This window comes from Paenibacillus sp. P46E (assembly GCF_001909095.1).
Classification (GTDB): domain Bacteria; phylum Bacillota; class Bacilli; order Paenibacillales; family Paenibacillaceae; genus Paenibacillus_AQ; species Paenibacillus_AQ helianthi.
In genome coordinates this window covers 115,343-172,952 of the sequence record NZ_LVYZ01000025.1, presented here as the reverse complement: position 1 = coordinate 172,952, position 57,610 = coordinate 115,343, and the positions used below count along the sequence as shown (strand labels likewise).

The 57,610-nt window shown below is 49.3% G+C and carries 47 protein-coding genes and 1 pseudogene (1 of these 48 only partly in view); 30 read left to right on the top strand and 18 right to left on the bottom strand.

Translation table 11 applies throughout. The features are described 5' to 3' along the window. From A3849_RS32305 to A3849_RS05055, 13 genes and pseudogenes are all read left to right on the top strand, one after another. Positions 1 to 155: pseudogene (locus tag A3849_RS32305) on the top strand (5-dehydro-2-deoxygluconokinase); the annotation flags it as partial. A 644-nt stretch (positions 156 to 799) separates the two neighbouring features. Continuing rightward, positions 800 to 1,810, top strand: coding sequence for a 5-dehydro-2-deoxygluconokinase (iolC, locus tag A3849_RS05110; protein ID WP_074110444.1), 1,011 nt, complete (start codon positions 800 to 802; stop codon positions 1,808 to 1,810). A gap of 199 nt (positions 1,811 to 2,009) precedes the next feature. Beyond that, entirely contained in the window at positions 2,010 to 3,470 is a 1,461-nt protein-coding gene (locus tag A3849_RS05105) for a CoA-acylating methylmalonate-semialdehyde dehydrogenase (RefSeq protein WP_074110443.1), read from the top strand. Between the two features lie 24 nt (positions 3,471 to 3,494). Continuing rightward, positions 3,495 to 5,450 carry a 3D-(3,5/4)-trihydroxycyclohexane-1,2-dione acylhydrolase (decyclizing) gene (gene iolD / locus A3849_RS05100; protein ID WP_074110442.1) on the top strand — a complete coding sequence of 652 codons (1,956 nt, stop codon included), beginning with the start codon at positions 3,495 to 3,497 and terminating at the stop codon, positions 5,448 to 5,450. Between the two features lie 106 nt (positions 5,451 to 5,556). Then, a complete protein-coding gene (gene iolE, locus A3849_RS05095; RefSeq protein ID WP_074110456.1) occupies positions 5,557 to 6,453 on the top strand; it encodes a myo-inosose-2 dehydratase in 897 nt (298 codons plus the stop codon). A 337-nt stretch (positions 6,454 to 6,790) separates the two neighbouring features. Beyond that, positions 6,791 to 9,043 (top strand): helix-turn-helix domain-containing protein, encoded by a 2,253-nt coding sequence (locus A3849_RS05090; protein WP_074110441.1) that lies wholly within the window; start codon positions 6,791 to 6,793, stop codon positions 9,041 to 9,043. A 371-nt stretch (positions 9,044 to 9,414) separates the two neighbouring features. Continuing rightward, positions 9,415 to 11,028 carry an extracellular solute-binding protein gene (locus A3849_RS05085; RefSeq protein ID WP_074088788.1) on the top strand — a complete coding sequence of 538 codons (1,614 nt, stop codon included), beginning with the start codon at positions 9,415 to 9,417 and terminating at the stop codon, positions 11,026 to 11,028. Positions 11,029 to 11,104: 76 nt separating this feature from the next. Beyond that, positions 11,105 to 12,007 carry an ABC transporter permease gene (locus tag A3849_RS05080; protein WP_074110440.1) on the top strand — a complete coding sequence of 301 codons (903 nt, stop codon included), beginning with the start codon at positions 11,105 to 11,107 and terminating at the stop codon, positions 12,005 to 12,007. 25 nt (positions 12,008 to 12,032) lie between these two features. Continuing rightward, the gene (locus tag A3849_RS05075) at positions 12,033 to 12,905 is read left to right on the top strand and encodes a carbohydrate ABC transporter permease (RefSeq protein ID WP_074110439.1); all 873 of its coding nucleotides are present in this window, start codon (positions 12,033 to 12,035) and stop codon (positions 12,903 to 12,905) included. A gap of 32 nt (positions 12,906 to 12,937) precedes the next feature. After that, a complete protein-coding gene (locus A3849_RS05070; protein ID WP_074110438.1) occupies positions 12,938 to 13,888 on the top strand; it encodes a sugar phosphate isomerase/epimerase family protein in 951 nt (316 codons plus the stop codon). Continuing rightward, positions 13,888 to 14,550: a hypothetical protein gene (locus A3849_RS05065; RefSeq protein WP_074110437.1), complete on the top strand. Its 663-nt coding sequence runs from the start codon at positions 13,888 to 13,890 to the stop codon at positions 14,548 to 14,550. Before A3849_RS05070 ends, A3849_RS05065 begins: the two co-directional genes overlap by 1 nt. Before the next feature lie 52 nt (positions 14,551 to 14,602). Further along, positions 14,603 to 16,351, top strand: a complete 1,749-nt coding sequence (locus A3849_RS05060) for a hypothetical protein (RefSeq protein ID WP_074110436.1) — start codon at positions 14,603 to 14,605, stop codon at positions 16,349 to 16,351. Between the two features lie 88 nt (positions 16,352 to 16,439). Next, entirely contained in the window at positions 16,440 to 17,831 is a 1,392-nt protein-coding gene (locus A3849_RS05055) for an MATE family efflux transporter (protein ID WP_074110435.1), read from the top strand. Positions 17,832 to 17,942: 111 nt separating this feature from the next. On the opposite strand, the gene A3849_RS05050 is transcribed toward A3849_RS05055, so the two are convergent. Then, complete coding sequence (locus tag A3849_RS05050) at positions 17,943 to 19,064, bottom strand: NADH-dependent flavin oxidoreductase (protein WP_074110434.1); 1,122 nt, start codon at positions 19,062 to 19,064, stop codon at positions 17,943 to 17,945. Positions 19,065 to 19,227: 163 nt separating this feature from the next. Here A3849_RS05050 and A3849_RS05045 point away from each other — a divergent pair, with 163 nt between their 5' ends. Further along, a complete protein-coding gene (locus A3849_RS05045; RefSeq protein WP_074110433.1) occupies positions 19,228 to 19,659 on the top strand; it encodes a MerR family transcriptional regulator in 432 nt (143 codons plus the stop codon). A gap of 35 nt (positions 19,660 to 19,694) precedes the next feature. Beyond that, positions 19,695 to 20,120, top strand: a complete 426-nt coding sequence (locus A3849_RS05040; protein ID WP_074110432.1) for a MaoC family dehydratase — start codon at positions 19,695 to 19,697, stop codon at positions 20,118 to 20,120. Positions 20,121 to 20,204: 84 nt separating this feature from the next. On the opposite strand, the gene paiA is transcribed toward A3849_RS05040, so the two are convergent. The 9 genes from paiA to A3849_RS04995 all read right to left on the bottom strand — a co-directional run bounded on the left by paiA (position 20,205) and on the right by A3849_RS04995 (position 29,469). Beyond that, positions 20,205 to 20,723, bottom strand: coding sequence for a spermidine/spermine N(1)-acetyltransferase (gene paiA / locus A3849_RS05035; RefSeq protein WP_074110431.1), 519 nt, complete (start codon positions 20,721 to 20,723; stop codon positions 20,205 to 20,207). A gap of 22 nt (positions 20,724 to 20,745) precedes the next feature. Then, positions 20,746 to 21,198 carry a MarR family winged helix-turn-helix transcriptional regulator gene (locus tag A3849_RS05030; protein ID WP_074110430.1) on the bottom strand — a complete coding sequence of 151 codons (453 nt, stop codon included), beginning with the start codon at positions 21,196 to 21,198 and terminating at the stop codon, positions 20,746 to 20,748. Positions 21,199 to 21,323: 125 nt separating this feature from the next. Further along, complete coding sequence (locus A3849_RS05025; protein ID WP_143191739.1) at positions 21,324 to 22,658, bottom strand: 6-phospho-beta-glucosidase; 1,335 nt, start codon at positions 22,656 to 22,658, stop codon at positions 21,324 to 21,326. Between the two features lie 6 nt (positions 22,659 to 22,664). Then, positions 22,665 to 23,660: an N-acetylglucosamine kinase gene (locus A3849_RS05020; RefSeq protein WP_074110428.1), complete on the bottom strand. Its 996-nt coding sequence runs from the start codon at positions 23,658 to 23,660 to the stop codon at positions 22,665 to 22,667. Between the two features lie 145 nt (positions 23,661 to 23,805). Continuing rightward, a complete protein-coding gene (locus A3849_RS05015; RefSeq protein ID WP_074110427.1) occupies positions 23,806 to 24,795 on the bottom strand; it encodes a LacI family DNA-binding transcriptional regulator in 990 nt (329 codons plus the stop codon). Between the two features lie 87 nt (positions 24,796 to 24,882). Then, positions 24,883 to 26,268, bottom strand: a complete 1,386-nt coding sequence (locus A3849_RS05010) for an ABC transporter substrate-binding protein (RefSeq protein ID WP_074110426.1) — start codon at positions 26,266 to 26,268, stop codon at positions 24,883 to 24,885. Between the two features lie 54 nt (positions 26,269 to 26,322). Beyond that, positions 26,323 to 27,201 (bottom strand): carbohydrate ABC transporter permease, encoded by an 879-nt coding sequence (locus A3849_RS05005; RefSeq protein WP_074110425.1) that lies wholly within the window; start codon positions 27,199 to 27,201, stop codon positions 26,323 to 26,325. After that, a complete protein-coding gene (locus A3849_RS05000; protein ID WP_074101484.1) occupies positions 27,198 to 28,055 on the bottom strand; it encodes a carbohydrate ABC transporter permease in 858 nt (285 codons plus the stop codon). The genes A3849_RS05005 and A3849_RS05000 overlap by 4 nt, the downstream gene beginning before the upstream one ends. Before the next feature lie 805 nt (positions 28,056 to 28,860). After that, the gene (locus tag A3849_RS04995) at positions 28,861 to 29,469 is read right to left on the bottom strand and encodes a TetR/AcrR family transcriptional regulator (RefSeq protein ID WP_074110424.1); all 609 of its coding nucleotides are present in this window, start codon (positions 29,467 to 29,469) and stop codon (positions 28,861 to 28,863) included. 122 nt (positions 29,470 to 29,591) lie between these two features. Here A3849_RS04995 and A3849_RS04990 point away from each other — a divergent pair, with 122 nt between their 5' ends. The 5 genes from A3849_RS04990 (at position 29,592) to A3849_RS04970 (ending at position 36,853) form a co-directional block, all read left to right on the top strand. After that, the gene (locus A3849_RS04990; RefSeq protein ID WP_074110423.1) at positions 29,592 to 30,158 is read left to right on the top strand and encodes a cysteine hydrolase family protein; all 567 of its coding nucleotides are present in this window, start codon (positions 29,592 to 29,594) and stop codon (positions 30,156 to 30,158) included. A 45-nt stretch (positions 30,159 to 30,203) separates the two neighbouring features. Further along, the gene (locus A3849_RS04985) at positions 30,204 to 31,406 is read left to right on the top strand and encodes a multidrug efflux MFS transporter (protein ID WP_074110422.1); all 1,203 of its coding nucleotides are present in this window, start codon (positions 30,204 to 30,206) and stop codon (positions 31,404 to 31,406) included. Positions 31,407 to 31,428: 22 nt separating this feature from the next. Next, positions 31,429 to 32,079, top strand: coding sequence for an MBL fold metallo-hydrolase (locus tag A3849_RS04980; RefSeq protein WP_074110421.1), 651 nt, complete (start codon positions 31,429 to 31,431; stop codon positions 32,077 to 32,079). A gap of 299 nt (positions 32,080 to 32,378) precedes the next feature. Further along, positions 32,379 to 33,116 (top strand): UMP kinase, encoded by a 738-nt coding sequence (gene pyrH, locus A3849_RS04975; protein WP_074110420.1) that lies wholly within the window; start codon positions 32,379 to 32,381, stop codon positions 33,114 to 33,116. A 215-nt stretch (positions 33,117 to 33,331) separates the two neighbouring features. Further along, positions 33,332 to 36,853 carry an OmpL47-type beta-barrel domain-containing protein gene (locus A3849_RS04970; protein WP_074110419.1) on the top strand — a complete coding sequence of 1,174 codons (3,522 nt, stop codon included), beginning with the start codon at positions 33,332 to 33,334 and terminating at the stop codon, positions 36,851 to 36,853. A gap of 129 nt (positions 36,854 to 36,982) precedes the next feature. Here A3849_RS04970 and udk read toward each other — a convergent pair whose 3' ends face one another. Beyond that, positions 36,983 to 37,618, bottom strand: coding sequence for a uridine kinase (gene udk / locus A3849_RS04965; protein ID WP_074110418.1), 636 nt, complete (start codon positions 37,616 to 37,618; stop codon positions 36,983 to 36,985). A gap of 190 nt (positions 37,619 to 37,808) precedes the next feature. Here udk and A3849_RS04960 point away from each other — a divergent pair, with 190 nt between their 5' ends. Next, on the top strand, positions 37,809 to 38,921 hold the full coding sequence (locus tag A3849_RS04960) for a threonine aldolase family protein (protein ID WP_256700654.1): 1,113 nt from the start codon (positions 37,809 to 37,811) through the stop codon (positions 38,919 to 38,921). Between the two features lie 94 nt (positions 38,922 to 39,015). On the opposite strand, the gene A3849_RS04955 is transcribed toward A3849_RS04960, so the two are convergent. From A3849_RS04955 to A3849_RS04930, 6 genes are all read right to left on the bottom strand, one after another. Beyond that, the gene (locus A3849_RS04955; protein WP_074110417.1) at positions 39,016 to 40,332 is read right to left on the bottom strand and encodes a glycosyltransferase family 2 protein; all 1,317 of its coding nucleotides are present in this window, start codon (positions 40,330 to 40,332) and stop codon (positions 39,016 to 39,018) included. Positions 40,333 to 40,910: 578 nt separating this feature from the next. Next, positions 40,911 to 42,449 carry a lipopolysaccharide biosynthesis protein gene (locus A3849_RS04950; RefSeq protein WP_074110416.1) on the bottom strand — a complete coding sequence of 513 codons (1,539 nt, stop codon included), beginning with the start codon at positions 42,447 to 42,449 and terminating at the stop codon, positions 40,911 to 40,913. Then, positions 42,439 to 43,572: a polysaccharide pyruvyl transferase family protein gene (locus A3849_RS04945; RefSeq protein ID WP_074110415.1), complete on the bottom strand. Its 1,134-nt coding sequence runs from the start codon at positions 43,570 to 43,572 to the stop codon at positions 42,439 to 42,441. The genes A3849_RS04950 and A3849_RS04945 overlap by 11 nt, the downstream gene beginning before the upstream one ends. Beyond that, on the bottom strand, positions 43,569 to 44,624 hold the full coding sequence (locus A3849_RS04940; RefSeq protein ID WP_074110414.1) for a glycosyltransferase family 2 protein: 1,056 nt from the start codon (positions 44,622 to 44,624) through the stop codon (positions 43,569 to 43,571). The genes A3849_RS04945 and A3849_RS04940 overlap by 4 nt, the downstream gene beginning before the upstream one ends. Before the next feature lie 30 nt (positions 44,625 to 44,654). Then, entirely contained in the window at positions 44,655 to 45,560 is a 906-nt protein-coding gene (locus tag A3849_RS04935; protein WP_074110413.1) for a glycosyltransferase family A protein, read from the bottom strand. Positions 45,561 to 45,883: 323 nt separating this feature from the next. Then, positions 45,884 to 46,759, bottom strand: coding sequence for an aldose 1-epimerase family protein (locus A3849_RS04930; protein WP_074110412.1), 876 nt, complete (start codon positions 46,757 to 46,759; stop codon positions 45,884 to 45,886). Positions 46,760 to 46,976: 217 nt separating this feature from the next. Between A3849_RS04930 and A3849_RS04925 the strand changes: the two genes are divergently transcribed. From A3849_RS04925 to A3849_RS04910, 4 genes are all read left to right on the top strand, one after another. After that, positions 46,977 to 48,203: a Zn-dependent hydrolase gene (locus A3849_RS04925; RefSeq protein WP_074110411.1), complete on the top strand. Its 1,227-nt coding sequence runs from the start codon at positions 46,977 to 46,979 to the stop codon at positions 48,201 to 48,203. Positions 48,204 to 48,519: 316 nt separating this feature from the next. Then, on the top strand, positions 48,520 to 49,653 hold the full coding sequence (ald, locus tag A3849_RS04920; RefSeq protein WP_074110410.1) for an alanine dehydrogenase: 1,134 nt from the start codon (positions 48,520 to 48,522) through the stop codon (positions 49,651 to 49,653). A gap of 391 nt (positions 49,654 to 50,044) precedes the next feature. Continuing rightward, a complete protein-coding gene (locus A3849_RS33930) occupies positions 50,045 to 50,449 on the top strand; it encodes a sigma-70 RNA polymerase sigma factor region 4 domain-containing protein (protein ID WP_372237745.1) in 405 nt (134 codons plus the stop codon). After that, positions 50,389 to 50,721, top strand: a complete 333-nt coding sequence (locus tag A3849_RS04910; protein ID WP_256700653.1) for a helix-turn-helix domain-containing protein — start codon at positions 50,389 to 50,391, stop codon at positions 50,719 to 50,721. Before A3849_RS33930 ends, A3849_RS04910 begins: the two co-directional genes overlap by 61 nt. A 66-nt stretch (positions 50,722 to 50,787) precedes the next feature. Here A3849_RS04910 and A3849_RS04905 read toward each other — a convergent pair whose 3' ends face one another. Continuing rightward, entirely contained in the window at positions 50,788 to 51,531 is a 744-nt protein-coding gene (locus A3849_RS04905) for a hypothetical protein (protein ID WP_074110407.1), read from the bottom strand. 195 nt (positions 51,532 to 51,726) lie between these two features. On the opposite strand from A3849_RS04905, the gene A3849_RS04900 reads away from it, so the two are divergent. The 5 genes from A3849_RS04900 to A3849_RS04880 all read left to right on the top strand — a co-directional run. Further along, positions 51,727 to 52,446 carry a lysozyme family protein gene (locus A3849_RS04900; protein WP_074110406.1) on the top strand — a complete coding sequence of 240 codons (720 nt, stop codon included), beginning with the start codon at positions 51,727 to 51,729 and terminating at the stop codon, positions 52,444 to 52,446. 313 nt (positions 52,447 to 52,759) lie between these two features. Further along, positions 52,760 to 53,437 (top strand): response regulator transcription factor, encoded by a 678-nt coding sequence (locus A3849_RS04895; protein WP_074110405.1) that lies wholly within the window; start codon positions 52,760 to 52,762, stop codon positions 53,435 to 53,437. Positions 53,438 to 53,446: 9 nt separating this feature from the next. Then, complete coding sequence (locus tag A3849_RS04890) at positions 53,447 to 54,712, top strand: HAMP domain-containing sensor histidine kinase (RefSeq protein WP_083613369.1); 1,266 nt, start codon at positions 53,447 to 53,449, stop codon at positions 54,710 to 54,712. 137 nt (positions 54,713 to 54,849) lie between these two features. Beyond that, on the top strand, positions 54,850 to 55,608 hold the full coding sequence (locus A3849_RS04885) for an ABC transporter ATP-binding protein (protein WP_074110404.1): 759 nt from the start codon (positions 54,850 to 54,852) through the stop codon (positions 55,606 to 55,608). Positions 55,609 to 55,610: 2 nt separating this feature from the next. Next, positions 55,611 to 57,610: the 5' portion of an ABC transporter permease gene (locus A3849_RS04880; protein WP_074110403.1), read on the top strand. Its footprint extends 358 nt past the window's final position; 2,000 of the gene's 2,358 nt are visible here — the first part of the coding sequence; the start codon lies at positions 55,611 to 55,613; the stop codon falls past the right edge of the window.

Below are 57,610 nucleotides of genomic sequence, written 5' to 3'. Positions count from 1 at the left end.
CACTGGCACAAAGCCCCTCCCGTGAAGCTGTATTTCTGGCGCTGGAATTTGCCCGTAAGCATAATGTCACTACGTTTTTTGATCTGGATTACCGCCCTTACACATGGAAATCTGCCGCAGAAACGGCTGTCTATTATAACCTGGCTGCAGAGAAGTGAAGTGGAATTAGTAAACTTAAATGGGCTGAAAAACTATCTGGAGAGGGAATAGTTGGAAAAAGGAAACTTAATTCAAGCAAAATGCGCTTTTAGGGTGCGAATCGGTCGGATTAACTCTACTTTTTCCAACTAATGCATGGGGAGAGACTGGCAGGGAAGATTTAAGTTCACTTTTTCCACTTGAGCGTGTACAGCGTGTACAGCGTGTTCAGTTGTGTTCATGATCCAATATCTGTCCTTGGTTCTATTCATTTGCCGCCGAATGGGCCGGAATTATGGAAACGCTTCAAATTTGGGATTGCCAAACCAATACTTCTCAACTATACTTAAGTAGAAAATTAGGTTAAGCGCTTACCCTCCCCCCGGTGATTGTTGTTTTCAAAATAAGCAGAGATTGTCTCGAATATTTTTTCTTTTCATGATGAATTGTAATCAATCTCATGAATCTCAATGAATCTCATGAATCTCATGAATCTCATGAATCTCATGAATCTCACGAATCTCAATGAGTCTCATGAGTCTCACGAATCTCACGAATCTCAATGAGTCTCACTAAGTCTCATTCAATTTCATTCATACCATCTCAGACTATTCTTCCTAAGTGTTCTTTCCACTGAAAGCTTTTTCAAGGAGGCGCCACTATGAACGGTTTACAGTTCGATCCCGCCCGGCCGCTGGATTTAATCGCCGTCGGCCGGCTATGTATTGATCTTAATGCCAATGAAACCGGAAGACCCATGGAAGAGACGCTGACATTCACCAAATATGTCGGCGGCTCCCCCGCTAATATTGTAATTGGCACGGCGCGGCTGGGCATGCGCACCGGCTTCATCGGCAAGATTGCCGATGATCAGATGGGCCGTTTTATCCGCACCTATCTGCAGAACAACGGTATTGACGACAGTCAGGTGACGGTTGACCGGACCGGTGCGGTGACCGGGCTTGCTTTTACAGAAATCAAGAGCCCGCAAGAATGCAGCATTCTCATGTACCGGGACCATGTAGCAGATTTGCTGCTGACTACGGAGGAGATTTCGGAAGAGTACATCCGGAAGTCCAAAGCGCTGCTGATCTCAGGTACCGCACTGGCACAAAGCCCCTCCCGTGAAGCTGTATTTCTGGCGCTGGAATTTGCCCGTAAGCATAATGTCACTACGTTTTTTGATCTGGATTACCGCCCTTACACATGGAAATCTGCCGCAGAAACGGCTGTCTATTATAACCTGGCTGCAGAGAAATGCGACTGCATCATCGGTACCCGTGAGGAATTCGACAGTATGGAGAACCTCTACAACGAGAAAGGCGCAGACGATGAAGCAACGGCCAGCCGCTGGTTCTCGCACCGGGCGAAGCTGGTGGTCATCAAACACGGCGGGAGCGGCTCTATCTCCTACACGGCAGACGGGAAGAAGCACCGGAGCGGTATTTTTCCCGCCAAGGTATTGAAGACTTTTGGAGCCGGAGATTCTTATGCCTCAGCCTTCATCCACAGTCTGATGCGGGGAGACACTGTCAGCGAGGCCATGCGCCGGGGCAGTGCTTCCGCATCCATCGTCATCTCCCGCCACAGCTGCTCGGACGCCATGCCAACCTTGGACGAATTGGAAGCGTTCTTAGGCACTAATGAAGAAGTGGGTTCGGGCTTGGAGTAAGAAGGCTGCAGAAGTGGAGAACACCAATTCAGAGCATCATCTCGAAGCAAACCTACTAGATAAGCTGAACTTAAGAATGATGGAAAGCTGATTGAATTCACTCTTGTGGTCCAAGGATTTCTCCAATACAGCATGCAAGATTCTTAAGTTCACTCCATATAGCAGGAACAGATAACTAGAGTCGAAGGAGTGGAGCAGGATGGAACAGCAAACCGCGAAAGTGCTGAATAATTATATTGACGGGCAATGGGTAGAGGCGGATACGAAGCAGACGGAGACGGTGTATAATCCGGCTTCAGGTGAAGAATTAGCGAGAGTTCCGCTGTCTGGGAGAGATGATCTGGACCGGGCTGTGGCTGCGGCGAAGACGGCTTTTGAAGGCTGGTCCAAGACACCGGTGCCGCGCAGAGCGCGGATATTGTTCAAATACCAGCAGCTTTTAGTAGACCATTGGGATGAACTGGCGAAGACAATCACCCTAGAGAATGGAAAAAGCTTCAAAGAAGCGTACGGCGAGGTGCAGCGCGGCATCGAGTGTGTGGAGTTCGCCACCGGTGTGCCGACACTAATGATGGGCCAGCAGCTGCCGGATATTGCAACAGGAATCGAGTCCGGGATGTACCGCTATCCCATCGGTGTGGTTGGCGGCATTACGCCTTTTAATTTCCCGATGATGGTGCCCTGCTGGATGTTCCCGCTCGCTATTGCCTGTGGCAATACCTTTGTACTGAAGCCTTCTGAACGCACACCGCTGCTGGCGGCGCGTCTTGCAGAGCTCCTGGAGGAAGCCGGTCTGCCAAAGGGTGTATTCAACCTGGTTAACGGTGCGCATGATGTCGTGAACGGCCTGCTGGAGCATCCCGATGTCAAAGCGATTTCCTTTGTGGGCTCGCAGCCGGTGGCGGAATATGTATTCAAGAAAGGCACTGCGCATTTGAAAAGAGTGCAGGCGCTGGCAGGCGCAAAGAATCATTCCATCGTACTGGCGGATGCGAATCTTGAGACTTCGGCTAACCAGATTGTTAACGCAGCCTTCGGCTCTGCCGGAGAACGCTGTATGGCTTGCTCTGTGGTAACGGTGCAGGAAGAGGTGGCGGATGAGCTGATCTCCATCCTGCTGCGAGAATGTGACCTGATGAAGATAGGCAATGGAATGGATGACGGCACGTTTCTGGGGCCGGTTATCCGTCAGGGCCATAAGGAGAGAACCGTCTCTTATATTGAACAAGGCGTGGCGGAGGGTGCGAAGCTGCTCAGGGACGGCCGGGAAGACACCGCCGTGCAGGAGAAGGGTTATTTTATCGGACCCACGGTGTTTGACCGGGTGACCCGGGACATGAAAATCTGGCAGGAGGAAATCTTCGCGCCTGTATTGTCGGTGATTCGTGTCAAGGATGTGGTGGAGGCGGTTGAGATCGCTAACGCGTCACGATTTGCCAACGGAGCTTGTATTTTTACGAATGACGGCGGGAAAGTGCGCTATTTCCGGGAACATATCGAGTCAGGCATGCTTGGTGTCAATGTCGGGGTACCGGCACCGATGGCTTTCTTCCCCTTCTCCGGCTGGAAGGATTCCTTCTATGGTGACCTTCATGCGAACGGAAGCGACGGGGTTGAATTCTATACACGCAAAAAAGTCGTCACTGCCCGCTGGCAGTAAAGGGTACGAGAGGAGGGGATACATGTGGAACGAATCAGATTAACAACAGCGCAGGCACTGGTGAAATTTCTGGACCAGCAATATGTGGACTTTGGCAGCGGGCCGGAGCGCTTCATACATGGGATATTCACCGTCTTCGGTCATGGCAATGTACTAGGCCTGGGGCAGGCGCTGCAGGAAGCACCGGGTGGATTGACCGTGTACCAGGGGAGAAACGAGCAGGGGATGGTCCATGCGGCAACCGCATTTGCCAAGCAGAGCCGCAGACGGCGGATCATGGCCTGTACCGCTTCAGTGGGACCTGGCTCAGCTAATATGCTGACGGCTGCAGCCACTGCGACGGCTAATCAGATTCCCGTCCTGCTGCTGCCTGGCGATACATTTGCTACCCGGCAACCCGATCCGGTGCTGCAGCAGATGGAACATACTCATAATCTGTCGATCACGGTCAACGATGCCTTCAAGGCCGTGAGCAAATATTGGGACCGGATCTGCCGGCCGGAGCAGCTGATGACGGCACTGCTGAATGCCATGCGTGTGCTGACGGATCAGGCTGACACCGGAGCAGTTACGATTGCGCTTCCGCAGGATGTGCAGGCCGAGGCTTGGGACTACCCGCTTGATTTCTTCCGCAAGCGCATTCACCGGATCATTCCCCGCCTTCCTCATCCGAAGGAGGTCGCGGCGGCGGCAGATCTGATTGCCGGCAAACAAAGACCTCTCCTGGTCTGCGGGGGCGGAGTACGATATGCGGATGCCGGACCGGAATTGCGTGATTTTGCGGAAAAATTCGCGATCCCTTTCGGTGAAACACAGGCCGGTAAAAGTGCTGTAGAAAGCGGCTGCGCATACAATCTGGGCGGTATAGGGGTTACCGGCAACGGCGGTGCCAATGCCCTGGCTGCAACAGCTGATCTGGTGATCGGCGTAGGAACCCGTTTTACAGATTTCACCACAGGCTCAAAAAGCTTATTCACACATCCCGGGGTAGAGTTTCTGACGATTAACGCTTCCCCTTATCATGCTGCCAAGCTGGATGCACTCGCTGTGGTCTGTGATGCGGCGGAAGGTCTGACTGCATTGTCTGCAGCCTTGGAGGAGCGCGGCTATAGTTCCGCTTATACGGATGAAATCGTGTCTGCCAAGGAGTCGTGGGAAGCAGAAAGAAAACGTCTGGCAGGCATAGAATATACCAGTACTGAGGACGAAAAAGGTCCGGATGGCCTCTTTGTACCCGAGATTGCCGGACATCTGGATGAGCTGCTCCCGGAGTATGCAGCGAAGCTGAAGACTTCACTGACGCAAACACGGGTGCTTGCGATCATCAATGAGAGTATTCCCAAAGATGCTATCGTCATTGGAGCCGCAGGCAGCCTGCCGGGCGATATGCAGCGCATGTGGAATGCTGCTGTCCCGGATACTTATCATATGGAGTATGGCTTCTCCTGTATGGGGTATGAAATCTCCGGTGCGCTCGGTGTGAAACTGGCGGAACCGGGCCGGGAGGTATACGCACTGGTAGGTGACGGCAGCTATCAAATGCTGCATTCGGAGCTGGTGACAAGCCTTCAGGAGAATAAGAAGATCAACATTATTCTGCTCGACAATGCGGGCTTCGGGTGCATTAACAATCTGCAGATGGAACAAGGCCTGGACAGTATGGGCACTGAATTCCGCCACCGTGGCCCGGACGGCCGCTTAAGTGGTGAATTGATGCATATTGACTATGCAGCCAGTGCAGCAGGTTATGGGGTCAAGACCTTCCGTGCGGCAACGGCAGAGCAGCTGCGAAGCGCCTTGGAGGAAGCCGGGAAGCAGGATCGGTCCACGCTGATCGACATCAAGGTGCTGCCAAAGACCATGACCCATGGTTACGGCGCCTGGTGGCATGTCGGAGTACCGGAAGTGTCCGGCAGCGAAGCGGTGCAGGCGGCCTACGAACAGAAGCGCGTACAATTGGATCAAGCGCGCAGCTACTGATAGAGTCTGAGCCCGGAATTCCTGATATCACTTGAATAATGAACGAACCATGCGGCGGGCTTGTTAACCCGTCCTATTACGGATAACGGAAGGGATAGACGTGATGATGTTCAAAGAACATGCGGTGAAGCTGGGGATTGCCCCCATTGCCTGGACCAATGACGATATGCCTGAGCTCGGGCGGGACAATACCTTTGAGCAGTGCATCAGTGAAATGGCACTGGCGGGGTTTCAGGGAAGCGAGGTGGGCAACAAATATCCGCGCGACCCGGAGCGGCTGCATCGTGCGCTTGCGCTCCGCGGACTTCAGATTGCCAGTGCCTGGTTCAGCGCATACCTGACAGTACGTCCATATGAGGAGACTGCTGCGGCCTTTTGTGCGCACCGTGACTTTTTGCATGAGATGGGGGCCAAGGTGATCGTTGTTTCAGAACAAGGGCGGAGCATACAGGGGCAAATGGATACGCCATTGTTCGCCGATAAGCCTGTGTTTACGGAAACGGAGTGGTCTGCACTCGCGGAGGGGCTGGGCCGTCTGGGCCGTCTGGCGGCAGAGAAGGATATGACGCTTGTGTATCACCACCATATGGGGACCGGAGTCCAGACCGCGGCCGAAATTACGCGGCTGATGGAGCTCACGGAGCCGAATGAGGTGTCTCTGCTGTTCGATACCGGACATCTGGCCTTTGCCGGCGAGAATCCGCTAGAGGTACTCCGTGTTCATATACCCCGGATCAAACATGTACACTTGAAGGATATCCGGCCGGAGGTTATCGATCGTGTCAAGCGGGAGCAGCTCAGCTTTCTGCAGGCGGTAAAAGCGGGAGCGTTCACCGTGCCTGGTGATGGCTGCATCGCGTTTGCAGAGATTTTCGCCGAATTGGACCGTAATGAGTATACGGGATGGTTCGTGGTGGAGGCGGAGCAGGACCCGGCGCTTGCCAATCCTTTGGAATATGCGATGAAGGCACGCCGGTATATCAGAGAAATCAGCGGTCTATAAATCACCAATGGAGACGATTCGCCACTTGGCAGGTGCTTAACAATGCCTGGGCGGATAGGAATGCGGGGTTGCACGGGTGTGTGCATCCCGCCTTTTTGATTTGTTGTTTAGCATAGGATACGGCGGAAGGTTTCGGACGCAGGAATGCGGTTTCTATAGGCCGTTCCTGTATTTTCCATTACGTTTCTGGTTGGCCGGGTATACCCGGCATGTGCTATAATGGCAGAACTTCATACGAAGCCCCGTTCGTGAATGCGCTTCCAATATTTAGTGCCGTGCGTATATTGGGGACCGAACCGCGGCCTATATTCATATGTTTGTTAGAGGGGGTTGTCCATTGTTCCGTACCTGGTATCGCCGGTTGCTGCTGTCGTACTTTCCTATTTTTTTGCTTACTGTGACGATCCTGATTTTCGCCTCTTTTGTGTTTATTAACGATATTTCACGGACGGAGACCCAGAAAGCGGACCGTATCGCCGCCAAATATCTAGTGGATAATGTAGAGCGGACCATCAAGGAAGTCGAGCTGTCGGTACTGGAATCGGCCGAACGAAGCGATGCCTATAAGCGTTATTTCAACAGTGAAGGCCAAAGGGATACCGGGGCAATCTATGCGGTGGCACAGAACCTGCGCATTCTGACAGACGACTCGTCCTACATTCAGTCCATTTATGTATATGACAAGAAAAATGAAAGCGTTATTACAGAAACTGGATTAAAGAATCTGAACGGATTCATAGACGAAGATTGGATTCGCCACATTACCTCCGGCACGGTGAAGGAGGGGTGGCAGCCCGTCAGAGAATACAAGGATGAGTTCATTCAGCGCACGCCTGTACGTGTGCTTACCATAGATAAAGGAATGCCGCTGCCCTTCGGCTCAGAGGGTGTGCTTGTAATCAATATCAAAATGAGCGGAATTGAACAGATTGTGGACAGTATGGTTAACGAGCAATTGTCTTTCCTTACGATCTATGGAAGCGATGGACAGACATTGTACCAGGCCCATTCGGACAGCGAAGGTGCCGAAAAGGGCAAGCTGCTGAACACAGTTTATCTGGAGAAGCTTGGCTGGAAGTTCGCCAGCGGGATCAAGGCCGGCAACCTGTTCAGCTGGGTTTCTGTGATCTCCTATCTCTGGGTGGCGATTGCGTTCGGAACCGTGGTATGTGCGGTTCTATACCTGATCTATGTTACCCGGCGCAACTATAAGCCGATTCAGGTGATTATGAACCGGATTGAAGGCCATCAAATCCGGACAATGGATCAATCCGCCTCCAGGCCGGATGAAATGATGCTCATTGATGGAGTGCTGGAAGATCTGATCAACCATATGACGGATTATGATAAAAAGAGCAGGGAGAATCTGCTGCTGCAGCGCAGCAAGCTATTCACCGATCTGCTGCACAGTGAACGGCTGGACAATGCCGTCCAGCGGATGGAGGAGCTGTCGCCGCTCTCCGGAGCCGATTCTTCGTCCCGCTTCACGGTTGTGCTCAGTGAAATTAACAGCTACGAGAAGGTATTTCAGGATCGATACACCAGGGACGATCAGAATACGCTTAAGTTTGCCCTCATGAATGTCTTTCAGGAATTGGCGCGGGGAGCGGATCTGCAGGGCTGGGCGGAGTGGATCAGTACCGACCGGGCGGCGATTCTCTTCCTGGGCACCGGCAATGATGAAGAGATGACTGAGAAAATCCGTCTATTTGCCGGGCAATGCCGCTCCTGGGTTGAGCAGAATTTGCGTATTTCTCTAAGCTTCGGCATTGGTCCGGCGGTATCCGGTCCGGGTTCAATTCGGGACTCTTATGTTGCAGCGGAGAATGTTATGCAGCACAAGCTTCTGATGCACGAAGATATTGTTCTGGCGGAAGGCGGAGACTCACGCCAGCCACTGCTGGAAACGTATAAGTATCTGCAGATGATTGCGGAGTTCGTTAAGCAGTTCCGGATGTCGAGCGGCCAGTGGCGGCAACGGCTGGAGGGGATTTTTGAAGCGTTTGAACAGGACTTTCTGCAGGATGCCGATATTCGTTCTCTAATCCAGGCCATGCTGCAGATGCTGAACCGGGAAGTAGCCGTAATGTCAGAGCAGCTGCAGGATGAGCTGTCGGCGGAGAATGCGGCGGAGCAGTTAAAGCTGTTGGAAAAGGCGGAATCCATTCATGAGGTGAAGGACATTCTTTTCGAGTACCTGACCGATGTATTCCGTACCTATGTTTCGGTCAGCGAAACCAAAAGTTATAAGGCAATGGTAAATGAGATGAAGAAGTATATTGAAGAGAACTTTGCCAACCCGGATCTTTCCCTGAAGCATTTAAGCGACCGGTTTCAGATATCCGGCAAATATGGCAGTTATCTTTTTAAGATGGAGTTTAATATGAAGTTTGTTGATTTCCTTACACAGCTGCGGATGGAGGAAGCCGAAAAGCTGCTGCTGGAGACGGAATGTTCATTGCAGGATATAGCGCTTAAGGTGGGTTATGCGAATGCCATCACTTTCGGGAGGGTATTCAAACGGGTGACCGGAATTACACCTGGCGATTACCGCTCTTTGAAGCGCGGGCACAAAGCCTCCACAACATGAAATACAAACCGTATCTTTGCACCGGATGAAAGGTGATCAGCCCGGACCGGAATATTGCTTGCCAGCCTCCGCCGGGAGGACGCAAGCAGTGTTCCGGTCTTTATTTCAGAAACCTTGAAAGCGCTTTATTTTACGAAAACAGTGGTTTGGATAAACAGGAAGGCCGAATTCACGGCAAGGCGCATTTCCGAAACAGGTTTATTGTCAAATGATCGAAAGCTATGAAATACTGTGGGCATCCCAAACGACAAGCGGCAGGGCAGAGCACAGGATGATGCGATGTGGATACGCTTACAGGGGATATTTAGGATTAAGGCTTGGGGGAACATAAAGTCACCATTACGGCCTGTACAGGCGAAGGAGATGGAAAGATGACAGTGAACACAAACCAAGGATTTTGGAAGAAGGCAACGGGGATCACATTGACTGCGGTAATGGGGGTTTCCCTGCTGGCGGGATGTTCGTCCGATTCCAAAGAGAATGCAGCAAACGGAGGGAAGGCGACGGAGGGAAGCAGCGCTAAGCGCGTTACCTTAAAGGTGGAAGTGTTTGACCGCGGCAACAGCCCGGCGCCTCAAACCATTACCAACAACTTTTTATCCAAGCTGGTGCAGAAAAATTTCGGTGATCCGAACAACATTGATGTTCAGTATGTACCTATTCAGCGCTCTGAGGAAGTTACGAAGCTGAACGTGCTGATGGCGAGTGACAGTGATGTGCCTGACATCGTGTTCACGTATGATTCGAGCGTATTTTACCGCTATGCGGGACAGGGCGGTCTGACCGATGTCGGCAAACTTCTCGATGAATATGGTCCAAACCTGAAGAAGTTTATCGGTGACGAAACGCTGGCATTCGGTCAGCTGGATGGCAAACAGTTCTCCATTCCGGGCAAACGTGCCATCACGGGCCGTTACAGCTCTTACATCCGTCAGGATTGGCTGGATAAACTGAGTTTGCCTGTACCAAAGACAACGGATGAGCTGTATACAACTTTGAAAGCGTTTAAAGAGAAGGACCCTGGCAAGCTTGGCAGCAAAAACATCCCGATGGGTATGGCACTTGCGCCGGCTCAGTTTGAAACACTGATCTACTCCTTCATTAAGCCGATCAGCGGCGATCTGACTTACAGCCAGCGGTACGAGCTGCCGCTCCATGAGGGCTTCAAGGATGCAATGCAGTTTATGAACAAGCTCTACAACGAAGGGCTGATCAGCAAGGACTTCGGTCTGGATAAAGATAAAACACAATTGGCTAAGGATATCCAGAATGGCAACACCGGCTATTGGTCAGAAGATGTGGATGCCCAGTTCTACAAAGACGGCACCATGGATAATCTCTACAAAAATGTGCCGGGAAGCAAGGTTACTCCGGTAGATGTGTATACCAATGCCAAAGTTGATAACAAGTACATTAAATCCCGCTATGCCTCTAACGGTATGTACATCATGATTCCAAAGAGCAGCAAGCGCGCCGTAGAAGCGATTAAATACCTGGATTGGATGTCCACAGGCAACAACCTGATTGATATTTACAATGGGGTTGAAGGTGAGAACTATGATATGGTGGACGGAATTCCGGTGGTCAAGGAAAATGTCTCTCAAGAATTTGCCGATCGCCTGTTCAATGGCGGCGACATGGCCATCATCTCTAACGGTAAGAACCTCGGCGATCAGGCAACCAACGAAAAAGCATGGGTGATGGGCTTCCCGAAAAACAATCAGGAAATGCTGAAGCAGTCGATCGCTATCGCCAACACGGACACCGTAGGCCCAATTGTCTTCGGCAAGCCGATTGAAGGGGAAGCGCAATATGGCACCACACTAACAGATAAGCTCGATGTGATCATTGTAAAAACAACGATGGCTAAACCGGATCAATTTGAAGCGGTGTACGAGCAGGAAATGAAAGACTTCATGTCTTTGGGCGGAACGAAGCTGAAAGAAGAACTAGAGCAGGCAGTTAAGGAACTTCCGGCTAAATAGACAAATATAAAAAGTGAAAGCTGGGGGGAAGTGAAGGCCGCTTCACCCCGGTTTTTCTCCATAGGAGGAAACCCCATTGAGCAAAGCGTCATATTTAAGACGGTATTGGCAACTGTACGCGCTGCTTGCACTGCCGATTGCCTATTTTGTGATCTTTCGCTACGGTCCGATGTATGGTGTGCAGATTGCGTTCAAAGATTTCAACCTGTTTCAGGGAATTGGGGGCAGTGAATGGATAGGATTTGACGCCTTCCGCGAGGTTTTTGGCATGAGGGAGTTCTATACTACCCTGCGAAATACCTTTATGCTGAATTTTCTTGATTTGATTGTCTCTTTCCCGGCCCCGATCATACTCGCGATTATGCTGTATGAGATCCGGTCGGTATGGTTCAAAAAAATATCGCAGACCCTTTTGTACATCCCACACTTTATTTCCTGGGTGATCATCGGGGGAATCGTATACCAATTGTTCGGCAACCAGTCCGGTATGGTGAATGAAGTTCTGGTAGGTCTGGGACTGGACCCCGTACCTTTTCTGACGGAAAAAAATCCGTGGCTGATCACCTATCTCTTCACAGGTGTCTGGCAAAGCGCCGGTTGGGGAACCATCCTGTATCTGGCAGCCCTAACGGGTGTCAACAGGGAGCTGTTTGAAGCTGCTGAAGTGGATGGGGCGACAAGACTCAAGAAAATCCGTTACATTACGCTTCCAAGCATCAAACCAACCATCATCACATTGCTGATTCTCAACCTCGGAAAAATGGTCAGCATCGGATTTGACCGTCCTTACGTAATCGGTAATACAACGGTCCGTGAATACTCCGATGTGCTTAGTACCTTTGTATATCGGATTGGTCTGGAATCCGGGCAATATACGCAGGCTACCGTCATCGGGCTGTTCCAGGCCGTGGTGGGGCTGGTGTTCATTCTGGGTTCTAACTATATTTCGAAAAAAACGACCGGTGACGGCATTATATGACAAGGAAGGAAGGAGGCGGAGTGCTATGAGTGAACGTACCTCAAACCGGATTTTTGATATCGTTAATATTACATTGGTTACGTTGTTCGTTTTATTCTGTCTGGCTCCGTTTTTACACATCATTGCGGTATCCCTAAGTTCCAACCGGGCGATTACCTCCGGCGAAGTCACCCTTTTCCCTATTGAAGTGAACTGGGATGCATACATTCAGGTGTTTTCGAATGATTCCATGATCCACTCTCTGATCTTCACCATTATACTGACAGTAGCTACAACTGTGCTATGCATGCTCTTCACCATCGCAGCAGCCTATCCGTTGACCAAAAAGAATCTGAAGGGCCGTAAGTTCTTCATGTATCTTATCGTCGTTACAATGTTTTTCAGCGGCGGAATTATTCCTGAATATTTGCTGATCCGCGATTTAAAAATGATTGATTCGGTCTGGGCGCTTATTCTTCCCGGCCTGGTCAGCCCTTTTAATCTTATTATTCTGATTTCCTTTTTCAATAACATTCCTCCCAGTCTGGAGGAGTCGGCTGAAATTGATGGCAGCTCCCATTTTCACACACTGATGCGTATTGTGCTGCCGTTATCCATGCCTGTCATGGCTACGCTCGCTCTCTTCTATGCAGTGGGACGGTGGAACGGCTTCCAGGATTCCCTGATGTATATCAACAGCCCGGAACTGTATCCGCTTCAACTGAAGCTGTTCCAGATGGTTCAGAACAATATGGTCTCTGAGCTGACACAGCTGGAAGGTTCGAACAGGACTGCACTGACACCGGAGAGCCTCAAGGCGGCTACCGTCATTTTCGCCACAGTCCCTATCCTGGTTGTGTATCCGTGGCTGCAGAAATATTTTGTTAGCGGTGTTATGCTGGGTGCTGTCAAAGGCTGAACCGTTAACGGTCAAGAAAGGAGAACACTGTTATGGAGGATAAGGGAGTCTTCTCCTTCTCAACATGCTGGAATATTAAACGCCATACCAGAGGCAGTGAAATGGTCCGGGAAATCCGTGAGCTCGGCTTTCGCCGCGTGGAGCTGAATTATAATGTGACCCAGGAAATGCTCACTACCATCGAGCCAATGATCGAGCGGGGAGAGATCGGCATCTCCAGTGTCCACAACACCTTCCCTCACGTTCCGGACCCTGATTATGGTACAGATTCCGTACTGCTCGGCTTCGGGGAAGAGGATAAGCGGCAGCATGCGATCGAGCTGCTGGTCCGCTCAGCCGAATACGCCCAGCGCTATGGGGGCGAAGCGGTTGTTGTGCATCCCGGCGAAGTGCCCTTTCCGAATGATATCAGCAAAGAGCTGGAGCAGATCTATAACGGACAGGGCAGAGATTCGGAGGCTTACCGCAGCAAATGGGCGGAGCTGATGGAGCGGCGAGAGACATATAGCGCCGGCTATGTACAGAAGATCATCGAAAGTCTGGATGAGGTATGCAACCGGGCGTTGTCGAAGGGACTGAGTGTCCGCTTTGGCATCGAGACCCGCTCTAGACCGCAGCAGATTCCAACGCTTGCAGAAGCCAAGACGATTATAAAGGCGCTAAAAGGAGCACCTGTAGGCATCTGGTACGATACCGGTCATGCCATAATGATGGATCGCTTGGGATTGTACGATAGTGTGCGGGAAATGGAAGGCCTGATGGAGGATATTGTGGGTGTCCACATTCATGAAACCCTTGGTCTTTCCGATCATTGGTGCCCCTATGTGAACAGCAAGGATATGGAGTTCTACGATGCCTATTTGCCGATGATCGAGCGGGCACAGGTCAAGGTGTATGAGCTGAAGGCAGCCTGCCGGCCGGAAGAGATCGATGAAAGTCATTCGCTGCTTGCGGGCAAGCTTGCGGCCAGAGGTCACGCCTAATGCTGAGTGATGCCGACCGGTTACTGGCTGCCAGATATGCCCCGTGCTTATTGTTCGATCCGTGCGAGCCGTTCTTTCCTGTTCGTTTCGGTATAACGGTACTGCGGAAGGAGGGGGACTCTCCCTCCTTCCGGCGGCGTCTGATTGTGAACCGCCCCGATGTGGAGGCTGTTGTGGAATACGCCATTTATTACGATTATGATATTCAGCATCTGTATGATCTGGAGCATGTGTGGGTATACATCGGCAGGAACGGAGAGGTGGCGGATGTTGAAGCCAGCTTTCATGGTAAATACCTGAAAGGGCTGCTGCGCGGACGGACTAATCTGAGCGGAACGCGGGCTACCCTGTATGTCCAGCCCGGCAAACATGCGCTCTCTCCGCTTCCTGAACTATTTGAGCTGCTGCCGGGATTTGTGTCCTGCACGCAAGAGGAGGCGGGTGCAGACGGCCTGATCTACGGCGATTTCTATAGCGGAGTTCTGGCGGCGGACGAAGATATTGACAGCCGGGTCCGCCGTTACCTGCAAACCTTCCGGTTCACTCCCTCTCTGTCTTACCAGAGCTGGGACTATGCAGACCGGGAGGACCTGTTCGTTTCCTGGAGTCAGTTATTTGCCGAGATTCCTGAGCGTATCGGGAGAGAGCTGGAACGGATATAGGAACCTGGCATCACCCAGGCATGAAGCAGAATGTGTATTGGAGGGAATTACAATGTATAAGCAACTGGTGGAGAGTAATGACAGAGCGGTGAAGGAAGGATTATCCCGGCAGGTGCTGGATCCGCAGAGCCGCTATTATGGCGGGACGATAGATCCGGGCACGGGTATTGCCTGGGTCAATCACACGACTGGCACGCCGACGGACATGTGTTACTGGGGAGCGGCTCTGGTCAATCCCGATTCTGCGTACTACCTGGATGAAGCGCTGCTGGCGCGGCTGCTGCTGGCCACGGAGTTCGTGCTGCGCTTTCAGCATGAGGACGGCTCTATATCTCCGGGCTGGACGAACTTTCATTCTCCGCCGGATACGGCTTTTGTCATTGTCGGTTACGCTCAGCTGTACCAATTGCTGGCCCGCAAGGAATGGCAGCCGCTGCAGCCGGTGCTGGACAATATGCGGCTGTTTCTTGAACGGACCGTGCCTGTCATGATTACGGGCGGATGCCATACACCGAATCACCGCTGGGTACTCTGTGCAGCACTTGGATATCTGCATGAGCTGTTTGGACTCGAAGAGGCCGTTCAGCGGGCGGATCATTGGCTGGCGGAAGGGATGGACATTACACCGGACGGGGAATGGACGGAGAGAAGCAACGGGATTTACAGCGCAGTCAGCGACATCATGCTGATTCATGCCGCCCGTCTGCTGAATCGTCCGCAGCTGCTGGACCCGGTTCGTCAGAATCTGCGCATGATGGTGTACCTGGTCCATCCTTCGGGCGAGGTCGTTACCGATTATTCCGGCCGGCAGGATCTGGGCAGTGTTCACGATTTGTCTCCGTATTATTTGCCGTATGCGATTCTGGCCCGCTCCGATAAGGATGAGTTATTTGCGGGCATGGCTGAATGGGCTGGATGTTCGCTTGCAGATCCGGGTGTCTGCTCGGTTAACGCGCTCGTGCGGATGCTGCTGGAGCCGGAGCTACAGCAGCCGCTTCAGGCAGCGGCGCCCCTTCCTGTGAAATATGAGGAAATGCTGAACGGGAATTTCCTGCGCCATAATTATTTGGAGCAGATGGATGATGCCGGCCATGGGGGACGGATTTACCACAGCCGGCTGCATACTGATTTCGGTGCACCCGTTGCCCGCTACAGGGACGGCAGTACCAGTGTGACGCTGATTACGGAGACTCCGTCTTTCTTTGCGCTGCGCCATGGTGCCGTAAGGCTGCTTGCCGTTCAGGTGGCATCGTACTTTTATCCGGGATATGTGCCGATGCAGGAAATGACCAAGCTGCCCGAAGGATACCGCCTGGCGGGAGAACAGAAGAAAGGCTATTACGGCCCCGTCGAGGAGGCGCTGCTTCCGCCAACATCCCGAACGCCGGTCAGTCCTTGGTATTTGCTCCCGCATCAGAGCCGCCCGCTTACGCATGAACAGACATTCCGGGTACAAGCCGAGGTGCAGAAGACTGACGAAGGCTGGACTATCCGGCTCCACTGCGATGAGCCGGCGGAGGTCATGACACAGGTGTCTTTCATTTTCGGGAGCGAAGGAAGCTTCACTTCTGGAGAGCTGCAGGCTACAGACGAGGATTGCTATCTCTGGAGCGGCGGGAATCTCCGTTATGCCTGCGGTGAGGACTGGATTGAATTGACGGGGGGCGGGAGAGAACATCTGGCGACCGGGGTACGGGAGGCCAAGCTGCAGAATAACTGCAAGGCGGTGCTGGTTAACGCAGTGACCCCGTTTGATAAAACATTCTCAATTTCATTATCTCCTTCCATGCACGGGGAGTAATGCCGGTCACATACGCAGACCGCCTTGACTTATGCAGCTCATATGTTAGAATAGCGAAGCCCTAATTCTAATATAAAGAAGTGAACTTATGCTAGAGCCCAAGGTGAATGTGAAGCAGGGCCGCCTGTTTCTCGACAAGTATTTTTCCGGAGAATCCATTGACTACCGTCAAATCATATCGTTATTTCTTCCTATATTGGTAGACCAGGCCTTTGTGGTAGGGCTGAACGTCGTGAACACAGCGATGATCAGCTCTTCCGGTGTGGCGGCGATCAGTGCGGTGAATATGATAGATTCGCTGAATATTTTTCTGATCAGTGTGTTCATCGCGGTATCCACTGGCGGAACCGTTGTTGTAGCGCAATATAAAGGCAGCGGGAACGACCTGATGGTCTCCAAAGCCGCCGCCGGAGCGGTCTCCTCTGTTTCGCTGATGGCATTTGCCATCGGCTTGTTTGGCATTGTGTTCCATGGACCGCTGCTGCATCTGCTGTTCGGTGCGGCTTCACCGGAGGTCATGTCGAACGCCCGTACGTATCTGATCGGCAGCAGCCTGTCCTACCTGGGGATTGCTGTGATGGAAGCGGTGTGCGGCGCGCTGCGCGGCATCGGGAGGACCCGTGTGTCCCTCGTACTCTCGCTGATTATGAACTTTTCTTATGTGCTGTTGAACTTTGTGTTCATCAACGGGCTGCATATGGGCGTGTTCGGCATGACCATCGCGATTAATGCCTCCCGGTATCTGGCGGCGGTCTGCTCGCTGATCTATCTGTTCCGGCTCGACAGCAGCCTCCGGGTGAAGATCCGGGACTTATTGGTTCTCAACTGGACCATGCTCCGGAGAATCATGTTCATCGGCCTGCCGTTTGCGGCGGAGCAGATGTTCTTCAATGGCGGTAAGATTCTAACGCAGATTTTTATTGTCAGTCTTGGTACCTATGCCATTGCGACCAATGCAATCACTTCCTCGCTCGCCGGGGTCATGCAGATTCCCGCCAATGCATTGTCGCTGACGTTAATCACTGTCGTTGGCCAATGCATGGGAAGCCGGAATACACAGGATGCGCGCAAATTCGTTAAGTCATTTCTGTGGCTGTCCTCAGCCTCTTTTGTCTTAATGGCGCTGCTGATCTTCCCGTTATTCCACCCGCTGGTGTCGCTGTTTCATCCGCCGCAGGAGATTGTCCGGGATATCTTCATTGTTTTTCTGATTAATTCGATTGCCCAGATTCCGCTGTGGTCGGTCAGTTTTATTACCCCTTCGGCACTTCGTGCTGCTGGCGATTCCAAGTTCACATCCATCGTGTCGATGCTGTCCATGTGGCTGTTCCGCGTAGTGCTCGGCTACATCCTCGGCATCGTGCTGCATATGGGTATTCTCGGAGTATGGCTGGCCATGAACTGTGAGTGGGGCATACGCGGCTTCATTTTCCTCCGGCGTTTTCTCGGGGATAAGTGGGTTCAGCATAAGGTGATTTAACCCCTAAGGTATATACGATAAAAAAAAGAACCCATTGTCCACGATAAGTGGAGATGGGTTCTTTAAGTCCGTTGAGAATACAATAAACGATTCAACGGTATTTCAGGATGTTTATTTAGCGATATTAAACCAACCGGGCATGGCTTGAAATACATTCCAAAGTTTTTCCGGAATATTAAGCTGGTCGAGTTTCGAAACGTTCAATTCAGAATCCACCTCGGCTTCACGCCCATTTGCGACCTTCTCAACCCAATTGGGATCCATAATTAACGCATGTCCAATGGCGACTAGCGGCAAGCCTAATTCCATAGCATTAAGGGCATCATCCGGTGTTAGTATGGAGCCGGCAGCCATCACCGGTATCTTCCCGTTTGCTCTTTCGAGAATGAATTCAAGCCGAGTTTTTTCATCTTGACTGTCTACTGGCTTTGAAGACACATTATCTAATGAAGCATGAATGTAATCCAAATCCTGTTCAACAAGGAAATCTATTAATTCATACGTGTCTTTCATACGTAATCCGTCCACTTTGTGGGATTCTTCAGGGGAAAGCCGGAATCCGATAAGGAATGGTTTTGTAGCATGTTTTTCAATGACATTTTTGACCTCTTCAATAATTGCCAATGGGAAACGCAAGCGATTTTCAAGTGATCCTCCCCATGGGTCCGTCCGTTGATTTGTTGCTGGCGACCAGAAGTTTTGTATTAAAAATCCGTGAGCCCCGTGAATTTCGACGCCATCAAATCCGGCTTCAATTGCTCGTCTTGTTGTGTCTCCAAAAGCACGTACAATCAACAAGATCTCCTCATGGGATAGTTCCCTTGTTTCTGAAGTTGAACCTAAATTAGTGACTTCGGGCTGCAATGCACTCGCACTGACGGCATCCAGCCCAGGCACGGCTTTATTACCAGCATGAAAAATCTGCAGGACCGCCGGAGCGCCTCCACTTTTGGCTGCCTCAGCTAATTTTCGTAAACTTGGAGTGAATTCATCATTGTACCCAGCGAATTCATTCGTAAAACCCTGCCCATTAGGTGTAACGTGAGTACATCCTGTAATGACGAGTCCTACTCCATTCACTCTTTGTTTGTAATATTTCACTTCGTCATCCGAAAGGGTAAGATCGTCATTACTTGACCAGGTTGTCATTGGGGCCATAACGATACTATTCTTAATGGTTACTCCATTTCTGAATGTGAAGGATTCAAATAACCTGCTGTATTTCTGATTCATTTTATTAACCTCGCAATTCTGCTGTATTTTCTATTTCAGTGTAATTGGTTGCTGTTACGGGAAGTAAAGGATTTATTTATATATGGTCACATAAAGGTTTTTTATGTTATCGTTATCTTTGTGATAGATATTTAGTTACAGTAACTGGAGGTGTGGCGAGTAGATGCTGTATTCAATGACATATGTAGTGGAGAATGTAGATGTATCTGCTAAGACACTTAGATTTTATGAAGAGCAAGGGATATTACCAAACATATCTCGTGATGAAAAAGGCCGCAGAGTGTATACCCAACAACAAATAGACTGGATTTCTTTTATTCGTTGTCTCAAAGAGACAGGAATGCCACTTTCGAAAATAAAGGATTACAAGGAGCTTTATGAACTGGGGAATAACACCTTTTTGCAAAGAGAAGAAATGTTAATGCAGCACAAATTGGAAGTGCAGAAGAAAATTGACGAAAGTTTTAAACACTTGGAGGAAATAAACTATAAAATTGCCATGTATGAACTTCAAAAAGAAGAGGTTATGAACAATCCCAACTATGACTTTAAATGTCACGGTTACTTAAGCCCCCAGGACAAGATCGTCCAATAAAACAGCAAATTTAACGGATATAAGAGGTGCGATGAATGAGATTTAATGAATTTTTTGTCGGGCAAGTCTTCAGAACCAAGTCCATCAGAATGACTAAAGAGAGTATTACGAGATTTGCAGCGGAGTTTGACCCTCAATATATGCATTTGGATGAAGAGAAGGCGAAGCAAGGAAGATTCAATGGAATTATTGCTTCAGGTATACAAACCATGGCTGTCTCATTCAAACTTTGGGTGGAGACGGGGAGTTATGGCGATGATGTTATTGCTGGAACCGCTATGAATAATCTTAGATTTACTAAGCCGGTGTACCCGGAGGATGAGTTGTATACCCTTGTTGAAGTGACCGAAGTGAAAGAGAAGAAGAATGACACGGGGAGCGTTACTGTATTATTATCAACGTACAACCACAATGACGAGAAGGTTTTTGAAGGTGATTTAACCGTGCTGGTTAAGCAGTAACCTACACTCCAACAAAAGATATCCCTGACTCCTGCAACGGATAAGGGATATCCCGCTAGCCTGAATATCTTTACAGATAAATCCCTATTGGAGTGTCTTGGTCATTATCAGATCGATTTGTTCTTCGTCACCCATATAGAAAGAGTGGGCTCCGGTTTGAACAAACCCTGTTTTTTGATAAAAGGTAATGGCGCGCTCATTTTTTTCCCAAACCCCGAGCCAAATCTTCTCTTTATTCTGTTCTTTTGCTATGTCTATAGCTGTATTCATCAGATAGCTGCCAAGCCCCTGCTTATGGAATTTTTTGCGGATATAAATCCTCTCAATCTCAAGCGAAAGATTATCCATGATTTCTGATTGAGCCTCATTAGTGTTGACCTTTAAATACCCGGCAAGCTCCCCGTTAGAATGAATAAAATAGAATTCCGAAGAGATATTTAATAATTCCTTTTCTAATTGCCCTGCGTTAAACGCTTTTTCCAGGTAGGCCTTCATATGTTCAGGTGAATTTTGATCCTCAAATGTCTCCTTAAATGTTTCAACACTAAGATCTTGAAGGACTCCCAGATCTCCTAATGTGCACTTTTGTATAGTTATAGTCATTTTGGCGGCTCCTTTTACGAAATCAATACATTCTCTGGTTCCCTTTTTTTACAAACTCCCAGTCTTTTTCTACATTTGTTCTGACTCTTTGCAGCAGGTCGAAAACCGTGTTTATTTCACTTTCGGAGAATCCGGATAGTGCGACCCTATTGGAATAATCATTTTCCCTTTTAATAAAAGGGTACACAGTCATCCCTTTCTCTGTAGGAAATAGTTTTTTAATTTTTTGATTAACGGGATCATCATTCTTCTTAATAAATCCGTTAATCTCCAGTTTCTTTATGGCACGAGCCGCTGTTGTCCGGTCTACCTTTATCATTTCCGCCAGCTTTTCTTGAATCATTCCCGGATTTTCACATATTCGCACGAGATATAAGTACTGCCCTTTTGTAAGGTCATACTTTTTGAATTCTATATTACTTACAGAATCCAGTGCTCTGGCAATCATTCCAACCTCACGTAAAATTTCTTTCATAATTGCCACTCCGCTACTCATGTATTTTTCAAACGATGTAAGAAATAATACATTATTATTGTTGCATTTACAACAAAAAAAGAGCCTGCCCTTTTTGAAAGGCAGTCTCTTTTTGTTATTTCCGTTTATTGTCCCGGTGTCCCGGCAGTCTCTGTGGCAAAAAAGTTCGGCAAGTATGCTTTGTTCGCTTCCAGCATTTCGTCCAGCATGGCAATAGCCACCTCTACGGAAGGCACAAGCGGATGATGCGCGAGCGCCTGAATCGCCAGGCTGCGGTCCCCGGTGACAGCGGCATCAATGGCCAGTTGTTCGTAGGTTTTGACAGCATGGATCAGTCCCTTGGCCATCGTGGGAATCTTGGTCAGCGGCAGCGGCAGGGGGCCGGTCTTGGTTACCACGCAGTTGACCTCAATGCTCGCATCCTCCGGCAGGAAGTCCAGGACGCCGCGGTTCGCCACATTCAGTGTCTGGATGTCGTTCGTGCCGTTATGCAGGGAACGCATCAGATTGACCGCAGCCTCGGAATAAAAGGCTCCGCCGCGCTGCTCTAGCTGCTTCGGCTTCTCGCTCAGCTCTGGATTGGCGTAGATGGCGAACAGTTCCTCCTCTACGTGTTTGACAACTTCGGCGCGGTTGCCGCCTTGCTTGAAGGATTCCTGCTGTTCTGCGAGCATGGCATCGGTCATATAGAAATATTTCAGATAGTAAGAGGGCAGTGCATGCAAGGATTGCAGGAACTCGGGATTCCACTCCCTCGCTGGAACATTCTTCGCGCTGTAGCCAGCGGTGTCGGCCAGCATGTCATCCAGCATGTCTTCGCCTTCAACATCAATGCGGGTAATCCAATGCAGATGATTCAGGCCGACGAACTCGGCATAGATCCGGTCAGGGGCGGCATTGTATTTGGCCGATACCTGCTTGATCAAGCCGATGGGTGCATTGCACAGCCCCACACTCTTGACGTTCGAATACCGCAGCACTGCTTCGGTAACCATTCCGGCCGGATTGGTGAAATTCAGCAGCCAGGCGTTCGGCGCCAGCTCCTCGATATCCCGGCAGATGTCCAGGATGATCGGGATGGTACGCAGTGCCTTCAGCATTCCGCCCGGGCCCGTCGTTTCTTGACCGATTACTCCATACTTCAGCGGGATGGACTCGTCACGGGCGCGGGCATCCAGCATGCCGACACGAATCTGTGTGCTGACGAAATCGGCGCCTTCAATCGCTTTGCGGCGGTCGGTGGTGAGGTGGACCTCGATGGGAAGCCCGGATTTCTCTACCATGCGTTTGGCCAGGCTGCCGACGATATTCAGCTTGTGCAGGCCGGGTTCAATGTCCACAAGCCATAGCTCGCGGACCGGAAGCTCCTTGTGATGAAGAATGAAGCCTTCGACGAGTTCCGGGGTATAGGAAGATCCGCCGCCGATGACGGCGATCTTAAGGCTTTGGTTAGTTACCAAGATTAATCACTCCTGTCTGGTTGTGATGGGGATTGCTTCGAACTCTTGAAATACACGCATTTTCTCATAAATATCGTTGTTTACAGGAATACCGTCTTCTTCGAGTGCCGACCATACAGCACCGACGACAGGTTCTGTCGTTAAGGTGACCACGGAAGCGTTCGGAGCTGCGCTGTGCACCGCATGCTCAATCGGGCCAGTGATCCAGCCCCGGTCACCCCGGGTAAGCAGGCTTCCGGCGAGCACTACGTCAAAGGTATCGTTCTCCATGCCCAGCCTGTGAATCACGGCCGCAGCGGCCTTGCCCAGCTCCACGCCCTGGCGGTGCAGGATCGCAAGCGCTGCGGCGTCACCTTCGGCCGCTGCCGGGAACAGCAGGCGGGCGGCGTCCAGGGGCACGGACTTTCCATGATCGAGGAAGTCATCGAACATCTCTCCGACATGCGTATAGCCGAGCAGCTGAAGCAGCGGCTCTGTGAGGAGTGTAGGCGCTTCCCGTCCGTCCCAGGCCCGGAGTACGGTGCGGAATACTTCGATATTCAGTGCCCCGCCGCCTCCGAAATCACCGTACATATAATCAAAGCCGCCGCATTGATAGTGCCGGCCCTCACGGCTCCGCCCGGCGGCATTCGTGCCGGTGCCGCAGATGAGGGCAACGCCGTAAGAGCGTTTCGTACCGGCACGCAGGCCGATCATCGGGTCGCCGCTGATCGTATAACTCGTAAATCCGATGCTGCGGATCATCGGATGGAGGATGTCGTAATCCGTCTTGCGGTCAGCACCGGCCAGACCCAGATAAGCATGCTTAACCTCGCCAAGCTGGAGCCCTGCTTCCGCAAGCGCCGCGAAGGCCGCCTCATGGATACTGGCCGCGGCCTGACGGGCTCCCATCTGATGGTTCCCATTGCCGCTCCTGCCCTTGCCAAGCACATTGCCATGCTCATCGCAGAGCAGAGCGTAGGTTTTGCTTCCTCCGCCATCGATGCCCAAATAGTAAGCCAATGGTCGTCACTCCTAAAGTTTTGTAGCCACGCATCCTTGATATATACTCCGCAAAACTCGCCTCGAAAGCATAGTCTAAGTTTTGTGAGCTTTCACATCCTGAGTTATTTCGTCATCCTATACTTAGCTGCCGGACAGTACGGCTCTACTTGGATAAAGTAGATTCACGTACAATTAATTCCGGATCAATCCTTACGTTGGCCCCGCGCTTCATCGTCCCATTCATGCGTTTCAGCAGCATGTCGGCTGCGGCTATCCCGATCTTGTCTGCCGGCTGGCGCAGGGTTGTCAGATGCGGGCGGAGCTGGGAAGCAATGTAGTGGTCGTCATAGCCGACAACAGCCACCTCTTGCGGTACACGCACCCCGGCCTCCATCAGAGCATTGATCACGCCAAGGGCGATATTATCATCTCCCGTAAATACGGCGGTGGGCAGTTTGCCCCCGGACAGCCAGCGTTTCGCAGTATCGTAGCCTTTGGTAATTTCAAAATCGCCGTGGACAATCTCAAAGGGTTCCAGCCCTTGTTCCTTCAGGGCCTTCAGGAAGCCGGCGCGCCGTTCCTTGGTACTGCGGAACATCTCATTCCCGCAGAGATGGGCGATAGAGGTATGTCCCAGATCCAGCAGGTGGCGGGCGGCGGCATAGCCGCCTTTTACGTTATCAATAGTAATCGAATAGCTGTCATTCTCCGGCTGCTGATTATCAATCAGCACATAGGGGATGCCGCGCCGCTTCAGCTCCACAATATAGTTGTCTTCCTCCATCGGCGAGAGCAGAATCAGGCCGTCCACCCGGTCCTCCTGGATCAGATAGTGGTTCTCGTCCGAGGCGATACCCGTAGAGATGGAGATGGCCAGAAAATAGCCGTGCAGCGCCAGCACCTCATTCAGCTCTTTGACCACCGCATCGAAGAAGGAATCCTGCAGGGTCGTTACAATCAGACCGATGATGCCGGTCTTGCCGCTGGCCAGGCTGCGGGCCGCCGCATTGGGGCGGTAATCCAGCTCTTTGATCGCGTCCAGCACTTTTTGGCGGTTCTTCTCACGCACCGAGCCCGCCCCGTTAATGACCCGGGAGACCGTTACCACGGATAACCCGGATTTTTTGGCTACATCAAAAATACTCACTTTCATCTCAAACGCTCCTTGCGGCGGATTTTCCGAATCTATTCCCTGCCTACAGTATACAGGGCTTGCCGCATATCCGCTAAAGGCAGGGGTTTATCTCTTAATAATCTCGGTCACTTTCTTCTGAATCACCGGCATAACCTCCTCGAGTGTCTGATGTCCGGTCTCGACCGGCTGCAGCTCGTTGATGAACATGTCGTTGATCTGCGAGTAGTTGGTGATCAGATGGTTGTAGGATTCGAAGCCGTATTTGACTGCACCCTCGTAGACCTTCTTCACATCCGCCGGATCAATGCCGTCAAAATGCTTATAATATTCTTCCGCAGCTTCCGTATTGACCGGAGGATTGCCGCCGCTCAGCTCGATGGATTTCTCCTGGACTTCGGTGGTCATCAGATACTTGATCCATTCAAAAGCTTCCTTCGGATGCTTGGAGTCCTTCAGAATCAGCAGCGGATCGACGAACAGCGTACTGCGCACCTTCTCGTTGCCTCCCCAAGGGACGGCGGCTACGCCGATTTTGAATGGAAAATCATTCGCTCCCGCCAGGTTCCAGGAGCCGCCGATGGACATGCCGATTTTACCTGCAACGAAGGGATCGCCATTCTGTCCGGCCACGCTTTTGCTCCACTCGGAGGTGGGAGAGACTTTGTCCTTGAATATCAGATCGAACAGCTTTTGGTAAGCGGCAATCACCTTGGGGGAGTCAAAGTGGGTCTCGGAAGGCACGCCGCCGTTCGTCCAGGTATCTTCAGAATAGGGTTCAGCTCCGAAATACAGCGGCCGCATATCGCGCTCGGACCAGGTGAAGTCCACGCCGTACTGCGTTTTGGCAATGTCGTCAGAGACGACGGTCATTTGCTTGGCCTTTTCAACCATTTTGTCAAAGGTCCAGCTTTTGTCCTCATAATCACTTGGAGGATAGGAGAGCTTCGCGGCATCGAACATGTCTTTGTTGTACAGCATCAGGGTGACATACATGTTGACCGGGATGCCGTAGGTGCGGTTCTTGACGGTGTAGATTTTCATGAGATTGTCAGGAATGTGATAATCCTCCGGCTTGAATCCCACTTCCTTAATCAGATCGGTCAGATCGAGCAGCATGCCCTTGTTGTAATATTCGGCAAAACCGCCATATCCGTAATGGCTTGTGACATCAGGCGATTTGCCCCCGGCGATCAGGGTCTGCAGCTTGCTGTCGAACTGCTCGTAAGGCGCTTTTTCCACCTTGACCCGGATATTCGGATGCTTCTTCTCAAAATCGGGAATCAGCTTCTCGATAAACGTGCGGTCCTCAGAATCAATGGTGTAGTGGGTGATGGTTACTTGTTCTTCTGTGCTGCCGCCACTTGCCGCGCCATTATTTCCTGCAGCCACATTGCCCGCCGATTTGCCTCCGCTGCAGCCGGATAAGGCCGCCATTACAGTTAGTCCTGCTGCAAGCAGCAGTGAGGATGTTTTTCGGTTACGTGTGTTCATCAGCTAATCCCTCCATCATTACAAGTCGTATTGGACCGCCGGATAGGGCGGGGATTACTTGATGCCGGTCAGAACAATGCCTTCCACGAACTGCTTCTGGGCGACCGCGAACAAGGTCACAATGGGAAGCATCGCCAGTACGGAAGCGACCATCAAGAGGTGCCACGGCGGGATGCGGAAGCGCGACGAGGTGAGTGAGGCCATGCCGACCGGCAGGGTGAATTTCTCCGATGAGCTTAAGTAGAGCACAGGTGTAAGCAGGTCGTTCCAGCTGTAGATAAAAGCAAAGATTGCAACGGTTGCCAGTGCCGGAGCGGATAGCGGCAAGGCAATCGTCCACCACATCCGCAGCTCACCGCAGCCGTCGATCCGGCCGGCATCGAACAATTCCTCGGGCAGGGTGGAGAAGAATTGCCGCAGCAGGAAGATGTTGTAGGCCGAACCGAAGAATGCGGGCACGATCAGCGGCAGGAAGGTATCAATCCAGTTCATATGGGAGAACAGCACGAACTGCGGGATCATAATCGCCGGATACGGCAGCATCATGGTACTGAGCAGCAGGATGAACAGGAATTGGTTGCCTCTGCCCCTGAACCGCGCGAACCCGTAGGCGACCAGCGCCGAGGAGATCAGGGTGCCGATGACAGTCAGCACAGCGATGATCAGACTGTTCTTGTACAGGGTACCGAAATGCAGCGTGTCAAAAATCTCGCGGTAGTTGCTCCACGCCCAGCTCTCCGGCAGAAAGGTCGGCGGGAACTTCAGCATCTCCCGCTTCGATTTCAGTGAGGTGGAGACCATGAAGAACAGCGGCAGCAGCATAAGAAAGGTGGTAATCAGCAAAGTGATGAAGCTGGCTGCCTTCACAGGATCGACCCTCCGGCGGTGCGCAGAAGCGGGTGCGCGGTGGTTGGCTGTTTTGACGATGCTCATCGGCGTCCGCCTCCTTCATAGTGCACATAACGGTTCGACAGCTTCATAATGATAGCTGTGAACACCATAACCACGATCAGCAGCACCCATGCCAGCGCGGAGGAGTAGCCGGCACGGTATTCCTTGAAGGCACTGGTGTACAGATTGTAGACATAGAACCAGGTAGAGTAGTTAGGGCCGCCCTGTGTCATAACGAAGGCCTGGGTGAACACCTGGAATGAATCAATCAGACCCATGATGAGCTGGAACAGCAGTACCGGCGAGATCATCGGCAGGGTGATATTCAGGAAAATCCTGAACCGTCCGGCCCCGTCCAGGTTGGCAGCTTCGATCAGACTGGCAGGGACGCCTTGCAGCCCGGCGAGGAAAAGGATCATGCCTGAACCGGCGGTCCACAAGGACATGATAATTAGTGCATACAGCGCCGTGTCGGGACTCATCAGCCAGGCCGGGCCATGGATGCCGAACCAGGAGAGCATGTAGTTGAAAAGGCCGATCTGCGGGTTAAAGATCCAGTACCACAGGAGTGACATCGCCACCCCGGACACCATACTGGGGAAATACATCGCGGTACGGAAGAATCCGCGCAGCGGGATCGTCTGGTGCAGCAGGAGGGCGAAGCCAAGACCGAGCAGCAGCTGTATTGGCACACTGATGAAGGTGTACCTCAGGGTGACCGTGACTGATTTCCAGAACAGCTCGTTGTGAAACATCTCTGTGTAGTTGGCAAGTCCGATGAATCTCGGCGGGTGGATGATGTCATAGTCCGTGAAGCTGTAATACAGCGACGAAAGAATTGGGTACAAGGCAAACACCAGAAAACCGATTAACCACGGGGAAATGAACATATACATGTAGAAGGTCTGCCGCCGGCTTTCACTCTTAATCACTAACACACCAGCCTTTCTTGTTTAAAAGTATAAGCGCTTTAACTTTTATAATAAATAAACGTTGTAATCTGGATTTAATAAAGGAAATATTATTTATAAAGTTTAATCGCTTAAACTTTATAAATAACCTGATGAGATTATCATAGAGGATGGCCTGAAAATAATCAACCCCCAATTCATCGGATAAAGCGCTACCAGTGAAGAAATATAACGCTAAATAGAATTTTTGGTTGTGTTTTCGGTTTGATCTGCGGAGGTTTCGAGTAACTGTGTGAAGTAATATGACATTTTGGGAAGGGCGATGCGGTACCTAGGGGGATTTGGCTTGCGGAAAATAAAAGCCCCTCCGCCGGTTTTGGCGGAAAGAGGTTGATACATATACAATGTCCTCCTAGGCAAATGTTATAAGACATACTGCACAGCTTGTAGTATCTACTGCGTTTACGGTACATTGTCTTTATGAACTCTTTATGAACGGGCTAAGTAAGCAAACTGACGTGAAATGATAATTATCAAATAAGGGTTCATCTCAACATGGCGATACAAAGGTCACTATGTTGAGATGAACCCTGTTTGTGTTTTGTTCGATCATATTCGAGAAGAAAGGCACCCAACATGGTGCTATTAAATCTGGCTCTATAGCTGCCTTATCACAAATAGGGTGAAGCGTGGTGCTGCGAGATTAAGCGGATTATAAAAAAAGCGGCCGTCCCCGACGTTATTTCGTCCAGGCCGCCGCTTTATTGATAGTAAGTCATTCAAAATCTAATCATGGCTGCGAATTGAATATCAAACAGATTTGTTCCAAGAACATCTCGGGCGAATATCCACGCTCGTCTCTTTGAAAGGAATAGGAATCGCTGCTTAAAGCCATCAGTAGCATATCGGCCTTGAAGACGCTGTTCGGTTTGGGCTGCCCGGTTACGCTCATTTCGTCGAACAGCTCGACTAACAGCTGATGCAGTTCGATATATAAAGGGCTTTGCGTCCGAGACTTAAATCGATTCGTCGCTGCGGATTCTTCGACTCCTTTAAGCAACTGGGACTTCTTTTCCCTGAAACGGATAAATAAGTCAAGAACCCCCTTCAATCGTTGGCTTGGCGAATTTGTCCGGTTTTGCGTCAAATACGCTTCGATATTCTCGAAGTGGAGGACGATATTTTCTCTCATTAAATCCAGACACAGTTCGCTTTTGTTTTTATAACGGCGATACAGCGTTCCCGGACCGATCTGCGCTGCTGCGGCAATTTGGTTCATACTGACTTGTTCCACGCCATTCTGCTCGAAGAGTCGAAGCGACGCGTCCAATATGCGCTGACGATTCTCCGCAGCATCGCGGCGTTCTAAGCGGGGTTGAGGTGTCTGTGAATCAAACATGGATAGCTTCACTTCCTAAAATTCAAAAGTTAGTCGCCTTGACAAGCGGAGACTTCTCCGGTTAATATCAAATGGAGAGGTCTCCATTTAATGTTATCATAATAAGAAGGAGCTTACAACACATGCAAAATCACAACAGAACGGCACTGTTGGTCATGGATATGCAGAACGGCATTGTATCTCGTTTTGCACCAGAGGACTTGTTTCCGGTTCAAAAAGCGGTGGAAGCCGCGCGTGAGCACGCTATCCCGGTTATTTACGTGCGAATCGCATTCCGCGAAGGTTACCCCGAGCTCAACCCGCGCAACAGGTCGTCAGCCAGAATTCCTCAATACGGCGGAATGATCACGACGGACACAGGGACGCAAATTCATGAATCCGTAAAGCCTGAGCCGGGCGAGCCGATCGTCACGAAGTTTCGCGTCAGCGCGTTCTCCGGCAGTGACCTTGAGATCATCCTCCGGTCCCGCCAGATCGACACGCTGATTCTGAGCGGGGTTGCCACAAGCGGTGTCGTGCTGTCGACATTGCGGGAAGCGGCGGATCGAGATTATGCGCTCACGGTTCTCTCGGACGCATGTGTCGATGGCGATCCCGAGGTTCACCGAGTTCTAGTCGAGAAGGTGTTCCCTCGTCAGGCGGACGTGCTGACCGTTGAAGCTTGGATCGATTCTTTGGGTATTCTTTAAGGTCTGGGCCGCGGAGCAAAGAAAGCGGAAAGAAGGCTTGTTGCTATGCCGATTTGGAAAAGAAATTTGTTCGTATGCTGGTTTGGGATGTTTGTAACAGGCGTGGGAATGAGTCAGATTGCGCCTGTATTACCGCTTTTTATCAAGCATCTGGGAATTCATGATTCAGGCGCAGTCGCCCAATTTTCTGGAATTGCTTTTGGCATTACCTTTATTATCTCGGCTATTTTCTCCCCTATTTGGGGTGCAGCCGCCGACAGATTCGGGCGCAAACCCATGTTGTTGCGGGCAAGCCTGGGCATGGCTATCGTGATCGGCTGCATGGGCTTTGCACATCATGTGTACGTATTGATTGGGTTAAGATTATTGCAGGGAGTCATAACCGGGTACGGCACAGCCTGTACGACATTAATTGCGACTCAGACGGATAAAGAACACGCGGGCTATGCGCTAGGCACACTGTCTACCGCAAGCATTGCAGGTTCCTTGCTGGGGCCCATGATTGGCGGTTTTGTGGAAGAGAACTTCGGTATGCAAAATGTATTTTTTAGTACAGGTGCGCTGCTGCTGATTGCCTTCCTTACAACCGCCTTATTCGTAAAAGAAACGTTTACGCGCGAAGATAAACAAGTGCATAGTGCCAAAGAGATCTGGACGCTTATTCCGGAGAAGAGCTTGATGATTACGATGTTCGTAACCTTCTTCATATTAACTGTGGCGCTGTATTCGGTGGAACCGATTCTCACCGTCTATATTGCCCAGTTGTCCCGCAATCTCAGTCATGTTGCTCTGATCGCAGGCATCACGTTCTCGGCCTCGGGACTGGCCAATATCGTTGCTGCTCCAAGGCTGGGGAAGCTGTCTGACAAAATTGGGGCGCATAAGGTGATGTTGATTGCCCTTGTCGCGGCAGGAATCATTTTCATACCGCAAGCATTCGTAAATAATCCGTGGCAGTTAATGATCCTTCGTTTCTTATTAGGGCTCACAGCAGCGGGGTTGACCCCTTCTGTAAATATCCTGATCAAGAAGATTACGCCGTCTGCTATTACGGGAAGAGTTTTCGGGTTTACCATGTCGGCAGGGTATTTGGGCGTATTCGGAGGCTCCGTCTTAGGCGGGCAGGTGGCAGCCTGGCTAGGCAGCAGATACGTATTTATAGTTACGGGTGGGCTGCTGCTGATCAATGCGGCGTGGGTTTATTTTAAAGTGTTTAAGAAGATGGAGAGCAAACGGCTGTCATTCTAATAACTGAAGGAGTAAGTTACTTATGCAGATAAAATGGTATGGGCATTCTTCTTTTCTGCTGACTTCGGATGAAGGAACGAGGATTCTCATCGATCCCTACTATAAGTTTCTTGGCTACCGTATGCCGGTTCCGGTTGAATCGGATATTGTCGGGGTTACGCATAATCATGGCGATCACAATAAGGTTAAGGCCGCTTCGGGCAGTTACTTGCTTGTGAACGAACCGAAGGAATACAACCGCGGCGATGTGATCATAAGCGGATTCAAGACTTTCCACGATAAGGTGAACGGCAAGAAAAGAGGGCCCAATATTGTTTTCCGCTTCCGGATGGACGGACTGACGATCTGCCATTGCGGGGATCTGGGGCATCTGCTCACAGAGGAACAAGTCCAAGCAATCGGCAAAGTGGACGTTCTCATCGTTCCCGTAGGGGGGAGAATGACGCTCGATGGGCCGGAGGCCGTTCAAGTGATGCGCCAATTGCAAGCGACTGTAGCGATTCCGATGCATTATAGCACGAAGGCATTGGGTATTCTCGGGAGGATCTTCTTCGCCAAGGTAGACAAATTCCTCGAGGCTGCCGGGGCACGGACGACAGATGTGAAGACGTTGAACGTGTCCAAGGGAAGCCTTGCCCAATATGCTGGCGTCGTTACTATGCAGTATGAATAGATGAGTAAGAGAGAAGGTCAAAATCTGCCGTAACTCTCCACAACGCCTTGCCGTTCAGAATGTCTTCGGAGTACGTATCGTCAACAAGGTTTGTCTTTTTACTGCATATTTCTCCACCATTGAATATTGCTTCAATAGAGTATAGAATAAGTTGATGAAAAATTACTGGAAGGGGTGAGAATATGAGGAGGAAACGGAAGGACTACAATCAGCCGACGGTTACCATTTCATATTCTCGTTCCATGAAACACTAAAGCGTTCGTTGCTTTAGTGTTTTTTATTTTACGGAGGTGTAAAAGTTGACAAGGTACAAAAGAGTTCTTATTAAACTAAGTGGTGGAGCAGTCGCTGGAAACACGGAATTTGGTTTTGATCCTGAGAGATTGGATCACATTGCTAACGAAATTATGTCAGTTGTGAGCTTAGGTGTTGAGGTATCCCTGGTTATAGGCGGCGGGAATATTTTTCGTGGCAATATGGCGGACAGTTGGGGAATAGAAAGAGCAGAAGCTGACAACATTGGGACGTTTGCAACTGTTATCAATAGCTTAATGCTTCGAGGAGTTCTTAAAGCCAAAACGAACAAAGAAGTTCGTGTAATGACAGCAATGCCCATTACCTCAGTTGCTGAACCATACATCAGACTAAGAGCAGTACACCATCTGGAAAAGGGCTACATTGTAATTTTTGCAGGAGGAAACGGGCAACCCTACGTTACAACAGACTATCCTTCAGTTCAAAGAGCAATCGAAGTTAATTGTGAAGCGCTGTTAGTTGCAAAACAAGGTGTGGATGGTGTTCTAAATGCGGATCCAAAGTACGATAAAGATGCAAGGAAGTTCAGATCCCTTCATTACAACGATGTTTTACAACATAACTTAAAGGTAATGGATCAGTCAGCGTTCATCTTAGCCAGAGATTACAATCTGCCCATGCATGTGTTCAACTTTGACAAGCCAGGCTCAATGAAAGAGATTTGTGAAGGGAAAAATAACGGTACGATCATTAGTAGTGAGTCAGTTTTGGAAATGGAATAAAGAGGACAGCGAATCAACGTAAAATCCGCAAAAGCTATGGAATGTCCCTAAAAGTTTAAATAATTCACTATACGCACGCCTGAGAGAGGGCTTACAATTCACGGAGAACACGTATCATCACCTAATTCCGGGGAGGAGGAAGATGCAGCCGCAGGACGTATTTGAAGTGCCTTGTTATTTTAACAGCAGTAGAAAAAAGGAGATGAGCTGTAGAAATGAACAAGAAACACATTGGAATGAAACGTATTCTGGCAGGTTTCTTTGGCCTAATCCTTATTATTGGAATGATTCCTGCAATGTCTGTTACTGTAAGCGCTACCACTTCCGGAAGGGCAAGTGAACTGACCGTCAACGGTACACCACCTGCGGGTCTCTATACAAGTGTTCCGGTTGGTGCGGCGTGGAATGACAGTACCGGAAACTCCATCCAGGCCCACGGCGGAGGCTTCGTGCAGCAGGGCGGCTGGTATTATTGGGTCGGAGAGAATAAATCAAGCAATTCCCATAATACTACAGGCATTAATCTGTACAGATCGAAGGATCTTCTTAACTGGGAATTTGTGTCTACGATCCTGTCCAATACGACAAACCCTGGATATACCACAGCTACAACGCCCGGGCTCATCAGCCCCCAGACCCAGCAGTTCAATATGGAGCGTCCGAAGCTGATTTATGATCAGGCCAGCGGGAAGTTTGTTCTGTTCGCCCACTGGGAGAACGGAACCAGCTATGGGAATTCCCATATTCTGATTGCTTCCGCAGGTTCAGTGGACGGCCACTACACCGTACTTCATAATTTCCGTCCGGGTGTGGGTTATGTAGGAGACCCTAATGAAAAAGATGAGTCCTATACGGGAACGGACGGCAAATGGGGTTATGGCTCCCGCGATTTCACCGTCTATCAGGATCCCGGCACCGGTGAAGCTTACCTGATCAGCACACAGGATTGGCAGAACATGCGCGTGTACAAGCTTACGGAGAACAGCACGAATGTTGACTGGCAGAACTCCTATCTGCTATTCAGCGGCGGCAGGAGGGAAGCGCCTGCCATGATCAAGGCTAATGACGTCTACTATATCATTACCTCCAGTCAGTCAGGCTGGTATCCGAATCAGGCCATGTATTCCTTCACCACCGATATCCGTAATCCAAGCGGATGGTCGGCTCTCCAGCCCGTGGGCAACAACACCACCTTCTACAGCCAGCCCACCAATATTATGGAGATTGCTGCGGCAGATGGCAGCAGGCAATATGTATACATGGGCGACCGCTGGAATCCCGAGGCTCTAGGCACCTCCGCTTATGTGTGGCTGCCCTTGAACATCGACAGTACCACACACACCATGACCATGGGCTATACAGAGGGGTGGTCACTCGACCCTGTGACCGGAGCATTTCATTTCCCGGATGTATCCAATGTTTCGCAAGGCAAACCGGTAGAAGGTGAAGACAATGTCGTTTCCGGCAAATTGCTGAAGTACATTAACGATGGTTCCTACGATGAGGCGGATACCTGGTCAGCAGGTACACTGTACTATCAGCAAAATAAGGTCCCATACGCAGTAACAATTGATTTGCAGGAGATATTCGATCTTTCCCGCGTGGATATCAGCTTCAAGCAATTCAATGGTTCCGAAGCCTATTACGACTATACGGTACAAGGCAGCAATGACAACAAGAACTGGACAATCCTGGCGGATGAGACCCAAAATAAAATGACGGGCTTCAAAAGCAATACACTGGGGGGGAAATACCGGTATGTGCGGCTCTATGTCACCTCCGTCATTAATGCACACAATGGCAATTCCACAGCCAGTTGGGAGAACGGCATGCTTGAGGTCCAGGTGTATGCGAACAACCTCACGAGGCCGGTTGCCCCGCTGCCGGCAGCAAGCGAAGAGGGCGGCAGATACACTTCAGATCAGACCATAACACTTTCTAGTAAGGCCGACGGAGCCAAGATCTATTACACGACTGACGGTACAGAACCTACGGATCACAGTACGCTCTATACCACTCCGGTCACTTTGACGCTGGGCCGCACGATTCTCAAGGCGGTTGCCTATGCAGAGGGTATGGAATCAAGCGGTGTGATGACCAAAGACTTCAATATCATCGACCCGAACATCATTGTCTCCGTGAGCAGTCCTACGGAATATGCGGTGACCACGGGGGAAGGGGCCTCCGGCCTTCCGGCAACACTTCAAGCGGTGAATGCTGCAGGGAACACGGTTACGGTGCCGGTCATCTGGAATACGGCTGGTGTGACCTTTAGTCCTTATACATCTGTGAAGATTACGGGCACATTGCCCGGATATCAAGTGAGTGCCACGGTTGATGTGGTAAATGCAGGTTTAACCTACTTCATCAGCGGGGGTTCCCAGGGCAATTCCGCTTTTTATAACGCGGCTAAGGCTAAACTGGGCGGACAGCTGGTAAACGCAGTGTCTGATCAGGCATACAACGGACAATGGGGCTACACTGGTAAAATCGGTACTGACATTGGGTATCACTCCAGTACCAGCAGTATTTATGAGAGCGGCTGGTGGGCTTACTCCAATAAGAGCATCAACTACACCGTTCATTTGGACCCTGGAACCTACACGTTGATTTCCGGCTATAAGGAATGGTGGGGAGCCACCCGCGGCATGACCTTCTCAGCCAAGGATGCCAACGGCAGCGTACTTGCTTCTAAGAGCTTTACCATCAACAAAGCAACCCTGGCCGATCAGGAGAAGATAGAATTTACGCTGGCTACAGCTCAGAATGTACAAATTAGCGTAAGTAAGGTCAGCGGCAGTGATCCTGTACTGGCGTGGCTGGCTATGGAAAAGAAAACACCGGTCACGACGGCTTCATTCTCACCGGCATTACCGGATGGGGAGCAGGGCTGGTATATTAGCCCGGTGTCGTTGACTCTTACTGCCGCTGAAGCAGGAGGAACTGTAACCGGCGCAGTGTACAGCGTTGATAATGGAACGATGTGGAGCAACTACACCGGTCCGGTTACATTTAATGAGGATGGGCAATATTCCGTAGCCTATTATTCAACGGATGCGGCCGGAGGAGCCGAATATCCAAAGACCCGGACGTTTAAGCTGGATCATACCGCGCCGGTCACCACAGCCAGTTTGGGCTCCGCGAGTCCTGCAGAATCCGGATGGTATACATCGGAGGTTACTGTAAGCTTAGCGGCAAGCGACAATGTATCCGGTGTGGCGAGAACGGAATACCAGATCAATAACGGGGAATGGACCCCGTATACCGGATCTATTCCCGCCTTTGGTGAAGGGGTCTATACCGTAGGCTATCGTAGCACGGATCAGGCAGGCAATGTCGAGCCTATCCAAACCCTCGAACTGAAGATAGACAAGACGGCGCCAGCGCTAACCGTCCAATTGGATACAACAACCCTATGGCCGGCCAATCATAAAATGGTGACGATTCACGCTGCATTGAACCCGGGTGATGCTACATCAGGGGTTGAATCGGTAATATTAACCTCCATTACGATCAATGAACCGGACAGTGGTCAAGGCGATATTCAAGCCAGTGTAGGAACAGCAGCCACATCCTTTAGTTTACGCGCGGAAAAAGGGAAGGATAAGGCAGTGGGCCGTATCTACACAATTACGTATACGATAACCGATAAAGCAGGGAATAAAGAGACTTCTTCCGTAACCGTCAGAGTGCCTCATGATCAATCTGTAAAAAATAATAATCAACAAGCTGAATAACCAATAAGAAATTCTGCATCCGGTCCAATATGGAAAAAGCAGGTCTGTCCATAACCGGTGCAAGGTGAAATCTCGTTCTACACAAAAAGGCCGCCGGGAGCTCCCGGCGGCCTGTACAATCTTCAACTTTTACTTCATGGTCCACTGATGGTCGCCTGACAGATATTTCTCTGTAAGTACAGACAGCAGCTGGATGCCTACTTCATTCTGCCCGCCTTCGGGAATGATCAGGTCGGCGTATTTCTTGGACGGCTCGATAAAGGCTTCATGCATTGGTTTGACCGTGGTCAGATACTGGGTATGGATGGAACGGATCGTCCGTCCGCGTTCCTCGATATCCCGCAGTACACGGCGGAGGATGCGCACATCCGGGTCGGTATCGACAAAAACCTTAATATTCAGCTGCCCGCGGAGCTTCTCATCGGAGAGCACATGCAGACCCTCTACGATAACGATATTGTTCGGCAGCAGTTCAACGGTCTTGTCGGTAGAGCGGGCGTGAATCGTAAAATCATACACCGGGGCATAAGCAGCCTGTCCGGATTGGAGGCAATCCAAATGCTCGATCAGCAGCTCCGTATCAAAGGCAAGCGGGTGATCATAATTGATCGCTCCGCGTTCCTCGAAGCTGAGGTAAGAATGGTCTTTATAGTAGTTATCCTGAGATATGAACGTCACTTTGTCTGTTCCCAAACGGTCAATGACGGAGCGTGCTACCGTCGTTTTGCCGGAGCCGGTCCCGCCGGCGATACCAATAATGAGCATGGTGTTGTAATAAACCTCCCTAAGCGATTGCCTTTGCAATTCCAATATTGTAGCACAGCGATGCATTAATTTCACCTGAACAGCGGGGAACAAACCGTGAACTTTTGAAAAAAAGGGGGTTTCCGGCGGAAAATGATATAATTTTGTCAGATGGGCTAGACCCAAGCAGGCGGAGAGGGGAGTTAGGAGTATGGATATTAGCAAAACGATGAGCGATAACAGCCAAACCTTATTAGAAGCTTTTAATGCGGCTCCAATACAGCTGGCAGGCCACGGCAAACGGGAGATCCGGGTGTTGAAGGAAGCTTTTGCCGGGGTAGAGGATAGTGTGGTCAGTGACATGTACGGTACAGGTGAGCTGATCGAGGGGTTTCAGGCGGAGATGGCAGAGGTGCTGGGGAAGGAAGCGGCTGTATTTTTCCCGAGCGGTACGATGGCACAGCAGATTGCACTTCGAATCTGGAGCGACCGTAAGGGCAGCAAGTCTGTAGCGTACCACCCGCTCTGCCACTTGGAGATACATGAGCAGGATGGGTTAAAAGAGCTGCATCATCTGGAGCCGCTGCTGCTCGCTGACAAGGACCGTCTGATTACACTTGAAGATGTGATGAACATGGGTCAGGGAGTAGCCTGTCTCCTGCTGGAGCTGCCGCAGCGCGAGATTGGCGGACAGCTTCCGGAGTATGCAGAGCTTGAAGCAATATCCGCCTATTGCCGTGAGCAGGGGATTATGCTGCATCTGGACGGCGCGCGTTTGTTTGAGGTGCTGCCGTATTACGGCAAAACTGCCGCTGAAGTCTGCAGCCTGTTCGACAGCGTATATATCTCCTTTTATAAAGGCATTGGCGGAATTGCCGGGGCCATTCTTGCGGGAAGTGCGGACTTTACCGAAGAATCGAAAATTTGGAAACGGCGGCATGGCGGCGATCTGATCAGCCTGTATCCATACATTATCTCCTCACGGCATTATTACCGGCAGAGAGTGGACAAGATGGCTCAATATTATGCGGAGGCCAAGGAGCTTGCGGCTCTGTTCAACGGCTGTCCTAACGTAAGTACTCTGCCGGAAGTGCCGGTGTCGAACATGTTCCATGTGCATTTTGCCCTGTCCAAGGTGAAGGTAGAGCTGATTCTGACCCAGGTCAGCACAGCAACCGGTGTAGGCTTTACTCCGCGTTTGAGGGAGAGCAGCGAGTCGTCGTGTTTTTATGAATTGAGCATTGGCGATTTGTACAGCGGCATTCCCAAGGCGAGTCTGGAAACGGCGTTTGGGCTGCTGGATCGGCTGCTGGGGGAGGTTTAAGGATCACACGGATCAGGGCTGCCCAACCAAAAAAAGGATGGTAGTCTGTGCCCATGCACACTATCATCCTTTTTTATCATCATCGCAGGAAAGTCTACCGGTTCAGCAATGCCCGGACAAACGACACGCGCAGCAGCTGCTTTTTCATCAGCTTGGTGCGGAACTGGCGCTTTAATTGGCTGTAGGCCTTGGGACAATGCTCGCTGGCCCAGCTGTACATTGACTTGAAATCGGTGTGGCTTTTGGCGGAATTCATCAGGTAATACGAGATGGTGTCATACACATTATGGTTGAACCATTCGTTCATTTCCGTCTTGCTGTAGCCGTAGCGTTCGATGGCCATATTGCGGATCAGCCGTTTTTCCTCCAAATTCTCGATCAGAAAGGACTGGCTGAGGTTAAAAGTAATATTGTTGCCATGAATCCGGTACACTCCGGCAAGGGTGTCGATAAACCCGGCATCCCCGATCAGCAGGGCACGCAGGTAAATCGAAGCGTCGTTGACCATGTTCATGTTCAGAATATCCATTGTCATCAGCGTTTCCCGCTTGAAGACCGCTGTCAGGGTTGAGGCTGGTTTGGGATACCCCTTTTGTTCGAAATTCTTGAAGTAGGCTTCCTTCGGGGTAATCCGGTTTAGCTGCAGGCTGGAAGGCTTCAGCTGTTCGGTCTTGGAATACTCCAGGAACACATTCGCAGCTACAAAAGCAATCTCCGGTTGCTCCTGATGGAAATGGACAGCGCGGCTGAAGTAGCTCCGGTCAATCAGATAGTCGTCGTCATCCAGGAACAGAATATACTCACCGTCACCATGAGCGGCAAGCGCTTTGCGCCGGTTATTCCCCGGGCCTTGATTGGTCTCATTCTGCATGAAGATTACACGCGGATTATCGCCATAATTCCGGCTCATGAGTTCTGCCGTACCGTCGCTGGAGCAGTCGTCAATCACCGTAATCTCCTTATGGGGGTAATCCTGACGCAGGATGCTCTGGATGGCCTGGTCCAGGAAGTCTTTTCTATTATAAGTAGTAATAATTACACTGACTTTGGGAAGAGTGTAGGGGTCAGAAGGTGAAGGAAAAAGGATCTCCTGCGTACCGCCGTCCGCTCTTAACCCGGCAAGACCCTTCATCAATTCCAGGATATTTACGGCTTGAATGTTGAATTGCTGGGACAAGTAAAAATCCAGTGCATCCGCTGAGGCGCGCTGCGACAGATAGGCCTCGATCACCCCGGCCAGATTCTCAAGATTCCCCCGTATGCCTGCGTCGGCTTCGCTGCCAATGCTGTCTCTGCATCTGCGTATAAGCTCTTCGCTGGACAGCGCCCCGGCAGGCGGATGCTGTCTATCTTCGTTGAGCTGGTTTAGCAGGCGGTATCCGGCCTGGTGCAATTCCTCGCTGTGAGCCATAGTTGGACCTCCTCAAAGTTTTTTGAATAATATACCCCGATTCAGCTACGAAAAAAACGGCCTCGGAAGCCTATCCTCAAAAGTTTGTTAGCCTCTGCTTCGTTTTATGGAGCTAGGCTCCCCGAAATTGCTGCGTCAGGCAGCTATGCCATGGACAAACGCTAATTCAGGTGAGCCATCCGTCAGCTCCGTATATATTCAGTGGGAATTTATACACTTATTTCCTTAGGCGGAAAGCTGCAGTGAATGTTAGTGGGAAAAAGTAGACTTAAATCAGCGTAAATAAGCGAAATTCGGCCGAATGAGGAGGATTAGGTTTACTTTTTCCACCTAAATGCTCAAAACGGGCCAAATCGAACGAATTAGGTTGCCTTTTTCCACTTAGCGCAAGATCGGGACGATGCCGGTTCAATGCCGGGATAGCGAGTGAGCTCTGTAGGGGAAATGCAGCCCCAGTGCCGCTCTTACGCCGCCTGAATGCCACGCAATGCAGCCCCGGTGCCGCTCTTACGCCGCCTGAATGCCACGCAATGCAGCCCGCGCAGCATTTCCGCCAGCATAGCCGAAGCGTTGCTGCCTTACGTCTGGCTGGCTGTAACCTTGCTGCGCTTCAGCTTGATCTTGGTTATGAAGCGTCTGGCATAGCCCCAGGCGTAGAGGAACACCTCGCGTTCCATTAGGGAACCGGCGATGTAGTAGATGGGCAGGATGACCAGACCGAGTACTACACCCCATAGGATTACGCTGGTATAGGAGGTCATGCTAAGGTCGAGCTTGGTAGTGATGAAGACAATAGCCACGAACACGCCGACATTGATCAGCCATCTGCGGAAGGTGACCCAAGGGCTGCGCTCCAGAAGCACCCGGTTAGCGTACACTACGATATCGATTGAGCGGTACAGCAGTGCGGCGATGGTTCCCATCAGCACACCGTAGATCCCGAAGAACAGGACGCAGATGATCGAAGCGCCCAGGTTGATGGCCGACTCCATAATCGAACGGAACTGGGTGTTGCGGAAATGCCCGGCGATCGTGATCAGATTGTTGGATGAAGTGCGGGCATTGGTCAACAGCTTGATCACCACGAACAGGACCGGCAGCCAGAAGTTGATATAGTTCACATCGTTGACTCCAGACGTATACAGCCGCATGAACGGCAGAATGAGAATGTATACGACGGTCAGGATCGAGAAGATCAGGCCCATGAAATAGACCTCATACGCATCATAGAATTTGACAAAAGCCTCTTTGCCCTCATGATAGCTCTGTCCCAGCGCCGACTTCACACTTCCGTTGACGGTCTGGACGATGTTGTCGACAATCGTGAAGATCATATTGTACATGACGTAGATGCTGACCACCTTCAGGTTGGTAAAGATCGTCAGGATCAGCACATCGGTGTTGCGGAAGATCATATAGGAAATCTCATGCACCATCACTGAATTTTTCTGCCCGATGGCTTCAAAGTCCGGCTTCTGTCCAGGATCAATCCACTTGTAATAACGCTTGGAATAGATATAGAAGGCAATCATCTGCAGAACGGTCAGCGCGAAGAATGACGCCTGTACGGCGATAATGTCCACGCCCTGCAGCAGCAGGATGATCCGCACCACATTGTTCAGAATGTTCGCAATCGTGACGATGGAGGTTTCAATATAGCTTTTGCCCTCGGCGATCAGCAGAACTCTGAATTTCCCCTGGTAGTAATAATTGATTGCTCCGCCCAGTCCCGAGAACAGGATAATCGCCATAATACTCAGCTTGCTGATCTCCGAATGGATCACCAGGGGATAGACGACCGCCAGCAGCACGACCGAGATGAAATAATAAATCCCGGTTTTTTTGTAGTAGCTGGAGGTGGCGGCGAGAATGGAATTGATATGGTTGTAGTCATTTTTGGCAACGGGCTTATATAACGCCTGCAGCGAAGCTGCGCCGACACCGGCTTCGAGCAGGGCGAAATAGCTGATGATCTGCACGATGGAGGCGATTAGCCCGTTGGCTTCAGAGCCGTAATTGACCATGATCAGCCGGGGGATGAAGAAGCCGAGAATAATGGTGATGACCTGGCTCGTGAGCCCGAAGCCGAGGTTCAGCATGCTGCGTTTAGCTTTCATAACTTCTTCTCCCTTCCACAAGCGGTGCCGGTGAGAGGTAAGCGTCGAGCTGCTCGAAATGCTTCTCCGCCTGGTTCGCCTGGAGCGTCACATCCAGACTGTTCACAGCCATGCTCTCGAATACCTGCTGCGGAGTCACCTCGGCCAGATGCGCGAAATCCGTGTACAGCCCGCCGAAATGAGCGTCATTCATGACATTGATCATTTTGCCGCTGTACGCTATTGGATACACCGGTTTGCCGAATACCCAGCCGAGAATCATCGCGTGGAAGCGGGAAGCGACAATAAAGCTGGCACCCGCCAGCGCCGCGAGAATCTCATCCATATCCGTTTTGTAAAAGTGAACCTGTGTCTCACGCTGCAGCTCCGCCGGAATGAGGCCCAAAATCTGTCCGATCGCTTCCTGGTCACCTTCATGCTGGCAGAACGACAGAAAATGCACGGCATAGCCCTGCTGAATGAAATGGATTGCAACATCTTTCATTTTTTCATAATAGAGGTTGTCAAAACCGCTCAGGGCTTTGGAGGAAGGCTTAATCACCGAAATGGCGATATACCGCCCTTCCGGGGCTTTTCCTGCAGCCTGATCATACTGGAGCTGAAAAATAATATCCGGTGCCATTCTGACATTACCCAAATCCTTGAATAAATCATAGGAGTACTGCTCTCTGAACGAGACGTCGGCATATTCCTGGAAGATCCGCCGGTGCTCAGCATAATAGGCATTATCGGTAAAGGGGCCAAAGTTGGCACCCATCAGATAATACGGTTTGCTTTTATTGCGGAGGCTCTCGTTATTCGCCACATATTCAGACCAGTGTTCGCCCTGCATGAAAATAGACCCGCCGATATGGACCGTGCCGTCCCCCTGATCCACCAGCATCTTCTGCATGAAGTTGGGATGCAGCTTCAGCTTGCGGAAGAAGTAGTTGATTCCCCGGAACAGGACAGAGTCCGATGCATAGACCTTGAGATTGTTCAGATCCTTGAACACCACTTTGTACAGCCGCGGGGCAATAAGCATGAACTGGGTGCCGGGATAGCGTTCGCACAACACCTTGATAAACAGGTCATCGCCGAGATTGAATTCCGTGTATGCGTAGATCATCATTTTCTTCTTCATATCTTAATTTCCTTTCTGCTAATCACGGCTTTGAGCTTCTGTTTGAACTGCAGCCAGCTGTGGTCCAGATGAACCAACCGCCCGTACAGGGACGGGGAAATTAAGAAGGCCTTGATTTGAAAAGCCAGCTTACGGTCATCCCCCTGATAATTGCGCATGATCGCAAGCATCTCCTGATTCACGCCGGGGTAGGCGAGGTCAATATCCTGAAGCAGCTTGCGGGTGCTGATGCCGCTTGTGCCGTTCAGGCAGGTCTTGAGATTGTAAAAGTAATTCTCGGTCATCTCGCGGTTCAGCAAGAGGCCGGATATCGTGTGAACCTCACTGAAGGGATGATCGCTGAAATATTCATCCACCCGTTTGAAGGCGGCGACCACATCGAATTTGTTCACATTATACGTCCCCGTGATCGAAGACGTCCGCTGCAGATAATAGGACAGCACATCGGGGATCGAGATCACCCGTGTGGCCCTGGACAACGCTTTATAGATGAACTCCTGATCCTCTCCGTTCACACAGCGCTCGGTATACGAGATGCCGTTCTCCAGCAGAAAGCTGCGTTTGAAGGCGATGCTGCCGGTCCAGATTCTCAAGGATTTATGCACAAAAATATTCTTCAGCGCTTCGCTTCCCGTAGTATCTTCAGCGTCTGAAGTGAAGCTCACGATCGTTGATCTGTCCTCGCGGACCAGGGTATAGCCCCAGCAGAGAATATCCGTCTTCCCGTCCGCCGTGCAGGATTCTACACGCTGTACCAGACTCCTGTCCGCATAATCGTCGCCGTCCAGGAACAGCACATAGTCTCCGCTTGCTGCGGCCAGCCCAGTATTTCTGGCGGCACTGACCCCGCCATTAGGCGTGCGGATCAGCTTGGCCTGCAGAATGGGATGGCTTGCGAGCATCTCCTGGGCAACCTGGGCCGTACGGTCCTTGGAGCCGTCATCCACCAAAATCAGTTCGAACCGCTTCTCACTCTGATCCAGGAGTGAATTCAACAAGGGCTCAACATAATGTTCTAAATTGTACATGGGAACTACAATGCTTAGGCTCATGCGGCCACTCCCTTCCTGAAGCAGTGATTGTTACCTCGCGGTTTGTCTGGAGAAGATTTCCTTCAGCCCTTTTTTGTAGCCGTTAATGGCGGCGACATTCTTCTTGGGCTGCTCCCGGAGAATGAGGTAGAGCGTGGTCCAGACGAGAGCAAGATATCCGACAGGACCTGATTTCTTATCCTTCAGCAGATATACATGGTTAAGCACCCGGGTATACGCCACATCTTCGAGGTTATCTCTGGAGGCTGGTGACTCATGATGCAGGAGCTTCAGTTCGGGATTGATATATAGGGGGCCGGATTTGCGGGCGATGCGTGACATGAGAATGTCCTCGCCGACGCTGTAGCTTTTGAGCCAGGGCACAGGTCCCAGATCCTTGATGGCCTCCTTCTTGAACGACATGTTGCAGCCGTGCTGGAATTCGGTCTTGAAGATCTTCCTCGCCTTATGCCAATTGTACATGGAGCCTGCCTGGCCGCTTAGGGAGAGCTTGCCGCTCGATAAAGATTGCTGAAAAGACAGCAGGCAACGGATCGTGCCAAGGAAGCTGTTGTGCATCCCGATGGCAATGCCGCCAACCCCTGCGCAGTTGGGATAGTCGAGGTAGGTTTGGTTCAGCGTGGACAAGTAATGAGCGGGGATTTCGACGTCATCATCAAGGAACAGGATTTTATCCATCGTGGACAGCTCCACTGCCTTGATCCGGGACAGCCATAACCCCCGGTCCGTCTTGCTGTGATAGATAAAGGGATAACCGCACGCGGTAAGTAACGTTTCGAATTCGCCCAGGACTTCTTCAGGTATGGCGCCGTCATCTATAACGATAACCTCTATGGGGCAGGTCCGGCCTATGTCCTGATTAGTTATAGAATGAATGCACCGTGTCAGGTCCTGTACCCGATTCCTCGTGCAGATAACCACTGACAATCCTTGCATATACTCCACTCCCTTATCCAATTCTCCCATTCTATGTTTGATAATATAACTTGGGATTATAAGCTAACTTAAGCTTACTATTGGCAGAGAAAGGTTGTATATACTACTTTAGTTTACTTATTGAATACCACGGAGCAGTGAATGAAGGGCAAAAAAATGCCCTAATTTCATGTGGTGGTGCTGAACATTTTTCTCAGAGTAATTAGCGGAAATGGACCAGACACGTTGCATAATGAAGGCGGAGAAACGCTTAGTCAGTAAAATCATATTAACAGAGGAAGGCCGTAGGTCACCTGTCAGGTGCTACGGCCTTTTATTGCTTGTTAATTGATTTCGATCGTTAATGAGCTGGCGAAATTTGCTCTTGGTACCAGGGCGATTACGCCTTCTTTGTCCTGCAGTTCGCCGTCGAACGTATCGCGGTCCGCAAATCCCTGCCAAGGCTCGATGCAGAGAAAGGGTGCATTCAGCTTCTGCCAGATGCCGAGATCCGGGAAGCCTTCGAAGGATACGGCAACGCTTTTTCCGGTAAGCTTGCTCTTCAGCGTGATCTGCCGTGAGGCTACATTCTGGAAGACCAGCGCGTCGTCCTTGAACATCTCATGGGTTAATGGAAGGATGCGCTCGCCCTTCAGCACTGGCTCCGATTTGCCGCTGATCCTCAGGCCCGCACTATTCAGGAACTCCCGCTCCAGCGTCTCGGTCTCGGAGAACTCAAGTACATAGTCGCTGAAGCTTCCGTTCTCATCCAGCGGGCAATTGAAGGCAGGGTGGGTGCCAAGCTGGAAGAAGATATTCTGCTGATCAATGTTCTCTACCCGGTAGTCCAGCTTAAGTGTGTTTTCATTCAGCGTGTATGTAATATACAGGTTGAATTGGAACGGATAGCTGGCGAGGGTATGCTCGCTGCTGGTGAGGCGGAATACCGCGCGGGACTCGCTTGCTTCAATGACTGTGAATTCGCTGCGTCTGGCGAAGCCGTGATTGGCAAGCTTGTACGCCTGTCCTTGCACCTTGATCTCTCCGCTGCGGACGGCTCCGATGATAGGGAACAGGACCGGAGAACGGCCTGTCCAATAGGCGGCATCCCCGCTCCATATATATTCAGTGCCTGTGTCCCTTCGGGTGAAGCTGACAAGCTCCGCCCCCAGGGTACTGATCTCAGCCTGTGCTGAGCTGCTGCGCAAAATGGTGTTCAAATGATTACGCCCCTTTCACAATGGTTGGCCAGCCCTGTCTGCTGCTGACTGCTGTTCATATTCTATCAAACTTCTGCCGAACCGATGTAACACATCGTGAACAATTCCAAAAAAAAATTATTACAGTGTGTAAAATGACAATCAGGCGGAATGGTATAACATATATAGAAAGCAAAGATTGTGTAAACTTAAGCGTTCGAAGCGGAGGGATAGGGCCATGCAGCTGAAGCAAATATTCGTTAATGGCGAGAGGTTGAAGAATACGATTGAGGCCTTTGCCGATTATGGGCGTACGGAGAATAATGGAGTGACCCGGCTGTCGCTGTCGGAGCAGGATGTGAAGGTGCGGAATTACTTCGCTGCGTGTTGTGAAGAACTGGGAATGACGGTCAAAGTAGATGATATGGGAACGATGTACGCGACGCTTGAAGGGACGGAAGCAGGCCCGCCTGTAGTGATCGGCTCCCATCTGGATACGGTCAAGAAAGGCGGACGCTTCGATGGCGTGCTTGGGGTCATCGCCGGTCTGGAAGTGGTGCGCACCTTGGTGGACCATGGGATCAAGCCTCGCCTTCCGGTGACAGTAATGAACTTCACCAATGAGGAGGGTGCGCGCTTCGAGCCTTCGATGATGGCTTCCGGCGTGCTCTCCGGCAAGTTCGATAAGGCAGAGATGCTGAAGAAGAAGGACCCGGAAGGGACGACCTTTGCGGAAGCGCTGGAAGCGAGCGGATATGCGGGGGATGCCGCAAACCGGATCAAGGAAGCAACTGCCTATCTGGAGCTGCATATCGAACAAGGACCCGTGCTGGAAAAAGAAAACCTCACCATCGGCCTGGTCGACTGCGTCGTCGGTATGGCCTGCTATGAGATTGAAGTGACGGGCGAATCCGACCATGCCGGGACCACACCGATGGATATGCGCAAGGATGCGCTGTTCGCTGCCACCGACCTGATTACCGAACTGCGCCGTAAGCTGGGGGTGCTCGATTCCGGGTTGGTCTTCACCATGGGCCGGATGAATGTACTGCCTAATATCCATACGGTGATCCCGAACAAGGTGATCTTCACCGTTGAAGCCAGACACAAAGACATGGACATTGTCCGCACGGTAGAGGATATCATTGACGGCCTGCCTGAAGTGCTGCTGGGTTGTACGGTCTCGAAGACCAAGCTGTGGGGCCGCGATACTGTGTGGTTCGACCCTGAAATCTGCGCTTTGGTGGAGCAGGCGGCATCGACCCTAGGCTACTCCAGCAAAAAAATAGCCAGTGGCGCAGGACATGATGCCCAATTCGTGGCCGGTTTCCTTCCGTCAGCCATGATCTTTGTGCCGAGCGTAAACGGAAAAAGTCACTGTGAGGAAGAACTCACCTCCTATGAGGAGTGCGAGCAAGGTGTAAATGTCGTACTGGAAACGGTGCTTTCTGTATTGGCTAAGTAATAAATGTGATGAAAATTGACACGTATATGCAGATTTAATGAAAGCTTTATGTAAAAAGCGGCACTTGACTTCTTACCGCTATATATCGTTCAGTACAAAAAGACACCGGCGACGGTGTCTTTTTGTGTCTGTTTGATGATGGTTTTGTCAGATACACCAACGGTTGCGGTGTTCGGGTATAGGGTTTTTACCCCCTGCATTGTGTTAAAACACAATCATGGCAGATAAAGTTTTTCTTTTTACCCAAATTGCAAAATGAATTACTATGTTATCATTCTTTACATAAGAGGAACACAACAGACGGGAGCGATGAACAATGATTATTGGAGTACCTAAGGAAATTAAAAATAACGAAAATCGTGTCGCCATTACCCCTGCAGGAGTCGTAAGTCTGGTAGCTGATGGGCATCAAGTGCTGGTGGAAGCCGGAGCCGGATTAGGCAGCGGATTCCCGAATGAAGAGTATGCTGCAGCCGGTGCTGAACTGATCGCTGAAGCTTCGGCGGTATGGGCAACCGCGGAAATGGTCATGAAGGTTAAAGAGCCGCTGGAAAGCGAATATGGTTACTTCCGTCCGGGTCTCATCCTCTTCACTTACTTGCACCTGGCTCCAGAGCCTGCTCTGGCTACCGCCCTGAAGGACAAAGGCGTGTTCGCTATCGGATACGAAACGGTTGTCGACGGACGCACACTGCCGCTGCTGACACCGATGAGTGAGGTAGCCGGACGGATGTCCGTGCAGCTCGGCGCACAGTTCCTGCAGAAGAACTACGGCGGACAAGGCATTCTGCTCTCCGGGGTTCCCGGAGTCAGCAGAGGCAAGGTCAGTATTATCGGCGGAGGTGTAGTGGGTACCAACGCAGCCAAGATGGCCATCGGCCTCGGCGCCGAAGTGACGATTGTTGACCTCAGCGCAGACAGACTGCGCCAGCTGGATGATATTTTTGGCGCACAGATTCATACGCTGATCTCTAATCCGTACAACATTGCCAAGGCTGTAGCCGAAGCGGACCTGCTGGTAGGTGCAGTGCTGATCCCGGGTGCGAAAGCGCCGAAGCTGGTTACTGAAGAAATGGTCAAGGCGATGAAGCCCGGCTCTGTCATCGTAGACGTAGCGATTGACCAGGGCGGGATCGTAGAAACGATTGACCGGGTGACGACTCATGATAACCCGGTATTTGAGAAATACGGCGTACTGCATTACTCGGTAGCCAATATGCCGGGCGCTGTAGCCAAAACTTCGACCATGGCTTTAACCAACGTTACGGTTCCTTATGCGCTGCAAATTGCAAATAAAGGTGTGTTCAAGGCGATTGAAGACAATGCCGGCTTGAAGAGCGGCGTCAACGTAGCCAATGGTAAAATCACCTGCCAGGCCGTCGCAGAGGCTCTTGGGGAAGAGTACTACACGGTAGAAAAAGCAGTAGAGCAGGAGTTCACTCTGATCTAAGGCGAGAGAAGTGGCTATAGACAGAATAGACAGAACTGGGGAGTAACAACAATAGGTACAGTCCGGTGAGCAATCGCCGGGCTTTTTTTTGTTCTTTTATTCACGAAGTGAGAACACAAGATCTGTTAATGGTTGTTATTTACATCTTTAAAACACTTTAATTAGAAAAGGGGAATCAGAGGTGATATAAATAGTTCTTTCCGAGGATCAATATAAACGGTTTCAAGAGTACTCATCATCTAATCCACGTATTTTCAAGGATCGAGTCGTACAAGGTTTTTTCCAAAAATCAGAACATCCGCTCTTGTTGTTGCTGGCTCTTGATGGAGATCATCTTGCCCAAATCAAACTTGAAGAGAAGTTTCGTAAACATTTCTTTAGAATTCGTTTTATGAAATTTCTAGTATCTACTATTAAGTTTTATACAATAGATCAGATACGAATATCCAAAAAAAATGACTTTCGCAACCCCCTAATATTTGATCGTCACATCTCTAACGAAGGAGAAGGGGATATAACTCTCGGAGAGATGGTAATGTGCAACAATCAGATACTCCCTTCCGAACCAGCCATCTCAGATTCTGCTCAATTTCAAGCATCCTTTACAAATGCACACCTAGTCGAGGCCTTTTCTAATCTTAGTCAAAAGCAACAATTAATCACAACCCTGTGTTATGCCATGTGCTACAAAGATAATGAAATCGCAAAAATTATTGGGGTATCGCCACAGGCAATTTGCAAAACAAGAAACTCAGCATTACAGAAACTGCGGTTCTCCTTGTCAGAGAGGAGGTGATCGAAAAAACTCATCAAAAAAATGAACGAGGAAAAATGATGGAAGATGAACTATTTGATTTAGTCTTGCGTGCCCAAGAGGGCGACAAAGAAGCCCTATCCAAAATTATTGCTACAGTTTTGCCTGCTATTCGTAACGCTAAACAAAAAATTAAGAAAGATCGCCAAGATGACCTTGAACAAAATATTGTTGAAACCCTAATCAAAAAAATAATGACCTATGACTTAAATCGGACACCAGACTTCTCCACATTTTGCAAAAAACTAGACTAATGCTGCGAATAAAACATTTCAAAAACCCGCCAACGATTAATATAATCGGACGGGTTTTTGAATCCACTACTTCATCTCTAATCTTTTCTCTCTATTTAATAGAATTTCAATTTTTTTTGTTTTTTTCTCATTTGAAGCATACCAGTTCTTAACGGCTTCAAACTCAGGTGATTCTAAATCACCCGCCTCAATGATAAATCGATTATTCTCAATCCACTGGTAATCTACTATAGGCCAAGTCGGTGTATACATGTATTCTTTGGCTAACTGAGTGGATTCAAAGGGGATTATCTTCATTTTCAATAAATCAACAGCAATCAGAATATGACGAACCAGTTCTCCACCTTCATTATATCCGTATCTTAACAACAGCTCGTCATTCTCCGGGGAGATTTTATAATCTTGAAAAATCCCATCAGCCAAAGCAATACTGGTGATCTTTGAATCGCTTTTCTTCACCAATATAGTTGAACATTGCTTATTTCCACAATTATATTTTAGCAAGATGAAATGTTCCTGGGTGGGGAGATGAAGCACTTCAAGTTGGGTTCGTTCGATTTCCGCCTTGATATCTTCCTGCTCTTTTAAGTAGTTGTTATATACAGGAATATCCTTAATCGCTAAATCTAAACTTTTTCCATTCGCGTCTTTGACGGTGAGTACGTCAGGTATACTCTCTGATGAATCCGTTTCAATTAAGTGGGACATTGTAGTTTTCACCTGAGCATCTTCGCGGGTTTTTGTAGTGAAAAAAATAGCGGTTGCGACTAGCAAAAGAATAAATACAGTTAACCATACGTTTTTTCTCATTTTATTGATCTCCTCAATTTTAATTAACTCCACCTTTGCAGCTCAAAAAACTGTAAATCCTAGGAAGAATAGTGCTACGCTGACTTTCAAGGAGTCGAAATCAGTTCTTTCTTTCGAAAGAGAAAACGATTTGGTTGTTTTTTCTCCGTTTGCCTCCACTTTAATAGTATTCCCAAACCAAAAGGAGAGGTAAACATGGCAATTACAAGTACCGTAAGAGACAGACTGCTCAAGAACACAGGTTTTTTTGAAGGTGACAAAGATTACTCGACTGTCACCGGCAATTTCGATGGTCAAGGTATTTCATTCGGTATTATTCAGTTCAATTTCGGACAAGGAACCCTGGCCCCTCTTTTGAAAGAGTATATTGAAAACCATGCAACTGAGTTTAGTGGCGTTTTTGGTACTACCAAAGCTGCAACACTTAAAGGTATTATCCTGAATAAAACGAAAGCCGAACAAATTGAGTGGGGGGCTAGCATCTCGACCAGTGGTGGCCAAGTAGTTTCCGAATGGAAAACTTTGTTTGAGAACATGGGAGCTAAAAGTGCGAACCAAGCCATTCAAAAGACACATGCACAATCCTATGTTGACAGAGCATTATCTTACGCAACTAAATTTGGTATTATCAGCACTCAAGGTCTTGCTTTTTTGTTTGACCATGCTGTACAATCCTGGAGCTTCCAAAATGAAAGCAGTATCGTTTCTGAAATTGCCGCGAATGAAAAGCTTTGGGCACAAACCGGAGAAACAGGGCGCTATCCGGATAAAGACCGTTTGTATTCCGTTCTGAAAGGTGTAAGTGGTTCTGATTCAATTGCACGCCGTACCGCAATCAGAAACGGCTCAGGCATCGTACATGAAAAGACTTACAATATCGCTAATTTCAACTTGTCTTACACAACGAATTTCTAAAAGTAACCCGAAATAAAAATGTCAAAGGCGCTCTAATTTTCTGTTCTTACAGAGAATTAGAGCTTTTTTCAGATAATCAATGGAGACAGTTACAGGCCAAATACATGCTTCCGAGAACATCGCAGCTGTGTTGGCGTCATCTCCCTTTCAAGATTTATGTCTATCTTAAACGAAGGGTTTCTTCAAAAAGTTACTAAAAAGTAAATAACATGAAAAAGGGGACCACCTCCCCAAAGCCTTTTTGATTTTTACACTATTTTCAATATGATATAATAGCTTCTGTTATTCGAGTTTATTTGCGGGAGGAAAAAGGATGTTAAAGTATGACTGTTTAATCGTTGATGATGAAGAAGCGCTATCAAAAAGCACCTGCAAATACTTTAATATGCTTGGTGTGAAAACCTTCTGGGTAGCTGATGAACAGGCATGCTTTGAGTTTTTTACGCAAAATAAAGCTGATTTGATCCTGCTGGATATTAATTTAGGGCAACAATCATCCGGATTTGAAATATGTAAAAAACTGAGAAGTACTACCAATATCCCGATATTGTTTATAAGTGCACGAACAAGTGATGACGATGTGCTGCTTGCACTGAATATCGGTGGTGACGACTATATCCAAAAACCGTATGCACTCAGTATTATTTTGGCTAAGGTAAAAACAGTATTAAAAAGGTACAGGGGCGATGTTGATGTTTTAAGCTTTGGGAGTTTTACAATGGATCTGATCACGGAAAAGCTTGTGAATGATGGTTGTGAAATTAAATTAAAGGCCATGGAATATAAGCTGCTAGCCTATTTAATCCAAAACAAAAATCGCCCGCTTGCCAAAGAAGAATTGTTCTCAAACGTTTGGAACGATGCGATTACGAGTGACGGAACTTTAAATGTCCACATTCGCAAACTGCGTGAGAAAATTGAAGAAAACCCTAATGAGCCGCGTTACATCAAGACGATATGGGGGACCGGCTATGTATTTGAAGCCGACTAGGGGTGGAAGATGAGCATCAAAAAGGTAACGTTTTTGGCTGTAGCCATTCTATTCATTGGCATTAGTGTCATTCTTTTTATTTTTCGCAGCTTAAATGAAGCGGGAATCGATGTTGTTGCTGTGAATGATATTACACAATCGCTTGCTGAACATTGGGGCAGTCAGGAGCAGTCAGAATTACCAAGCCGGCAATACGGACTGGAATATACTGTACTGGATAGCCGCGGCGATCTGGTTGGGGCCACAAGGCGTGGATTAAGTGAGAATATTGACTCTGCAATCCATAACCGGGATACGATTGTGGATATTACGCGAAATGGCACGGTTTTGGGGAAAGTAATTATTTTTAATAATACAAGCGAGCTATGGGAGAAATACAGGAACGACCTGCTTGTTTTTTTTGGAGTGATGATCATTTTTATCACTTTATTTTGTTTGATCTATGCAGTATATATCGACAGATCGATTTTTCGTCCGTTTCGTAAATTGCAGGCCTTTGCGCGTCATGTGGCAGAGGGCAAGCTGGACATGCCGCTCGAAATGGAAAAGGGCAATGGGTTCGGTGCATTCGCAGAAAGCTTTGACCTGATGAGAGAGGAACTTGCGAAAGCGCGTGAGAATGAAAGAATGGCGAATCAGAGCAAAAAGGAGCTGGTAGCGTCACTTAGCCATGATATAAAAACACCAGTCGCCTCGATTAAGGCTGTCTCCGAGGTTATGATTCTGAATTCGGTTATTGAGGATGACATCAATCAGCTGGAAGTGATTAATTCAAAAGCTGACCAGATCAATACACTGATCACGAATTTGTTCAATGCTACATTAGAAGAGTTGCAGGAGCTGAATGTTACAGTAACGGAGGAGTCGAGTACAGTACTGGGGGATTTGATCCAAAATGTTGACTACTATAACAGAGCTGTTGTATCGTCTATCCCTGAATGCATTGTGCTTATAGATCTGCTTCGGCTTCTGCAGGTCGTTGACAATGTGATAAGCAACTCCTATAAATACGCGGGTACATCCATCGGTGTATCGGCAAGCATCAAAGGACAATATCTGGAGATCGAGTTCAAAGACTATGGCCAGGGGGTCTCCCCGGAGGAAATCCCACTTTTATTCAATAAATTCTATCGCGCCAAAAATTCGGTGGGCAAAAGCGGAACAGGGCTTGGTTTGTATATTTCCCAATACCTGATGAACAAAATGTCCGGAGATATCAATTGCAGGAATATGGATGGCGGTTTTGTGGTGATCTTAAGATTACATATCGCGTAAAAAGATTTTAGAATTGGTTAAGAACTGTCTAAAGACCCGTTAAGAATTTATACGCTAAGATAAGACTGTAAATAAAACTTTAACTGCTCCACATGCAGTAAGTTTTAACAGTCTTATTTTTATTAGGGGGCCCAATAATGAGTCAAGTAATTATAACGACCGACAAGCTTAGCAAATCGTTCTCCAGCGGAGGCACGCAGCAGCATGTTCTTAAAAATCTTGATTTGGAGATATTATCCGGGGATTTCACTGTCATCATGGGTTCATCCGGTGCGGGGAAATCCACGCTTATGTATGCCTTATCAGGTATGGATAAGCCGACGCTCGGCTCCATCACATACTTTGATCAGGAAATCGCAAAGCTGTCCAATGATAAGCTGGCGGTGTTTCGCAGATTAAATTGCGGATTTGTGTTTCAGCAAATGTTCCTGCTCGATAATATGAGTATACTCGACAATATTCTTGCCGCAGGACTGCTTGTCAGTAATGACAGAAAGGCCATTACAGCAAGGGCAAAAGAACTGCTTGCACAGGTTGGATTAACAGAAATGATTTGGAGTAAATTCCCTACCCAATTGTCCGGCGGAGAAGCGCAGCGTGCTGCGATTGTGCGTGCATTAATCAACCAGCCAAAAGTTGTTTTTGCCGATGAACCCACAGGCGCCCTTAACTCCGCGTCTGGTAAGGCAGTACTTGATGTGCTGACCGATCTTAACAGCAGGGGGCAAAGCATTATCATGGTTACCCATGATTTGAAATCCGCAAGAAGAGGAAACCGGATTTTATATATGCGTGACGGTGTTATTCATGGCATTTGCAACTTAGGCAAATACGTAAGCGGCGACAGGGAGCGGCACGGTAAGCTCCAGGCCTTCCTCACTGAAATGGGGTGGTAACGTTGCGAAAATTAGCTATGCTCAGCTTTGCGAATATACGAAAAACCAAAGGACACACGGTTTCACTATTGCTAATGTTCCTCATTGCCGGATTGCTGTTAAATGCGGGCTCACTCGTGTTTGTGAATTTTGGCAGTTTTTTTGAAAAAGTCACCAAAGAGCTTAAGTCAAATGATGTGTACTATATCATGCCAAGTCATTTATATAACGGAGAGGTAGATAAGTACATTAGAAATAATAAAAATGTATCAAACATGCACAAAGAGGATGTGTTATGGGCTTCGGCATCTATCCCCTATAGTGATGATACACGCGAGATGAGTTTTATTCTAAATGATGCAGATAAAGAACGTGATTTCTCTAAATGGAAATTTGTTGGCGAGCATTTACCGCCTGATTCCATGTCGATTTATGTGCCGTATGTATTGAATATTGACGGTGGATACAAGCTGAATGACAAGGTTGAAATGAAATTTGATGATGCAGCCCTTACATTTACAATAAAAGGTTTTACAGAAGATGCCTTCTTCAGTTCTCTTGATACTATAAATTTAGGAACTTATTTGCCCCATGAAACCTATGAAAAAGTTGTACAAAAGCTGGGTGCCAAATATAGTGCAACACTTATTTTTGCTGATCTTGATAGAGTAAATAATGAAGTTGAAACAGGGATAAGAGAATTAGTACAAACGGATCAAAAGGCTACTCTTGCTATGGTAGAAGATACCAGCACATTGTCCAGCTCGGATATAGAACTGTTGAGAACGTCCCGTACTTTTATGTCAAGTATGGTGTCGGTAATGGCGATGGCTTTCGCTTTTATTATCGCAATCGTATGCCTTATTGTGGTCCGGTTCAGAATTGGGAACAGCATAGAGGAAGATATGAGCAAAATCGGGTCTTTAAGGGCGATCGGGTATACCAGCAGACAAATTATATTGTCAATTGTAATGCAGTACATGCTTATTGCCTTGGTTGGCAGTATAGCAGGCATATCGTTATCCTATTTAACAACACCAGTACTTTCTGATATTTTTGCACATCAATCCGGGCTCAAGTGGGTGCAAGGCTTCGATGGAGCAATCAGCAGTATTATTCTAAGTGCAATTTTATTCGTTGTTATCATTGTTTCTTTCATTTCTTCGGGACGAATTCGTAAGCTTAATCCGATTGTAGCCTTAAGAGGCGGAATCACAACCCATAACTTCAGAAAAAATTATTTGCCGCTTCATAAGTCAATAGGCAGTCTGCCGGTCGTTCTCGGGTTTAAATCCATGCTGCAAAGCAGGAAGCACAGCTTCATGATTGGAGTTATCCTTGCTGCTGTATCTTTTGCCAGTACATTTGGTGCGGTGATGTTTTATAACACCGTCATTGATACAAAGGCATTTGCAAAGACTCCCGGAGTCGAACTTTCAAATGCGGTGGCTATTTTGAATTCGGATGCGGAACAACCAAAGCTTGTGGATAACATTAAAAACATGAAGAATGTAAGAAAAGTCCAGTATATTGATGAGTCTAAAGTTAAAATAGAGAACTATGATGTAACTGCTTATGTAATGGAGGATTTTTCTACAAAAGAAACGAATACCGTTTTTAAGGGCAGATATCCGCTCCACAGCAATGAAGTTGTACTTGCCGGTATCTTAGCGGATAAGGTGGACAAAAAGATCGGTGACCGTGTAATGATAAAAGTCGGCGCTAAGCAGGCCGAATATATGATCACAGGCTTATCTCAAGGTGCGAGTATGGGCGGAATGAATGCGTCTATAAGATGGGACGGCATCCTTAAGGTTAACCCGGACTTTAAACAGCAGAGCCTGCAAATCTATTTGAACAAAAATAGTAAAGCTGATGAATTTGTAAACAAGCTTGAAAGCGACTATGGAGATTCAATCGTAACATCAGTAGATATGGATAAAATTATGGACGATGGCATGGGCATGTATATATCGATTGTCTCGAAGCTTGGTATTGGTATGATGGTTATAACCATAGTTGT

What these genes read in the sequence shown, in the direction of transcription:
- A3849_RS04985 (WP_074110422.1), top strand. Translation starts at nt 30,204, where the DNA reads ATGCCGATTTGGAAAAGAAATTTGTTCGTATGCTGGTTTGGGATGTTT.
- A3849_RS05065 (WP_074110437.1), top strand. Translation starts at nt 13,888, where the DNA reads ATGCTGAGTGATGCCGACCGGTTACTGGCTGCCAGATATGCCCCGTGC.
- A3849_RS05015 (WP_074110427.1), bottom strand. Translation starts at nt 24,795, where the DNA reads ATGAAAGTGAGTATTTTTGATGTAGCCAAAAAATCCGGGTTATCCGTG.
- A3849_RS05005 (WP_074110425.1), bottom strand. Translation starts at nt 27,201, where the DNA reads ATGAGCATCGTCAAAACAGCCAACCACCGCGCACCCGCTTCTGCGCAC.
- A3849_RS04925 (WP_074110411.1), top strand. Translation starts at nt 46,977, where the DNA reads ATGCAGCTGAAGCAAATATTCGTTAATGGCGAGAGGTTGAAGAATACG.
- A3849_RS05010 (WP_074110426.1), bottom strand. Translation starts at nt 26,268, where the DNA reads ATGAACACACGTAACCGAAAAACATCCTCACTGCTGCTTGCAGCAGGA.
- A3849_RS05040 (WP_074110432.1), top strand. Translation starts at nt 19,695, where the DNA reads ATGAGATTTAATGAATTTTTTGTCGGGCAAGTCTTCAGAACCAAGTCC.
- A3849_RS04900 (WP_074110406.1), top strand. Translation starts at nt 51,727, where the DNA reads ATGGCAATTACAAGTACCGTAAGAGACAGACTGCTCAAGAACACAGGT.
- A3849_RS04950 (WP_074110416.1), bottom strand. Translation starts at nt 42,449, where the DNA reads ATGAAAGCTAAACGCAGCATGCTGAACCTCGGCTTCGGGCTCACGAGC.
- A3849_RS04890 (WP_083613369.1), top strand. Translation starts at nt 53,447, where the DNA reads ATGAGCATCAAAAAGGTAACGTTTTTGGCTGTAGCCATTCTATTCATT.
- A3849_RS05075 (WP_074110439.1), top strand. Translation starts at nt 12,033, where the DNA reads ATGAGTGAACGTACCTCAAACCGGATTTTTGATATCGTTAATATTACA.
- A3849_RS04970 (WP_074110419.1), top strand. Translation starts at nt 33,332, where the DNA reads ATGAACAAGAAACACATTGGAATGAAACGTATTCTGGCAGGTTTCTTT.
- A3849_RS05000 (WP_074101484.1), bottom strand. Translation starts at nt 28,055, where the DNA reads ATGTATATGTTCATTTCCCCGTGGTTAATCGGTTTTCTGGTGTTTGCC.
- A3849_RS04945 (WP_074110415.1), bottom strand. Translation starts at nt 43,572, where the DNA reads ATGAAGAAGAAAATGATGATCTACGCATACACGGAATTCAATCTCGGC.
- A3849_RS05050 (WP_074110434.1), bottom strand. Translation starts at nt 19,064, where the DNA reads ATGAATCAGAAATACAGCAGGTTATTTGAATCCTTCACATTCAGAAAT.
- iolC (WP_074110444.1), top strand. Translation starts at nt 800, where the DNA reads ATGAACGGTTTACAGTTCGATCCCGCCCGGCCGCTGGATTTAATCGCC.
- A3849_RS04885 (WP_074110404.1), top strand. Translation starts at nt 54,850, where the DNA reads ATGAGTCAAGTAATTATAACGACCGACAAGCTTAGCAAATCGTTCTCC.
- A3849_RS33930 (WP_372237745.1), top strand. Translation starts at nt 50,045, where the DNA reads ATGAAATTTCTAGTATCTACTATTAAGTTTTATACAATAGATCAGATA.
- A3849_RS05055 (WP_074110435.1), top strand. Translation starts at nt 16,440, where the DNA reads ATGCTAGAGCCCAAGGTGAATGTGAAGCAGGGCCGCCTGTTTCTCGAC.
- A3849_RS04995 (WP_074110424.1), bottom strand. Translation starts at nt 29,469, where the DNA reads ATGTTTGATTCACAGACACCTCAACCCCGCTTAGAACGCCGCGATGCT.
- A3849_RS05030 (WP_074110430.1), bottom strand. Translation starts at nt 21,198, where the DNA reads ATGAAAGAAATTTTACGTGAGGTTGGAATGATTGCCAGAGCACTGGAT.
- A3849_RS04960 (WP_256700654.1), top strand. Translation starts at nt 37,809, where the DNA reads ATGGATATTAGCAAAACGATGAGCGATAACAGCCAAACCTTATTAGAA.
- A3849_RS04980 (WP_074110421.1), top strand. Translation starts at nt 31,429, where the DNA reads ATGCAGATAAAATGGTATGGGCATTCTTCTTTTCTGCTGACTTCGGAT.
- A3849_RS05045 (WP_074110433.1), top strand. Translation starts at nt 19,228, where the DNA reads ATGCTGTATTCAATGACATATGTAGTGGAGAATGTAGATGTATCTGCT.
- A3849_RS05105 (WP_074110443.1), top strand. Translation starts at nt 2,010, where the DNA reads ATGGAACAGCAAACCGCGAAAGTGCTGAATAATTATATTGACGGGCAA.
- A3849_RS05085 (WP_074088788.1), top strand. Translation starts at nt 9,415, where the DNA reads ATGACAGTGAACACAAACCAAGGATTTTGGAAGAAGGCAACGGGGATC.
- A3849_RS04955 (WP_074110417.1), bottom strand. Translation starts at nt 40,332, where the DNA reads ATGGCTCACAGCGAGGAATTGCACCAGGCCGGATACCGCCTGCTAAAC.
- A3849_RS04935 (WP_074110413.1), bottom strand. Translation starts at nt 45,560, where the DNA reads ATGCAAGGATTGTCAGTGGTTATCTGCACGAGGAATCGGGTACAGGAC.
- ald (WP_074110410.1), top strand. Translation starts at nt 48,520, where the DNA reads ATGATTATTGGAGTACCTAAGGAAATTAAAAATAACGAAAATCGTGTC.
- A3849_RS04990 (WP_074110423.1), top strand. Translation starts at nt 29,592, where the DNA reads ATGCAAAATCACAACAGAACGGCACTGTTGGTCATGGATATGCAGAAC.
- udk (WP_074110418.1), bottom strand. Translation starts at nt 37,618, where the DNA reads ATGCTCATTATTGGTATCGCCGGCGGGACCGGCTCCGGCAAAACGACG.
- A3849_RS04895 (WP_074110405.1), top strand. Translation starts at nt 52,760, where the DNA reads ATGTTAAAGTATGACTGTTTAATCGTTGATGATGAAGAAGCGCTATCA.
- iolE (WP_074110456.1), top strand. Translation starts at nt 5,557, where the DNA reads ATGTTCAAAGAACATGCGGTGAAGCTGGGGATTGCCCCCATTGCCTGG.
- paiA (WP_074110431.1), bottom strand. Translation starts at nt 20,723, where the DNA reads ATGACTATAACTATACAAAAGTGCACATTAGGAGATCTGGGAGTCCTT.
- A3849_RS05070 (WP_074110438.1), top strand. Translation starts at nt 12,938, where the DNA reads ATGGAGGATAAGGGAGTCTTCTCCTTCTCAACATGCTGGAATATTAAA.
- A3849_RS04940 (WP_074110414.1), bottom strand. Translation starts at nt 44,624, where the DNA reads ATGAGCCTAAGCATTGTAGTTCCCATGTACAATTTAGAACATTATGTT.
- A3849_RS04905 (WP_074110407.1), bottom strand. Translation starts at nt 51,531, where the DNA reads ATGAGAAAAAACGTATGGTTAACTGTATTTATTCTTTTGCTAGTCGCA.
- A3849_RS05060 (WP_074110436.1), top strand. Translation starts at nt 14,603, where the DNA reads ATGTATAAGCAACTGGTGGAGAGTAATGACAGAGCGGTGAAGGAAGGA.